59 protein-coding genes and 2 pseudogenes (2 of these 61 only partly in view) are annotated in these 55,137 nt (G+C 62.2%); 24 read left to right on the top strand and 37 right to left on the bottom strand.

All coding sequences use genetic code 11. The annotated features are described in order from the left end of the window. Window positions 1-39 carry the start of a universal stress protein gene (locus tag NP825_RS22795; protein WP_257551756.1) on the bottom strand. The gene continues 798 nt to the left of window position 1, outside the view, so the window shows 39 of its 837 coding nt (coding positions 1-39); its start codon is at window positions 37-39; its stop codon lies beyond the left edge, outside the window. A 384-nt stretch (window positions 40-423) separates the two neighbouring features. Between NP825_RS22795 and NP825_RS22790 the strand changes: the two genes are divergently transcribed. Continuing rightward, window positions 424-1,446: an IS110 family transposase gene (locus tag NP825_RS22790; protein ID WP_257551755.1), complete on the top strand. Its 1,023-nt coding sequence runs from the start codon at window positions 424-426 to the stop codon at window positions 1,444-1,446. A 314-nt stretch (window positions 1,447-1,760) separates the two neighbouring features. Beyond that, a complete protein-coding gene (locus NP825_RS22785; protein WP_257551754.1) occupies window positions 1,761-2,792 on the top strand; it encodes an IS110 family transposase in 1,032 nt (343 codons plus the stop codon). A 201-nt stretch (window positions 2,793-2,993) separates the two neighbouring features. Here NP825_RS22785 and NP825_RS22780 read toward each other — a convergent pair whose 3' ends face one another. Further along, window positions 2,994-3,197: a hypothetical protein gene (locus NP825_RS22780; RefSeq protein ID WP_374046588.1), complete on the bottom strand. Its 204-nt coding sequence runs from the start codon at window positions 3,195-3,197 to the stop codon at window positions 2,994-2,996. Between the two features lie 374 nt (window positions 3,198-3,571). Here NP825_RS22780 and NP825_RS22775 point away from each other — a divergent pair, with 374 nt between their 5' ends. The 4 genes from NP825_RS22775 to NP825_RS22760 all read left to right on the top strand — a co-directional run bounded on the left by NP825_RS22775 (window position 3,572) and on the right by NP825_RS22760 (window position 5,851). Beyond that, on the top strand, window positions 3,572-4,201 hold the full coding sequence (locus NP825_RS22775) for a hypothetical protein (RefSeq protein WP_257551753.1): 630 nt from the start codon (window positions 3,572-3,574) through the stop codon (window positions 4,199-4,201). Between the two features lie 167 nt (window positions 4,202-4,368). Further along, a complete protein-coding gene (locus NP825_RS22770; protein WP_015449391.1) occupies window positions 4,369-4,605 on the top strand; it encodes a hypothetical protein in 237 nt (78 codons plus the stop codon). A gap of 73 nt (window positions 4,606-4,678) precedes the next feature. Beyond that, a complete protein-coding gene (locus NP825_RS22765) occupies window positions 4,679-5,005 on the top strand; it encodes a TraR/DksA family transcriptional regulator (protein WP_015449390.1) in 327 nt (108 codons plus the stop codon). A gap of 147 nt (window positions 5,006-5,152) precedes the next feature. After that, on the top strand, window positions 5,153-5,851 hold the full coding sequence (locus tag NP825_RS22760; protein ID WP_257551752.1) for a hypothetical protein: 699 nt from the start codon (window positions 5,153-5,155) through the stop codon (window positions 5,849-5,851). A 17-nt stretch (window positions 5,852-5,868) separates the two neighbouring features. On the opposite strand, the gene NP825_RS22755 is transcribed toward NP825_RS22760, so the two are convergent. Next, window positions 5,869-7,040 (bottom strand): IS3 family transposase gene (locus NP825_RS22755; RefSeq protein WP_144062197.1). Its coding sequence is split into 2 segments (ribosomal slippage): window positions 5,869-6,773 and window positions 6,773-7,040, totalling 1,173 coding nucleotides; the frame shifts between segments, so codons are not numbered across the junction. A 42-nt stretch (window positions 7,041-7,082) separates the two neighbouring features. On the opposite strand from NP825_RS22755, the gene NP825_RS22750 reads away from it, so the two are divergent. Further along, window positions 7,083-7,253, top strand: a complete 171-nt coding sequence (locus NP825_RS22750) for a hypothetical protein (RefSeq protein ID WP_257551751.1) — start codon at window positions 7,083-7,085, stop codon at window positions 7,251-7,253. A gap of 19 nt (window positions 7,254-7,272) precedes the next feature. Here the strand turns inward: NP825_RS22750 and NP825_RS22745 are convergent, their stop codons facing one another. Continuing rightward, window positions 7,273-8,436: a Fic family protein gene (locus NP825_RS22745; protein ID WP_257551750.1), complete on the bottom strand. Its 1,164-nt coding sequence runs from the start codon at window positions 8,434-8,436 to the stop codon at window positions 7,273-7,275. A gap of 202 nt (window positions 8,437-8,638) precedes the next feature. On the opposite strand from NP825_RS22745, the gene NP825_RS22740 reads away from it, so the two are divergent. After that, entirely contained in the window at window positions 8,639-8,848 is a 210-nt protein-coding gene (locus NP825_RS22740) for a hypothetical protein (RefSeq protein ID WP_041865653.1), read from the top strand. A gap of 6 nt (window positions 8,849-8,854) precedes the next feature. On the opposite strand, the gene NP825_RS22735 is transcribed toward NP825_RS22740, so the two are convergent. The 19 genes from NP825_RS22735 to NP825_RS22645 all read right to left on the bottom strand — a co-directional run bounded on the left by NP825_RS22735 (window position 8,855) and on the right by NP825_RS22645 (window position 28,010). Continuing rightward, a complete protein-coding gene (locus NP825_RS22735) occupies window positions 8,855-11,647 on the bottom strand; it encodes a conjugal transfer protein TraG N-terminal domain-containing protein (protein ID WP_257551749.1) in 2,793 nt (930 codons plus the stop codon). 28 nt (window positions 11,648-11,675) lie between these two features. Beyond that, window positions 11,676-13,076, bottom strand: a complete 1,401-nt coding sequence (locus tag NP825_RS22730; RefSeq protein WP_257551748.1) for a conjugal transfer protein TraH — start codon at window positions 13,074-13,076, stop codon at window positions 11,676-11,678. A gap of 65 nt (window positions 13,077-13,141) precedes the next feature. Next, window positions 13,142-13,963 carry a conjugal transfer protein TraF gene (locus NP825_RS22725; RefSeq protein WP_015460508.1) on the bottom strand — a complete coding sequence of 274 codons (822 nt, stop codon included), beginning with the start codon at window positions 13,961-13,963 and terminating at the stop codon, window positions 13,142-13,144. A gap of 160 nt (window positions 13,964-14,123) precedes the next feature. Then, window positions 14,124-15,989 (bottom strand): conjugal transfer protein TraN, encoded by a 1,866-nt coding sequence (locus NP825_RS22720; protein ID WP_257551747.1) that lies wholly within the window; start codon window positions 15,987-15,989, stop codon window positions 14,124-14,126. Further along, window positions 15,986-16,732: a type-F conjugative transfer system pilin assembly protein TrbC gene (gene trbC / locus NP825_RS22715; protein WP_015460510.1), complete on the bottom strand. Its 747-nt coding sequence runs from the start codon at window positions 16,730-16,732 to the stop codon at window positions 15,986-15,988. Before trbC ends, NP825_RS22720 begins: the two co-directional genes overlap by 4 nt. A gap of 11 nt (window positions 16,733-16,743) precedes the next feature. Beyond that, window positions 16,744-17,766 (bottom strand): conjugal transfer pilus assembly protein TraU, encoded by a 1,023-nt coding sequence (gene traU, locus NP825_RS22710; protein ID WP_015460511.1) that lies wholly within the window; start codon window positions 17,764-17,766, stop codon window positions 16,744-16,746. Beyond that, on the bottom strand, window positions 17,763-18,032 hold the full coding sequence (locus tag NP825_RS22705) for a hypothetical protein (RefSeq protein WP_015460512.1): 270 nt from the start codon (window positions 18,030-18,032) through the stop codon (window positions 17,763-17,765). The genes traU and NP825_RS22705 overlap by 4 nt, the downstream gene beginning before the upstream one ends. Next, entirely contained in the window at window positions 18,032-18,685 is a 654-nt protein-coding gene (gene traW / locus NP825_RS22700) for a type-F conjugative transfer system protein TraW (RefSeq protein WP_041865626.1), read from the bottom strand. The genes NP825_RS22705 and traW overlap by 1 nt, the downstream gene beginning before the upstream one ends. Further along, window positions 18,682-19,218 carry a S26 family signal peptidase gene (locus NP825_RS22695; RefSeq protein ID WP_257551746.1) on the bottom strand — a complete coding sequence of 179 codons (537 nt, stop codon included), beginning with the start codon at window positions 19,216-19,218 and terminating at the stop codon, window positions 18,682-18,684. The genes traW and NP825_RS22695 overlap by 4 nt, the downstream gene beginning before the upstream one ends. Next, window positions 19,199-19,852, bottom strand: a complete 654-nt coding sequence (locus NP825_RS22690) for a type-F conjugative transfer system protein TrbI (protein WP_257551745.1) — start codon at window positions 19,850-19,852, stop codon at window positions 19,199-19,201. The genes NP825_RS22695 and NP825_RS22690 overlap by 20 nt, the downstream gene beginning before the upstream one ends. Further along, window positions 19,845-20,204 carry a hypothetical protein gene (locus NP825_RS22685; protein WP_257551744.1) on the bottom strand — a complete coding sequence of 120 codons (360 nt, stop codon included), beginning with the start codon at window positions 20,202-20,204 and terminating at the stop codon, window positions 19,845-19,847. Before NP825_RS22685 ends, NP825_RS22690 begins: the two co-directional genes overlap by 8 nt. Before the next feature lie 3 nt (window positions 20,205-20,207). Beyond that, entirely contained in the window at window positions 20,208-22,799 is a 2,592-nt protein-coding gene (traC, locus tag NP825_RS22680; RefSeq protein WP_257551743.1) for a type IV secretion system protein TraC, read from the bottom strand. 1 nt (window position 22,800) lies between these two features. Next, window positions 22,801-23,781 carry a TraV family lipoprotein gene (locus NP825_RS22675; protein WP_257551742.1) on the bottom strand — a complete coding sequence of 327 codons (981 nt, stop codon included), beginning with the start codon at window positions 23,779-23,781 and terminating at the stop codon, window positions 22,801-22,803. Continuing rightward, the gene (locus NP825_RS22670) at window positions 23,778-24,650 is read right to left on the bottom strand and encodes a DsbC family protein (RefSeq protein WP_015460519.1); all 873 of its coding nucleotides are present in this window, start codon (window positions 24,648-24,650) and stop codon (window positions 23,778-23,780) included. The genes NP825_RS22675 and NP825_RS22670 overlap by 4 nt, the downstream gene beginning before the upstream one ends. Beyond that, complete coding sequence (locus tag NP825_RS22665; protein WP_015460520.1) at window positions 24,637-25,962, bottom strand: TraB/VirB10 family protein; 1,326 nt, start codon at window positions 25,960-25,962, stop codon at window positions 24,637-24,639. The genes NP825_RS22670 and NP825_RS22665 overlap by 14 nt, the downstream gene beginning before the upstream one ends. Window positions 25,963-25,966: 4 nt before the next feature. After that, window positions 25,967-26,776, bottom strand: coding sequence for a type-F conjugative transfer system secretin TraK (locus tag NP825_RS22660; RefSeq protein WP_015460521.1), 810 nt, complete (start codon window positions 26,774-26,776; stop codon window positions 25,967-25,969). Beyond that, window positions 26,773-27,339: a type IV conjugative transfer system protein TraE gene (locus tag NP825_RS22655; protein ID WP_015460522.1), complete on the bottom strand. Its 567-nt coding sequence runs from the start codon at window positions 27,337-27,339 to the stop codon at window positions 26,773-26,775. Before NP825_RS22655 ends, NP825_RS22660 begins: the two co-directional genes overlap by 4 nt. Before the next feature lies 1 nt (window position 27,340). Next, window positions 27,341-27,631, bottom strand: coding sequence for a type IV conjugative transfer system protein TraL (gene traL, locus NP825_RS22650; protein ID WP_015460523.1), 291 nt, complete (start codon window positions 27,629-27,631; stop codon window positions 27,341-27,343). A 58-nt stretch (window positions 27,632-27,689) separates the two neighbouring features. Further along, complete coding sequence (locus tag NP825_RS22645; protein WP_015460524.1) at window positions 27,690-28,010, bottom strand: TrbC/VirB2 family protein; 321 nt, start codon at window positions 28,008-28,010, stop codon at window positions 27,690-27,692. 369 nt (window positions 28,011-28,379) lie between these two features. Between NP825_RS22645 and NP825_RS22640 the strand changes: the two genes are divergently transcribed. Together NP825_RS22640 and NP825_RS22635 are read left to right on the top strand one after the other, a co-directional pair. Then, window positions 28,380-28,823, top strand: a complete 444-nt coding sequence (locus NP825_RS22640) for a hypothetical protein (RefSeq protein WP_236626954.1) — start codon at window positions 28,380-28,382, stop codon at window positions 28,821-28,823. A 153-nt stretch (window positions 28,824-28,976) separates the two neighbouring features. Then, a complete protein-coding gene (locus tag NP825_RS22635; protein WP_015460525.1) occupies window positions 28,977-29,471 on the top strand; it encodes a hypothetical protein in 495 nt (164 codons plus the stop codon). A gap of 46 nt (window positions 29,472-29,517) precedes the next feature. Here NP825_RS22635 and NP825_RS22630 read toward each other — a convergent pair whose 3' ends face one another. Then, on the bottom strand, window positions 29,518-30,243 hold the full coding sequence (locus tag NP825_RS22630; protein WP_306999213.1) for a lytic transglycosylase domain-containing protein: 726 nt from the start codon (window positions 30,241-30,243) through the stop codon (window positions 29,518-29,520). A 353-nt stretch (window positions 30,244-30,596) separates the two neighbouring features. Here NP825_RS22630 and NP825_RS22625 point away from each other — a divergent pair, with 353 nt between their 5' ends. After that, a complete protein-coding gene (locus NP825_RS22625) occupies window positions 30,597-31,892 on the top strand; it encodes a hypothetical protein (protein ID WP_257551849.1) in 1,296 nt (431 codons plus the stop codon). Here NP825_RS22625 and NP825_RS22620 read toward each other — a convergent pair. After that, a complete protein-coding gene (locus NP825_RS22620) occupies window positions 31,889-32,158 on the bottom strand; it encodes a hypothetical protein (RefSeq protein ID WP_015460529.1) in 270 nt (89 codons plus the stop codon). The genes NP825_RS22625 and NP825_RS22620 overlap by 4 nt on opposite strands. A gap of 384 nt (window positions 32,159-32,542) precedes the next feature. Between NP825_RS22620 and NP825_RS22615 the strand changes: the two genes are divergently transcribed. After that, window positions 32,543-32,815: a hypothetical protein gene (locus NP825_RS22615; protein WP_015460534.1), complete on the top strand. Its 273-nt coding sequence runs from the start codon at window positions 32,543-32,545 to the stop codon at window positions 32,813-32,815. Between the two features lie 165 nt (window positions 32,816-32,980). Here the strand turns inward: NP825_RS22615 and NP825_RS22610 are convergent, their stop codons facing one another. The 3 genes from NP825_RS22610 to istA form a co-directional block, all read right to left on the bottom strand. Then, entirely contained in the window at window positions 32,981-35,548 is a 2,568-nt protein-coding gene (locus NP825_RS22610; protein ID WP_015460535.1) for a cation-translocating P-type ATPase, read from the bottom strand. Between the two features lie 509 nt (window positions 35,549-36,057). Continuing rightward, a complete protein-coding gene (istB, locus tag NP825_RS22605) occupies window positions 36,058-36,894 on the bottom strand; it encodes an IS21-like element helper ATPase IstB (RefSeq protein ID WP_019052403.1) in 837 nt (278 codons plus the stop codon). Next, window positions 36,891-38,363, bottom strand: coding sequence for an IS21 family transposase (istA, locus tag NP825_RS22600; protein ID WP_257550910.1), 1,473 nt, complete (start codon window positions 38,361-38,363; stop codon window positions 36,891-36,893). Before istA ends, istB begins: the two co-directional genes overlap by 4 nt. Before the next feature lie 232 nt (window positions 38,364-38,595). Between istA and NP825_RS22595 the strand changes: the two are divergent. Next, a pseudogene (locus tag NP825_RS22595) lies at window positions 38,596-39,665 on the top strand (IS3 family transposase); the annotation flags it as partial. Here NP825_RS22595 and NP825_RS22590 read toward each other — a convergent pair. From NP825_RS22590 to NP825_RS22580, 3 genes are read right to left on the bottom strand one after another with little or no spacing between them, the layout of a single operon-like run. Next, a complete protein-coding gene (locus tag NP825_RS22590) occupies window positions 39,666-40,028 on the bottom strand; it encodes a DUF983 domain-containing protein (RefSeq protein ID WP_236626955.1) in 363 nt (120 codons plus the stop codon). Then, the gene (locus NP825_RS22585) at window positions 40,021-41,637 is read right to left on the bottom strand and encodes a phosphoenolpyruvate carboxykinase (protein WP_374046587.1); all 1,617 of its coding nucleotides are present in this window, start codon (window positions 41,635-41,637) and stop codon (window positions 40,021-40,023) included. The genes NP825_RS22590 and NP825_RS22585 overlap by 8 nt, the downstream gene beginning before the upstream one ends. A 27-nt stretch (window positions 41,638-41,664) precedes the next feature. Continuing rightward, window positions 41,665-41,844 carry a hypothetical protein gene (locus NP825_RS22580; protein WP_144062198.1) on the bottom strand — a complete coding sequence of 60 codons (180 nt, stop codon included), beginning with the start codon at window positions 41,842-41,844 and terminating at the stop codon, window positions 41,665-41,667. 355 nt (window positions 41,845-42,199) lie between these two features. On the opposite strand from NP825_RS22580, the gene NP825_RS22575 reads away from it, so the two are divergent. The 8 genes from NP825_RS22575 (at window position 42,200) to NP825_RS22540 (ending at window position 49,133) form a co-directional block, all read left to right on the top strand. Continuing rightward, window positions 42,200-42,520, top strand: a complete 321-nt coding sequence (locus NP825_RS22575; protein WP_015460540.1) for a helix-turn-helix domain-containing protein — start codon at window positions 42,200-42,202, stop codon at window positions 42,518-42,520. Further along, a complete protein-coding gene (locus NP825_RS22570; RefSeq protein WP_015460541.1) occupies window positions 42,517-44,196 on the top strand; it encodes a SulP family inorganic anion transporter in 1,680 nt (559 codons plus the stop codon). Before NP825_RS22575 ends, NP825_RS22570 begins: the two co-directional genes overlap by 4 nt. 52 nt (window positions 44,197-44,248) lie before the next feature. Continuing rightward, window positions 44,249-45,445, top strand: a complete 1,197-nt coding sequence (bktB, locus tag NP825_RS22565) for a beta-ketothiolase BktB (protein ID WP_015460542.1) — start codon at window positions 44,249-44,251, stop codon at window positions 45,443-45,445. A gap of 10 nt (window positions 45,446-45,455) precedes the next feature. Next, a complete protein-coding gene (locus tag NP825_RS22560; RefSeq protein ID WP_015460543.1) occupies window positions 45,456-46,148 on the top strand; it encodes a YoaK family protein in 693 nt (230 codons plus the stop codon). A 28-nt stretch (window positions 46,149-46,176) separates the two neighbouring features. Next, entirely contained in the window at window positions 46,177-46,482 is a 306-nt protein-coding gene (locus NP825_RS22555) for an alkylphosphonate utilization protein (RefSeq protein WP_015460544.1), read from the top strand. A gap of 114 nt (window positions 46,483-46,596) precedes the next feature. After that, entirely contained in the window at window positions 46,597-47,145 is a 549-nt protein-coding gene (locus NP825_RS22550) for a cytochrome b (protein WP_257551741.1), read from the top strand. A gap of 382 nt (window positions 47,146-47,527) precedes the next feature. Then, complete coding sequence (locus NP825_RS22545) at window positions 47,528-47,881, top strand: helix-turn-helix transcriptional regulator (RefSeq protein ID WP_015460546.1); 354 nt, start codon at window positions 47,528-47,530, stop codon at window positions 47,879-47,881. Next, complete coding sequence (locus NP825_RS22540) at window positions 47,871-49,133, top strand: type II toxin-antitoxin system HipA family toxin (RefSeq protein ID WP_015460547.1); 1,263 nt, start codon at window positions 47,871-47,873, stop codon at window positions 49,131-49,133. Before NP825_RS22545 ends, NP825_RS22540 begins: the two co-directional genes overlap by 11 nt. Window positions 49,134-49,226: 93 nt before the next feature. On the opposite strand, the pseudogene NP825_RS22535 reads toward NP825_RS22540, so the two are convergent. Further along, window positions 49,227-49,580, bottom strand: a pseudogene (locus NP825_RS22535) (hypothetical protein); the annotation flags it as partial. Between NP825_RS22535 and NP825_RS22530 the strand changes: the two are divergent. Next, window positions 49,482-50,246: a slipin family protein gene (locus tag NP825_RS22530; RefSeq protein ID WP_015460549.1), complete on the top strand. Its 765-nt coding sequence runs from the start codon at window positions 49,482-49,484 to the stop codon at window positions 50,244-50,246. The pseudogene NP825_RS22535 and the gene NP825_RS22530 overlap by 99 nt on opposite strands. 290 nt (window positions 50,247-50,536) lie before the next feature. Here NP825_RS22530 and NP825_RS22525 read toward each other — a convergent pair whose 3' ends face one another. From NP825_RS22525 to trxC, 4 genes are all read right to left on the bottom strand, one after another. Beyond that, window positions 50,537-51,331 (bottom strand): sulfite exporter TauE/SafE family protein, encoded by a 795-nt coding sequence (locus tag NP825_RS22525; RefSeq protein ID WP_015460550.1) that lies wholly within the window; start codon window positions 51,329-51,331, stop codon window positions 50,537-50,539. Between the two features lie 4 nt (window positions 51,332-51,335). Next, window positions 51,336-52,256, bottom strand: coding sequence for an MBL fold metallo-hydrolase (locus NP825_RS22520; protein ID WP_015460551.1), 921 nt, complete (start codon window positions 52,254-52,256; stop codon window positions 51,336-51,338). A gap of 83 nt (window positions 52,257-52,339) precedes the next feature. Then, on the bottom strand, window positions 52,340-52,984 hold the full coding sequence (locus tag NP825_RS22515; protein WP_015460552.1) for a peroxiredoxin: 645 nt from the start codon (window positions 52,982-52,984) through the stop codon (window positions 52,340-52,342). 209 nt (window positions 52,985-53,193) lie between these two features. After that, a complete protein-coding gene (trxC, locus tag NP825_RS22510; protein WP_041865631.1) occupies window positions 53,194-53,637 on the bottom strand; it encodes a thioredoxin TrxC in 444 nt (147 codons plus the stop codon). 109 nt (window positions 53,638-53,746) lie between these two features. On the opposite strand from trxC, the gene NP825_RS22505 reads away from it, so the two are divergent. Together NP825_RS22505 and NP825_RS22500 are read left to right on the top strand one after the other, a co-directional pair. Then, window positions 53,747-54,412, top strand: coding sequence for a peroxiredoxin (locus NP825_RS22505; protein WP_041865632.1), 666 nt, complete (start codon window positions 53,747-53,749; stop codon window positions 54,410-54,412). Next, a complete protein-coding gene (locus tag NP825_RS22500; protein WP_015460555.1) occupies window positions 54,409-54,783 on the top strand; it encodes a helix-turn-helix transcriptional regulator in 375 nt (124 codons plus the stop codon). The genes NP825_RS22505 and NP825_RS22500 overlap by 4 nt, the downstream gene beginning before the upstream one ends. Window positions 54,784-54,826: 43 nt before the next feature. Here NP825_RS22500 and NP825_RS22495 read toward each other — a convergent pair whose 3' ends face one another. Continuing rightward, window positions 54,827-55,137 carry the 3' portion of an amino acid ABC transporter ATP-binding/permease protein gene (locus NP825_RS22495; protein WP_015460556.1) on the bottom strand. Its footprint extends 1,300 nt past the window's final position, so the window shows 311 of its 1,611 coding nt (coding positions 1,301-1,611); its start codon lies beyond the right edge, outside the window; its stop codon occupies window positions 54,827-54,829.

Raw genomic sequence — 55,137 nt, 5'->3', positions numbered from 1 at the left:
ATGCGTATTGGCCTGCAGCAGAATATCTCGCACGGTCATCGTTTTCCTCCAGCTTCCCGTTCCTATGGCACAGGGCCGGCAGCCAACTGATCCGTAAAGTCCCGGAGGCTGACATCCGATCAAATGCACTCCCGGGCAGTGGATCGACAACGTACCCGAGGACAGTATTCCGCGTGTGGAACAGATATCCGGCGCAAGGTCAGACCAAAAAATCCCCGCCCGTTTACGTGCCGTTCCCGGCCCGCCACTGAAGCAAATGGGAACAGCAACGTCTGCAATCGGTGCTTCCGAAGCCTTTCACGGGACTTCGAAATTCTCCGGTCGCGACGAGAAGTCTGATGTGGTGGATGGCCCCTGTGTCCGACGACGGTGAGTCGTATTGTGGGCTGTTGTTGAAGCAACCCGAGCAAAGGACCATCCACCATGGAGATTACCACGATCGGCCTTGATCTGGCCAAGTCCGTTTTCCAGCTTCACGCAGTCGATGCCGACGGCGCCGTCATCTGGCGCAAGAAGGTGCGACGTGGGGCCCTCCTCGACACGCTGGCGCAGGTTCCGGCCTGCCTGATCGGAATGGAGGCCTGCGCGACCGCCCATCATTGGGCGCGTGAGATATCCGCTCTGGGGCACCAAGTTCGTCTGATGCCGCCGGCTTATGTGAAGGCCTATCTACGGCGCCAGAAAAACGATGCCGCCGATGCCGAGGCGATCTGCGAGGCGGTGCGGCGCCCCTCCATGCGCTTCGTGCCGGCCAAGGGCGCGGAGCGGCAGGCGGTCCTCGTCCTGCACCGCTCGCGCGAACTGCTGGTACGCCAGCGTACTATGCTGATCAACGCGATCCGCGGCCATTGTGCGGAGTTCGGACTGATTGCCGCCCAAGGCCTGCGCGGCAGCCGCGATCTCGTTGAGCGGATTGGCCAAGCAGACAGCGCAGTGCTGCCGGACATGGCGAAAGATGCGATGATGCTCCTGGTCGAGCAACTCCATGCGCTTGTCCGACAGATCCAGGCGCTCAATCGACGGCTCCTGGCCTGGCATCGCCAGGACCAGGCCAGTCAGAGATTGGCCACGATCCCCGGCGTGGGCATCATCAGCGCTACCGCCCTGGCCGCCTCGGTGACCGATCCGGCAGCGTTCCGTTCGGGCCGCGAGTTCTCCGCTTCGCTGGGCCTGGTCCCGCGCCAGAACTCATCGGGCGGCAAGGACAAGTTGGGACGCATCTCCAAGATGGGAGATCGCTATCTCAGGAAGCTGCTCGTGGTCGGCGCGACATCAGTGGTGCGGCGAGCGCGGACCGCCGATACCCCTGCAGCCAACTGGGTGCGCAGCCTGCTCGAGCGCAAGCCGGCTCGGCTTGTCACAGTCGCCATGGCCAACAAGACCGCCCGGATCGTCTGGGCCGTACTGACGCGCGGCGAGAGCTATCGCTCAGCCGCGGCCGCCTGAGAATAATCGCGCCGCAAATGCGCGGCCGCGTCGAACTGTAAGGGTGCCCGTTGAAATGATGATGACGATCTGAACGCGGCCGCAAGGGCCGGGACAACCCGAGGTAGTGTCGGAGCTTCGAGCTCGATAGTCTGAATGGGACCCGGCCAGCGGACAACATCAGGGCCAGCGGCCATCGTGTGCCGCGCCAGTAGGCCGGACAGATGACCGCACCCCGTCAGATCCCATCATCAACTCAATTTATGGAATGGCCCGCCCCTTTTCCCCAGCATTGGATATGATGCTGGTGCTTGAGAAGGGAAAGGAACGGACCGATGTCTATTGTGATCCTTGGTATTGATCTGGGCAAGAATGCTTGCAGCGTAGTCGGCGTCGATGCAGCCGGCGCGGTGATCGTGCGCAGGTCGATGCGCCGGCAAACGCTGATCGACTACGTGGCGAAGTTGCCTGCGTGTATCGTGGCAATGGAAGCCTGTTGCGGCGCTCATCATCTCGGCCGCATGTTCGCCACGGCTGGTCACGAGATCCGGCTGATGTCTCCTGAGTATGTGCGTCCCTACGTCAAGGCGCAGAAGAATGACGACCGCGATGCCGAGGGAATAGCCGAAGCGGCGTCACGTCCAACGATGCGCTTCGTTGAACTCAAAACTCAGGAGCAGTTGGACATTCAGACACTGCACCGGGTCCGTTCACGCTTGGTGACCGAGCGCAGGAACCTGATCAACCAGTTGCGTGCGATCATGCTGGAGCGCGGTACGATCTTTCCGGTTGGACGGCGAAAGCTGGAACTGGGCCTCGATGCCTTGCTCACCGAAGAGGGGGCAACGCTGTCCCCGCGAGTGCGCCGGCTCGTCGGCGAACTTCGCGCGGAGTGGCGCGATCTCGACTCGAAAATCGAAGCTCTGAACGGCGAGTTCGTCGAGCTGGCTCGCAATGATGCTGCTGCACGGAGACTGACGTCCATTCCCGGCGTCGGGGTTTTGAACGCGACCGCCCTGATTGCGGCCGTGGGCGATGCCAGTAGCTTCGCTAAAGCGCGCGACCTCGGGGCATGGCTCGGATTGGTGCCACGGCAACACACGACAGACGGCAAACCGCGAATGCTCGGCATCACCAAGCGCGGCAATACCTACTTGCGCACCCTGCTCATCCACGGCGCCCGAGCGGCATTGCCATCATTGTCGCAGAGCGAAACTCCACTGGGACGCTGGCTGAAGGGCATGATCGAGCGCGGTGTTCACCGCAATGCGGTCGTCGTCGCATTGGCCAACAAGCTGGCGCGCATTGCCTGGGCAGCCCTTCGCAAGGAAGCGACTTTCGAGCGCGACTACCCAATCACGGCATAATCTCCCCCCATGCATGTTCGTGCATAGGCTAACGTTGTTTGCAGGAAGGATCGAAAGATGGCCTGACAGTCGATCGGCATTTGGAAAGCCCGAAGCGGTAAATGGCACATGGATGCCGTCCAATTTATTGAGGCTCCAGATGCGCGGATGTCCATCTTGGCCGTGGTTCGCCACGAGACCGTATACGTTGACGCAGACTGCTCAGAGCATCCGAAACCATCTTGTAGACGGGGCGGGCCATACGTACCCCTTGCAGCGCAGGGGCCATCCACAGATGACAATATCACATTCGACCCCACCTTCGATGAGGACCGCCTGCAGCATCCCGGCCTGATGGGTCAGATGGTCGATGTGCCATCGGATCGCCTTGCTCTTCCGAAAGTGGCGGCCCACCCTCGCCCTCATGCCGCCCGGACCATAGGCGCTCCCTGCATAAACATAACGTCCGGTGTTAAATTGATGTGGTCCATTCGATCCGCAAAAGAGCACTGGCTCGGCAAGATCTAGCATCAACGCATAGGCCCCGCCCGTAGATGGCGCCGATAAAATTGTGGTCGGATCAACCGGGACGGAGGCTGGCAAATAGGATTGTACTGTTCTTGCAAGCACCGCATCCACCTTCGCTGCACCACAAACTTGACAAAACCTGTCTGTCAGTATCGGGTAAAGCTTGGTGCTCAACTCGCCGCTACGTATAGTTCCCAATCCCGCCTGCGCCGTGGCGCCGATAACAGGAAAAATATCCGCTGCCCGCAGACCCTTCCAGCCAGGATCTCACCGTGACGTTATTTTCCGTGCTCCGACCGCTTGCCTTTTGCAGTCTGTTGCTGGCCACGCCGTCTATCGCAGCCGAACAACCGCCGGCGGCCGGGACGGCCCAGGCCGAAATTCCCGATGGCTTTTCCCTTGCGTCGGACGGGACAACTTTGGTCCATGTTGCGAGCGGCCTGCGCTTTCCGACCGAGTTCGCGGGATTCACCCGGATGCGCGAGCGTGCCTTCGACCCTGGCGGCGAATATATCGCGGTGGGTTATGATCGTCCGCTCGGTACAGGTAGCGACCGCATCGTTGTACGCATCGCCGTGGTCCACATTGAGGATATGTCCGCGCATGATCATTATGAGATCATGCGGCAATCCACGATGTCCCATTTCTCGGCCCCGACGCTGCTTTCGCAGGGCCCCACGAAGATTCCCAACCAGCGCCGTCTCGACGCCTATCGCGGCACGTTCACCGGGGCGCGGGACAACCAGCCCTGGCTTTTCAGCCTGACAACCGTCAACTATGGCTACTGGAGCGGACGGATGACCGCAGCCTATCCCGAAAACCAGGCCGCCGAAGCACAAAAGCAACTCGGCACACTGCTTGCTGCAATCCGCTTGCAGCAGCCCAAGCCTCCGAAGCGCTAGGCACTTTCCCGAGCCGGATCGACGATTGGGCAGCAGGCACGCATCGGGTGAACAGGCAGGGGGCAGAACTGGTGGCCACCTGTATCCGGGGCATTACGTAGCGCGTCCATTGTCCTTGTTCGATAGTGAAATAGGCTGCGTCGCTTTGCGGGCCCAGGAGAAACGACATGAGTGCACTTGATGACCTGAAGGCGGATCTCGCCAAGCTCAGGGACGAAGCCAGGGTTCAGGTCCACCTCGGGACCATGGAAACAAAGCAGGAATGGGAAGAAATCGAGGCCAAGTGGAATCACTTCGTCGCGGAGGCTGGTCTTCACAAGAGCGGCGAGGGTATCAAGGCAGCCCTGCTAAGCCTCGGCAATGAACTGCGCGCCGCCTATCAGCGCCTGAAGCAGGCCCTCTGAACGCCTGCCCGATGCGATCGCGGCCTTGGCCCGGCCCTCGACAGACGGCATGCACGTGTGAAGGAATGACCGAATGACCGATACCGCCGCCATCAAGACCCAGCTTGAAGAGCAACTCGTCGAGCTTCGCGGCAGACAGGCCCGGGTCGAAACTGACCTCGCGGAACCGCTGAATGCCGATTTTTCCGAGCAGGCGGTGGAAATGGAAGACGATGCCGCGCTCGAGGGTCAGGCTGCTCTCATCGACCGCCAGATCGCATCCGTGAGCCGCGCTCTCGAAAGGATCGAGCGAGGCACTTATGGCGAATGCGTCCGCTGCGGCGGCGCCATCGCAGCCGCGCGCCTCGCGGTTCGGCCCGAGGCGGCGCTTTGCATCGCATGCGCCCGCAGCGAGCAATGACCGCGTTCCAGCGTATCGTGTGAACAGAACGGCTGCCTCTCGCGGCCTGTGCCCCGGGCTCAAGTCCTCCGGGGAAGATTGGCAATGAATATGAACGGGACGGGTCCACCAGCGTCGGGGGCTCGCCGCCGATCATTCTCCCTGTCTATGGACCATGGCATTCCTCCACTATCCGGAGCGGACAATTTTTCCGCCGCAAACGACCTCGCTGCACTGCTCGAATGTCTGATTTGCGCCGCCGACCGGCACATCATTCCGGCGCCCGCCGCTGCTCCCGACCATCCGTCCATAACGGACGCGCTCGACGCGCTGCTCATAGCCGCCCAGGATTTAGAGGTGATCCCCGGCATGAGCCTGGCCGACCATCTCTGGACTCACGCCGCCCCCCTCCAGTCCGGCGAAGTCGCGTCCACGCTGATCCGCCGCAGCCGTCCCCGACACCCGATCCCAGGCTTTTTGCTACTCTACGCGGTCGATGCCCGGTCACCCCTGCTCTATTTGCCGCAAAGGCAGCCTCTCCGCGTCCGGGATGGTATCGAAATAGCCCATGAAGCGGCCGGCGGCTCGTTTCTGGCCCTCATCCGGTGCGAGGCCGCCGCTGACGGCCGAGCACACGCCGTCACAGCCTGTGCAATGCCAATCTACCATGCCCGCCGCTTCGTTCCCGTCTCCGCAAGCCTTGACCGTGACGTGCTCCGTGCGCTCGAGCACCTCCAGGTGGCGCTTGACGCACATGGCGCCGAATGTGCGATCCGGCGCGAATTACCGTTTTCCCGCACGGGGCCGACACGGCTTACGCTGAGCCTCTCCTTGCCGGGCCGTGCGACCCTGGGCTGCCCGCGATGACTGGTCCGGTTGCATAGTTAGTTGAAGATCGCCTCCGATGCCAGCCTGGGCGGGAGGCGGAGCGCAGCGGAGCCGAGCGGCCAGGCTGGCATCTTGATCGTTTCCGGAGCCGGTGGGCGGTACCCAAGGCTGCTATGAGGCCGGACGCGATTGTAGTGCTCCCGCCACCAGCCGGTGACGCAACGGACTTCCTCGAGGCTGTAGAAGATTTCGCCGTTGAGCAGTTCGTCCCGCAGGCGGGCATTGAAGCTCTCGATATAGCCATTCTCCCACGGACTGCCGGGCTCGATATAGAGGGTCGTGACGCCAAGCCGGCCGAGCCATTCGCGCACCGCATGGGCGACGAACTCGGGGCCGTTATCGGACCTGATATACTCGGGCGGGCCATGTTCGATGAACAGATCGGCGAGCACGTCGATGACATCGTTCGAACGGAACCGCCGCAGCGGCACCATTGCCAGGCACTCGCGACTGTATTCGTCGATGATGTTGAGCATCCGGAACTTCCTTCCGTTGTGCGTCTGATCCTCGACGAAGTCATAGGACCACACATGCCCGCGATGAAACGGGCGCAGCCGGATGCACGACCCGTCACCAAGCCAGAGCCGGCGCCGCTTCGGTTGTTTCTTCGGCACCTTTAAACCCTCCCGCCGCCAGATGCGCTCGACCACCGACAGGCTGACCTGCCAGCCAGCATGTCCGAGCAGCGCATGGATACGGCGATAGCCGTAACGGCCATAATCCTTCGCCAGCACGATGATGTCGGCCGTCAGGCGCCGTTCGTCGGCATCATCCTTCGGGGGATGTCGCTGCGTCGAGCGATGCTGGCCGAGTACGCGGCAGGTCCGTCGTTCCGATACCGGCAACGCACGACGGACCTGCTCGATCGCTTCGCGGCGGCGGGAGGGGCTTAAAAAGTCAGCTTCGACGCCTCTTGCAGGATCGCCTTGTCCAACGCGAGGTCCGCGACAAGCCGCTTCAACCGCGCGTTCTCTCGCTCCAAATCCTTCATCCGCCGCGCCTGATCGACCTTCAAGCCGCCATATTCCTTGCGCCACCGATACAGCGTCTGCTCCGATATCCCGATCTGCCGGCAAGCCTCGATCGCTGTCGATCCCCGCCCGACCAGCACATCCGCCTCACGCAGCTTCGCGATGATCTGTTCCGGCGTAAAACGTTGACGTCCCATAACTTTCTCCAATTCTCTCGCCACAATGGGCTCTCTCTAGAATTGGACCAGTTTTTCCAAGGCAGACCAACCCGTGAAATTCACCTGGGGGTCGCCGGCGATGAACGGTCCGGCCATTCCGCCGTCAGTCTCCCGCCAATCGATTTCCTGGTGACCTTGGCGAACTGGGAAGATGGCACCTTCATCGACTGGCTCGGGAAGACCCTGCCCTGACCTTCAACCGGCGCCGGCCTCACCCGGATTGTAAGGATCGGGTGCCATACCCGTCCGTGCTGTCGACGTCTTTTTTTCTGTTGGCTATTGTCAAATGGTAGCGCGTGTAGCGTCGCTCGCCGACCCGCTCCAGCGCGCCCAGTTCGACCAACTCCGCCAGATCACGCGTCGCCGTCGCCGAGGCAGCTTCGGTGATCGTTCGATAATTATGGGCGCTGAGTCCCCCGACGAAGCCATCCGGCCCTTCCGCCATCATGCGGATCAGCGCCTTTTCCTGGCGCGCATTGATCCTGCCGCGCAGACGATCAAGCAGGCGGGTCTTCCCAATGAGGAACCGGATGCTCTCTATCGTACGCCCCTGCGCCTCCAGCACGATGTCGGCAAACCACACCATCCAGGCGTCAATCCGGTTGGTCTGGCTGGCCCGATGCAGCTGGGTATAATAGGCTTTCTTGTGGCGGTTGATGGTGGCCGCCAGCGCGGTGAGCGTCGGTGCCTCCAGGCTTTGCGCCAGCGACTTTTCCGCAAGGGCGCGTCCAAGCCGGCCGTTGCCATCTTCGAAGGGGTGGATCGTCTCGAACCAGAGATGGGCGATCGCTGCACGTGTGATCGCCGCCAAGGGTTTGCTGCCCTGAGGCGAGCTATCGTTGAACCAGGCGATGAACCGCGCCATCTCGTCCGACACCCGGTCGGACGGCGGCGCCTCGAAATGAATGCGCGGCGCATGCAGCGCGCCCGACACAATCTGCATCGGATCAGCATGGGTCCGATAACTGCCGATGCCGGCCAGATCGCGTCGCCCGTTCATCAGCATTTTGTGCCAGTCGAACAGAAGCCGGTTGGTCAGCGGCTCCGCATAGCGCCGATAGAGGTCCGCCATCAGTTCGGCTGCCCCAGCCTCAGCCGGGTTGGACCGCCGCTTGTCCGCCGCAAAGCCGAGCTGGCGCGCGATGGAGGATTGGACGCTGATACGATCCAAAATCTCGCCCTCAATGGCCGAACTGTCGACCATTTCCTGCGAGATCAGCTCAACCACGATCCCATGACGGGCTTCCCCATCAAGGTGATGCATCGATCCGACGACGACACCGGCACCCTTGAGGAACCGCGTCTCCGCATCGCGCAACCGGGCCTCATCGAAGGTGAATTGGGTCCAATCGGAGAGCTGCCAGTTCCAGAGCATGATCGATAAACGCCTTTCTATCGATCATTTTATGCGCCATTTCTGATTTATGAAAGCGCTCGTTATCGATCATGGATACCCGATGGGGATATTCTCGCCGTTCCCGATGACCATCTCGACGCCGATCGATGACGCGAAGTCCGCCCGGAACCAGCGGGCTCGGTTGTGAGGCGGCAGAGGTTGTGATAGATATATCAATGCCATGGTCACCTTCGTAAAATTCGATGTCGAAACGTACAATCGTACGAAGGCTTCGGGTACGCCGAATTGTACGCATGTCGAGGAAGAATTCCCCGATATCGAGATGATTACCGATGATGAGGGTAATCCAACTCTCGGTAGCAGAATTGGCTATGCCTTGGCCTATCTTCTGATGGCGGGCTTTATCGGCTATTTCTTCCTGTTCATCTGAGCAATATCATTCGCGTAGCTTGGGATCATGGAAAAAACCGTGATCCCGGCCGCGGCTCACTTCGCCCTGCACCTCGGCCGCACCCTGGACGCGCTGCCCACGCATGGTCTGCGCAGCGGCGCGTGTGCCTACGAGTTCTGCCTTGCCCGCGTCGATGATCTCCGCCGCTTCTGAGGGTTGCCCCTTTCCCGGCCCCGCAGGCAGGCCGCCCAGGCCCCGCGGCCGATACGCCGCGCGCACATCGGCCGCACTGTCGACCGAGGGGCGGTGTACATCGACCAGATCGGGAGCCTGCAACCGCCCTTCAATCTCGCCCCGGATCGAGGCCTGCTTGTCCGCCATCCAGCGCGTGATCATCTCCTGCCGGACCGCCCGCTGCTGAGCCGTCAGATCGGTCGCCCACAACTCGGGCGCGTCAAGCCCAGGGTTCGCGACCTGCTGCTGGCGGTACCATTGAGCGAGATCCTGGCTCAGATTCTCGCTCAATTGCATGCCGTGCGTCTCGGCATAGCTCGCATCCCGCGAGAGCTGCTGCGACAACTCATCAAGCCGGCGCGCGGTTTCCGAATAGGATTTGGCGAGTGCCAGCGAATCCTCGGTGCTCATCGAAGAAGAGTCCGTCGTCGCCGCCCGAGCGAAGACGCCGCTGCGCACATAGGTGCCCTCCGACATCGAGGCACCCATTCCATTCGCATGCTCGTCCCGGACACCACTCGACGATGTATTCCCGTTCTCGCTGCTCCGGGAATCATCGGTGGTCCAGTTCATGGTGTCCATCTGACTACCCGACTTGGAAACACTGCCGCTAATGCCTGGTAGCCCTCTACCACCTCCTCCGCCTTTGCCGCGCCCGCCGGCGCCCGCGCCGATGGTCCCGCTGACCTGATCGGAAATCTGGGCTTGCCGGTCGTGTCGTCCCGACACCCGCTCGCTCTGGGAAATCGTCGAACGTTCCTCGATACCCTGCGAGCTGCTCCCCGTGCGCCGATCGAACTGCTCGACTGAGCTATTTGCCTGGCTGCCGCTGCTCGAATCCCACCCTCGGCTGTGTTCGGTCGAGGTGCCGAACGCGCTGCGGTTGGCATGGGTCGCCGTCAGGACCTCGTTGGCCGCATTTTCATAAGCGCGCGCCTGACGATGGGCCTCGCTGGCCATCTCGCGCCATTCAGCCACCGATCCAGATGTCATGGTCGGCGTGAAAGCAAGCCGCGAAATCGCCGCGGATGTATCATAGACCTCTTGCCCATTGCCGAAGCCCGTCACCATCGCACCATTGTCCTGACGCCAACCGAAGCTCGCCCCACCGCCCATGTATGTTGGAGCGGTGGTCCACTGATCGGCCTGGCGCATGTTCGACGTCGCATTCGCCCAGCTGACATTTCCATAGGAATAGTTTCCGGTCGTCTGCTCGAGCGCGGCCGCCTCGGCCGCATTCTGGGCAGGCGCCAGCATGGACATGGAGTGTCCGGCGATCGACATCGCTCCGCGCGCGAGGCCCGCGGCAAGGAACGGCACGCTCATGAGCATGAAACCGGCGATCGTCGCGGTCTCGCCGTTGACGGCACCTATCCCGGCATAGCTCGCGAGCGACACGCCGCCGCCGGCAACGCCCGTCGCCGCCGACGTCGCCCGCGTCATGCAGATCATATGAAGAATGACGTAAAGCGGGCCCCAGGCGGCAAGATAGAAGAAGCCAGTCGCATAGCCCTTGAGCGTCGAAATCCCGGTCTGCGGCATCAGGAACAATGGGAACACGATCGGAAACATCGCGAAAAAGACCACCGTCAGCACGATATTGAGGATCGGCACCCACGCCATCGCCTGCTGGGCAATCGAATTATAGGTGTTGCGGGCCTGAATATCGGCGCGGGTCTGCGCGAATGTGTCGATTGACGCCGCGCCGGTCCCGCCCGACATCGCATTGCGGGCCTGCATGAAAGCGTTGATTGCCGTGTTCTGGCGCATCACCTCCGCATAGCCTCCTCCCGAGCCCGTGAATGCCGCGCTGACGATGGGCACGTCATGCTTGAGCTTGTCCGCCGCCAGAGCGTTGCTCAGCTTGGGATAGACCTCTTTCCCCCAGAGAGGCGTGTTCGCCTCGATCATCGGCCCCCACTGCGCGTCCAGCGCCTGATAGGCTTGCCTGCAGGTGATGATGAAACTGTTGACCGTCCCGTCGCCCTGGCGCTCGAGCCACTGCTGTGACCGCGCCTCCGACCCCGGCCCAACGGCGGTCCAGAGATCGGTCGCCGTCGCCAGATTGGTGAGCGATTTCTGATAGAGCATGACGTCGCCGAACAGGCAGTTCTTGAAGTGGTTTTCGAGATTGGTCGAGAACTCCGCATCACGGATGATGAAGTTGCGCGTCGCATCAAACAGGCGCGCGCCATAGACCATGCCATTGGTGCTATAGTTGAGTTCGCTCGGCATGGCGAAGACCGTCTCGGCCGTCCGCGTCAGCCAGTCACCGATCTGTGTCGTGAAGCTGGCGAGGACCCCTAGCCCCAGCGGGACATTGTCGACTGTCGCCGGCGCGAGGCTCGGGTTGATGCGATCGGTGACCTTGATGTCGATCGTCGGGACCATCAGGCACAGGTATATTGCCGTCGCCTGGAGGAACCAGTTCATCCAGGCCTTCCAGTTCAGCGTGAAAGCGACCACAAGCAATGAATAGATGAGGCCCATGACCATGACGACGCGGATGAGCGAACGATAGCCCCCTCCCCCCGACCAGGCTGCGACCGCGTTGAAGATGTTTACGAGATACTCGCCGCCCCCAACCGTAAAGACCTCAAGCATTGACCTGCCCCGCGTCTAGTTCAGCCGCCTAGTTCAACCCCTGGGCATTGAGCCCGCGCGAGAAATTCAGCGCAGCGGCCATCCCCGGTGACATCGAATTCTGGAGCGTCGATTCCAGCATGACGCTGCGATTGATAATCTGCATCGTCACCTGCAGCTTGTTGTTCAGCCTGACATCGCGCTGACTGAACTTCGCACGTGTTGCTGCAATCTGCTGCTTCCACTGCGCCGCCGTCTCCTGGTCGAAGGTCTGGTAATGGACTTTCGCCTGCTCGACCCGGTCGAGCATGTTGTCGAGCATCGCCGATAGAAGGTCGACGGCGACGATCTCGGAGAGCGTCTCGATCTCGCCCTGCGTCAGCGCGTAATGCGCATAGGCCTGCACGCTAAGAATCTTGTAGATCGGCACGGTTGCGAGATTGAGGAGTTGCTTCTCGGCGGCATCGAGCGGCGTGTCCGAGCGGATCTTGTCGCTCATCGACCGGATCATCGTCGCGATCCGCGGCCGCAGCGCGGAAGACGCGGGCACCGAGAGCGTCTGCTCGCCGACGTCGTAGCAGTTCTCGTCGTTGCAACGCAGGATCTTGACCGGCGGCGCATCGGCTGTGCCGTCGAGAAGCGCGGTGACCACCGCTTCCTCCGCCGGCCCGAACATCACGACCTTCCCGCCGACGCTGGGATCAGTCGACGGCGTCGTCACCACCGTGCCGACAAGCGTCATCACATATTCCGAGAAAGTCTTGTCGAAGGCGCCGAACTTGGCGGATTTTCTGAGGGCTTCCCAGGTATAATTGTGTGGTTCGCCAACCAGCTGGTCCTTCATCGACGCGTCGGTATTGCCCGCGATCGTCGCGTCCCGCCGGTTGCCGTTGTTGCAGCCCTGGCGCGCGGCCGCCCAGTCGGAGAAGACGCCCTGGCTGTTGCCCACCGCCTCACAGATCGTCGCGCGGGTCGTTTCCATCTGCGGCCAGATGCCGCCAACCAGCGCCTGCGCCGTCTCGCAGCTCGAGATATTCATCTGGTTCAGGAGCTGCGCCTTCTGGCTGAACTCGTCCATGACCTTGCCAATCTCGGGCGACACAGAATCGATCGCGAGCTTGAAGGCGAAGCCAAGCGCGTTGTTGGCGGTCGCCTTGAGCATCGCAATGATCTCGCTCGCATTGATGAACGAGAAACTCCCGCTGAAGAGATCGATCCCGCCGCAACCGGCGCGTGCGCTGGGAAGCTGAAGATTGAAGGGCTGGACGCTCTTCTGCGGAAAGCGCGTCCAGACATTGCCGAGCGAATAGTAGCCAGCCGACTGCCCCTGGAACGCCGATGGCCCGGTAACATTGGCTGCTCCCCCGGCGTCGGAGAAGAAGTTGTTCATCTCGGATGCGACATCGGCTTGCGCCGTGCCGATAAAGGCGAGATTGGCCGCGGCGAGCATGCCAATCCATCCTGCCGTCGAGCGAAGTGCGCGGCGCATAAGGCCGCTGCGGCGATCCCGTCCCATCAGAAGTCGCTCCCCACCTTGGTGTTCGTCAGCGCGAAAATGCGGTCCATGATCTCGTCGGCGCTCAGAATGCCGTAGCCCACCGGAATGGTCCGCCGCGTCATCGTGTCGAAGAGCACCAGCGCCGGCGTCTCATTGCCCGGAATCCCCATTCGCGCCCGCTGGCCAGCGTCCACGACATAGTTCGGGAAATCGCGGCTCGGTCCGCCATCCATCGAAACCGCCATCACGGCCATGCGATGGCTGTCCGCCACCGAGCGCAGGATTGGTGAGAAAAGGTCGCAGGCGCCGCAGCTCTGCGCGTAGAAATAGAAAAGGCCGTAGCGCTGACTGAGGTTCGCCATCACCGCATCGCGGTCCGCACGCCGATTGTCGAGCCAGGCGCGCTTGCCCACCGTCGAGACCGGGCGTTGCAGCGTGTAGTCGAGATCCGGGTTCTGCCACAGGGCGCGCTGCCAGGTGTCGGAAAAGGTCGATGCGCGATCGAGCTGTTCACGCTGGAACCGGACATAGGCGACCACATTCTCGTCGGTCGGCTCCAGGATCGCACGCGCCTTCAGTTCATCGAGCTGGCGCGTGATCGCAGCCATCCGCTCGACCGAACTCTGCGGCGGAACCGCAGCCGCCTTTTCCTGCTCGGCTGGCTTGGGCTTGCTGCAATAGAACCACTGCCCCAGCCGGCGTTCGGCGCAGTAGAAGGCGTCGTGAGCCTCATGCCGCTCAACGCCATCCGAAGAGGGACCGTGCGATTGCGCCAGAGCGGGCGTCGCCATGCTGGCGAGCGAAAGCGCCAGGAGCGGCGCGGCCAATATTCTAACCATCAATGGACGTCCTTTCGGGAACAGCCCCCGAAGCGCAGGGACGGAGCGCGGAAGGGAATGGGAATGATGGGTCCGGTAGGAGGCCGTTCGCGACGAGGAATGCGAACGGTGGCGGGGCAGTAACAACGGCCGGCGCAGACCGGCGGAGTGTGCAGCCGTGTCATGTGCCGTGGAGGTCATAATAATCCTCAATCTTCTGCTGGATCTGGGTCATGGTCTCGACTTCGTCGGGAAGCCGCGCGGCATCCACGAACTCGGCATAGACTTCGGTGAAATCCATCACCGAGAGATCGAGACGCGCGAACTCTTCGATCGTGAATCCGTGACATTGCTCGCGCTTCGGGGCGCCCCAGGGTTTTCCGAGCTGGACCCTTCCCTGCTCTTGGAGGATCCGGCTGAGCTTGCTCTCGAAGCAGCAATAGGCCGTGCGCCGGGTCTTGCAGATGCCAAGAAAGCTTGAGGAGCAATAAGTCCCGACCTTGTGACAAAAGCCCATGCGGTCCTTGATATCGAGCCTCATCTCGCTCTGGGAGCACGCGAAGAGCGTCAGGAACGGAGTTGCCATCGCCGCGATCGCGGTCGGCCCACCGGCCAGTGCCGCCGCCCCGGCGCCGACGGTCAACAGGCCGGACACCTTGCCGGCGCAGCAGTTGATGAGGCCGAACACCGGTTTGTGGCAGGTCTCGCGCGTGCCCTGGAAAACGGTGAAGTTATTCTCGTCGAATTCCTTGCCCGCCCGATCGATCGCATGCAGCGCGACCAGCGCGTCCTTGAACTCCGTCGACGCCTCGCGGACAATCGGTTCGCAGTCGCCATTGATGCAGTAGACATCGTCGCCACAGATATATTGCGGCGCATCACTGACCGCACTGCCGGGCGTCGGACAACGATAAACCCGCTCCTCCACCGCACACGCGCCATTTGGCTCTTCATCGAGACATTCGGTTCGGACATAGGTGCAGGCGCCATTGGCCTCGAGCGTACCGCAGTCGTTGTGTCCAGTGGTTATCCGGTTGCACTCGTAAGTCCGCGCCCAGGCCCAGCATGGCTGGGTGACCGGTACACCATTCACGATCCGGGTAACGGGATCGCTTGATGTGCAGACTTCGCTTTGCTGCTCGCACATCGAATCTGCCGCCAGCGATGCGCATTGGCCTTCATTACGCGTGACGGTGGTCACGGTGGGCTCGTCGACCTGGGACAGCCAATATCTTCCGGTCGCGAGCACATAACCCGGATGATAGGCGCCTGGTGTAATCCCCTGGGCTTCAGCCGTACATTTGACCTCGACGGCGGTGTGGCCCAGGCTCTTGCAGGTATCCGCCGCCGTGTATCCATAGGCGCTCATATTGTCGCAATAGTCGATTGGGCGGCTCTCCCAGCAGACGCCCGACGCGATCTCGTCGTCGAACGCAGCACGGGCCGGATAAGGGCCGCCATCAGCCGGCATGAAGCTTAGTCGGCCCGCGTAATAGGTGTAGATCGACCGGGTCTCAGACCGCACGTCGAGACTGATCGAACAGGTCCGATTGTCGGTCGTGACCTTGCTCCCGGCATTGCAGCTCGTCTCGTAGTAGCCATCGCTGCCCGTCGCGGGCGGCAGCGGCGTGCAGGTGCCGGACGAGCCCGAGTAGCTTTCACCGGCTAGGAAGGTCGAGGGATCATTCTCGACGGCCGTCGCGCGCGCCGTCGTCTCGAGGATTTCGGTATTGCTGAAGGTCGGCCGCGTCCGGTCAGCATCGGTGGTGATCCGGTACTGCTCGTTGGAGGATCTCGTCGCGGCGGCTTCTGCCTCCATCCGCTCAGGATTGTTGAAATAGGCCCCTTGCGGCAGCGAGGTCCCGCCATAGCCGGGCACTGCTTCGGCCCGGGCATTATCGATGGGAACGAGCGTCGAGTCCTGACGCTTTTCATTGCCGAGCGATCGCCCTTCCTGGCGCGCTTCCTCGACACTCATCTGGGCGGCCGCCTGCGCGGCGACCGTAAGGGCCGCAAGCAACGCAATCAGGGCCGCCCGAACGCTCATGGCAGGGCTTTGCGAAGATTTGCCAGACCCACCGCGGCCACGCGCGCGCCAGGCCCATTCCCGTCCGCGAACGACGTCAGCGCATATTCGACGGTCACATTGCCAATCATCCGGTCATAAGGCGGAACTTGTGTCCGACAAGAAAAGCCGGCGCAGAGGTCGAAGTCGGAAGAGACCGCGATATATGTCGGCACGGCCTGGACATCGAAGGCGCGAAACAGCCTCGGATCGATACCAATGTTGGCGAAATCGTCCTGTCGCTCGACGATCTTGCCGAGTCTTTCCGAAAACTCCTTCATCGAATTGTTCGGGAAACCGCGGAACACCACGACGCCCCCGGCCCTGGCCGTGTCCTGAATGAGCCGCCGCAGCGCCTTGGGCGGCATCGACAGGCTCGCGAACGCAATCAGCTGCGGCGCCTCCCCACCTCCGGCGGCAGCGTTCGTCACCGCCCCCTGAACGATCTCGTCAAAATCGATCGAACCAGCCGGTCCCTTGGGTAGATCGGTGGACGCCACGCGCTGCATGTTCTCCATGCCCCCATCGCGCACTGCCGCAGCTTCCTCGCGGAAGGCATCCCCGCGATCCTTGATCTGATCCACGAAGGCCTGGGCATCGGCCTGCAGGTCGGTCGATCGTTGCTTGATCGCCTGCACATCGATCCCATCGACGGTCTGGGCGAGAAGCGCGGTCATGCCGGCGGCAGCGACAAGACCAACGGCGCCCAGGGTGAGAAGTCGCATCGTCCCCTCCTTCACAGCACGCAGCAGTTGCGTTTGCGCCAGACGAGATAGCCCATGTCCTCACCTCCAGCGGGATAGGCGCGGCCAGCATCGGGCGGCATGGTCGAGGCTCCGATCGCAGAGCAGGCGAAGCGCCCGCTCACGGTCGGGATCGGATTGGTCATCTGGAACCGGTATTGCTGCTTGCGCATCACCGGCATCAGATATTTCTTGCAGAGACCGGCCGAGCCCATCGTGCCCCAGGCAAGCGCCTGGCGATGCATCTTGTAGGCAAAGCGCGACAGCGCGAGCCGCGAAGACTGGACATGGCCGATCGAGGCGGGGATGTTTCCGTTCAAGGGATACATCCCGCCCTGACAGCCGGCGCACCAGAAAAGCTGGTCAAGCGGTAGGTTCACTGTCCCGGCGATACAATCGCCGGCGCAGGCCGCCTTGGCGAGCGGGTTGGCGAAGATGATAGCCTCTGGGTTGATCAGCGCGGCGAGCGAGTCATCCTGCCAGAGCGGATCGACTTCCGTCATATAGGCGATGTCGAAGCTCGCCTGCTCGAAGCAAACGAAGTCGGTCAGTATCTCCATCCAATAGAGCAGGGGATAGACGTACCAGTGAACGTGCCACTTGGCCGTGCTCTGCGAACGCCCCCCGACCATGGAGGGCCCTGCCAGATAGCCTTGGCCGATGTCGAAACCGGGTGCGATGCGGACCCCGCCGAGATTGGGGAAGCACCAGGGTTTCATCGTAACATCCGCAAGCCGCGCCGGCTCCCAGAAACCCACCGATATGCCGATACGTGGCAACGGATCTGCGCAGGCGCAGATGGGAGAGGCCGGATTGTTCGTGTCTGGGCGGCCGCTCGGCCAGATCTTCAGCCCACCGACGGAGAGCGGAAAGAGGCAGGACCAGCAGACATCGGTGATCGGATTGACGAATTTGCCGTTGCATGTCGGCCCGGCTGCCTGCGCGCTTGGTGCAAAAGCCAACGCACAGAGCGCCATGAGCAGCGCGCCGAAGATCGATCGGACGGCGCGCGTCATTCTCTTTCTCCCAAATGCTCGAGATAGGCCGTGTCCGCCCGCTGCTTGGCGCGCAGATAGACAACGGTAAGCGTCAGCGTCACGGCCAGCAGGAGCGCGATCATGCACGGCGCCGCCCTGCCCAGCTGATCCTGCAACGGGTCCAGGAGGATGACCGCGACGGCGAGCGAGACGCAGAGCGAGAGCCAGGCCAGACGCATGATCCTGAGCCTGGTCGACTCCGGAGCGGCCATGGGCGTCCGCAGCATATCCAGCCATAATGGCATCAGCCAGGCCTCCCTGGTTTCAGGACGACCTCCGACACTCGCATCGTCTTGCCGTTCTGGCTGACGACCGCGGGTGTGTGCTCGATACCGAACGTCGCGCTGAGCCGACCTTCCTGATCAAAATAGAAGCGGCGCTTCTTCGCCGTCATCTGCTCGATCGGCGAGCCGTTCACGAAGATGATCTTCGCCTTGAGGTCGGTATAGCGCGACGTTGCCCAGGAGAGCTGCGCGGCATCGTCGCCATCTACGAAGACCAGGTCCTGCTTGATCGCAACGAAATCAAGCGGATTGACCCGGTGCCCAGCCGCCGCAATCAGATTGCCCTTCTGATCGCGAATGTCCCGTTCGACCGCGATGCTCGGATCATAGTCCCAGCTCCGCGCGGTTCGTGCCGGCGTGATACCCTCTACGGGCTTCGGTCTGCGGACACGCTGCTCGACCCGCTTGGCGAATATCCCGTTCATCCGCGCCAGCTCGCCGCTCGCTTCGGCGCGGCGCAGCCGTCCCTCGATTGCCGAAAGGAGATCGGGCTCGATCACGGGGAAGGTCTGGCCGGCATGGCCGTAATCCCTGGCTTCGCTGCGGATTGGCCCCGCGAGCGACACCACGGTCATGCCTATGATCGCCGCGCTTGCCGTAAGGATTGCTTTCATAAGACCGGCTCCCCCGTTCCGATGATCTGGGAGGCACAGACAAAGCCAATTTCAGCGTAGCGGCTATCGAACCCGTCGCGATGCGGCGTGGCGGCGAAATAGCAACCCTCGGGGACGATCCCTGTCGCGCCGGGGGTCAGCGGCTCGCCCGCCTTCGTGAACGGTTTCATCCGGACAACCGGCACGCCATTGATCGTGACATCGAAGCCGTCATGACCGACGACGTCGCCTGCCGCACCATAGACCCTCTTCCCGAACATCCTTGGCTTAGGACCGAAATGGCGCTGGAGGAGCGCGCTTGGCGGTGGATCGAAAAAGACGACCTCACCCTTTGCCGGCAACCGCCCCCGATCGATGAGGAACGCCCAGTTCGGCAAGGAATCCGTCGTGTTGATCAGAAAGAGATGGTCATCGCGCCAATCCCCCAACGCCTTCCAGGCCATGCTTCCTGAAACAAGGACCCCGAACAGCAGCCAGAGCCTCCTATTAGGATGCCAGCGCCGAGCCGCCCCGTCATTGAGCACCGCTGCCATCGGGACCTCCAAAGGTTGAGACGGACGCGGACGGCGGCCCATATTGCGGGCCGGTTGCCGGCGGCACGGACGGCATCATCTGTGCCGGCGCCATGGGATCGAGATATTCGGTTGGCGCTGCGGGCTGCGCGGGCATTGCCTGCTGTGGTTGTGCCGCGAGCATGGCTTGCTGCTCAAGCTGCTGCAGTTCGATGGCCGACGCCTGTTTGGGTCGAGCGACGCCCGAGGCATAGACGGCGTGCCTGAGCTTGTCGGTGATGTCCGGGACGTTCTTGGTCAGGACGGCCTCGCCGACGAGGACGATCTGACCGTTCGCGCTCCGCCGCTGCAGCTCGGTGTCGAGCGATGCCATGAACTTGCGCATTTCCGCTTCAACCTGCGCCGGCGGCGATGCCGATCGCGCCTGGGCCTGGACATATTCGCCGACAATGGTGGAGAGGCGCGCGGATACGATGTGGTCCTGCGTCGGCGTAACCAAGAGCTTGGTGACCCACATGCCCCAGACCAGGGCGGCAAGGACCATGAGGCCCATCAACATTGGCAGGCGTGTGAAGCCCCCGAAAATCGCGCGTTTCGCGCGCCGCGTCGGCTGCGGCACGGGATCGGGCAGGTCAAGCTCGGTCTGTTCAGCCATGGTCGGGGTTTCCTTCGGGCAATATCGCGGGCACTATTTTTTCCCGCCGCAGGACGATCAGGCCGGTTGCCACCACGAGGTGCGCGACAATGAAAATGGTCTTGAATGACGCGATCCGGTCTGGAGAAGCAGCGACGTAGCGGCTCGCGAGGTTGTTGAGCTGGTGCATCAAGCCATCGAGCGAGAAGCCGCCCAGGGCGAGGAAAAAAAGCGTGAAAACCCCCCAGGTCAACAGCAGCGTCGATCCCGTGAAACCCAGCAGATGCAGAATGAAGTAGAGCATCGCCCGAAAGTCCGGCCGGGAAACGGCCTTGCTCGCGGCGACCTGCGTTCGATGGTTCATGGTCCCCATGGCTCACTCCGCGGCCTCGGCGATGTCACCATCGTCGTGAGAAGCCCATTTTTCCGGATTCTCGGGATAGGCGACCCGCTCGATAGCCTCGTCCATGCTGAGGCCCCGGGCGACCAGTCCCTCGATCGCCGCATAGACTGCCGGACTCGAGGAAAAGACGGTGGCCGAAAAAGGATCGAGCACGAGGCGGCCGACCGCCAGTGTCTCCGGTCCCTTGATCAGGATATCGGAATATTCGCGGCCGTTGATCTTGAGCGACCGCAGCAGGGCATCGGTATAATCGTCCATCTCGAAGCGATCGTGCTTTTTGAAATCGGCGATCGTCTCGGGTTTCTGCTGGAGGATGACGAACCAGTCAGAATTCTCGAGCGCCGCGATGGAACCGGCGGACTTGTAATAGTCGTTCAGCGACTGCGTCGCGGTGACCAGCGAGGCGCCGTATTTGCGGCAGGTGCGCGCATAGGTCTCGATGAAGTCGGCCATCGCGCCGCCGCGCAGCATCTGCCACGCTTCGTCGAGGAGCAGCGCTTTGGGGATCGCGCGATCGACCTTGCGCATCATCTGCTGCGACATGAACATGATCGCGGTCAGGACAACGCTCCGCAGTTCCTCGCGGGAGGACAGATCCGAAAGCTCAAATACCGTCAGCTGCGCGGACAGCTCGAACGAGACCTCGCCCTGAAAGAACCGTCCATATGTACCGCCCGATGAAAAGGGCCGCATGGCGATACCGAGATCCATGGCGAGCCCATTGCCGGTCGCGTCCAGCGCCGCGATCACGTCATCGATCGCCCCGTGCCGGCCCTTCTCGGCCCAGACGCTGTTGACGGCACCATCGATGAGGCCTCGCTCGGTATCGTTCAGCCGATCGATGTGGCGCGACATCTGGTTCACGATGGCTTTGAGCATCGCCATGCAATCGAGCAGATAGTCTTCGTCGGTCGCGGCCAACTCCTCGTCGATCATGCTGAACGGATTGAGGCAGAAGCCCGACGACATCGTGAACTCCACGAAAGCGCCGCCCTGGAGCTTTGCCGAATGCTCGAAGGAGCGTCCGTCATCGATCACGACGACCCGAGCACCTGCGCCGCACAGCGACGCGCACAACTCCTGAAGGGTCACAGACTTGCCCGACCCGGACTTGCCGAAGACCGCGACATTGTGGTTGCCCGCCGCATTCTCGAACGGCGACCAGAAGAAAGGCTGCCCCCTCCGTCCGATCAGCATGAGATGCGGCACCTGGCCGCCAAGAAACTCGCCCTGGATGGGCGCGAGGTTCGCGGCCGTGGTCGTCAGAAGCGTGCGCATCCGCTTCATCCGCTCGAGATCCCGCGAGAGGCCATTCGCCATCGTCATCGGCATGGCGCAGAGCAGCCCCATCACCTGCAGGTAGCGATCGTCGAGCAGGTCCCAGCCCGCCGCGCGGTAGACCGATTTCAGGACCCGTTCATTGGCGTCACCCCTGCCCTTGGGCGAAAAGGACGTGACCGAGAAGAAAACGCGTACCAATTTGCGCCCCTGACGCAGTTCGTCGTTCACATAGCGCCATTCCTGGCTTTGCTCGCGCAGCTGCGGCAGGAACCGGGCCGACTTGGAATCGGCGAGGCTCGTCGTCCGCATGAATTTGAAGCTTGCCTTGTTCGACGATGCCAGCGGGTCCGGGAATTCGACGCACAGGTTGGTCGCAACCGGACACGGCATGCGCAGCTTGTCGGTGAACATGTCGCCGATCAGCCGCGCCACGTCCCAGGGCGCCCACCGCACCGGGAGATTGCGGACCGAAAAGGAGCGGACGTCAAAGACGTCGGGCAGGATCTCACCGATTTCCGGTGCATTGTCCACCGTGTGTCCGGTCGGCCGGAATCGCTCGGTCCGCAGCAGCATGCGGTCGGGCTCGATGTGGAGCTCAACATCGCGGCGCACGGCCTGGTCCGCTATGGGATCGAGCGGATTGTAGTTGACCACATCCTCGCCCGCCGCGGTGGTCGGCGAGGTGATATCATCGACCCAGCCAATCAGATCGGTTGGATCCATCTTGCGGGCAGACACATTGATCGATGCAAGTGCCGAGATCAGACCATCCATGACGGCTACGATCTCTTCGACCGTCACGCTCGATGCTTCCGGCGTTGAATAGGAAATCGCCACGCGGTGGTTGCGCAGAGAAAAGGGCGCATCGTTTGACAGCGAACGCCAGACACCGTCGGTCAGGAAGTCCACCCGATGCTTGGCCATACGCTCATAGACGCCGCGGGCCGCATAGCGCGGAAGATACCAGCGCGAGAGGCGCTCCGATACGCGCGGGCTCATCCACTGGTGGAACTGAAGGCAGCCGGGCGCGGGGATCGCTTCAGACAGGAACTGGGTAAGAATCTCGCCCGTGCGCTCGTCCGCACCGATCAGCGGGGCCGCCTCGATGACGAAGCCTCGCGATGCGCTGTTGTAGAAAATGCCCGTCTTGGCATCGAAGCTGCGATAGGGCAGCCAGTCAGCCAGCATGGGAACGCCAAGTTCGGGCCGATCGGAATCAGGCCGCCGGCTGTCGCCGAGAATGCCGGACATCAGGCTCTCGAAAATACCGGCTTTGCCCGCCATCTCACTTATCCTCCTGCACGCCGGCCGGGAAATTGGCCGCACGGATCGTCGGGGCTGACACCACGGGCGCGGCCGGCACGGCGCCACTCTGGGCAGCCGCATCGCGCGCGCCTTGCGCGACGGAGCCTGCGATCCCTTGATAGGCGGGATCGCCCTTCACGCGCCCGACCGCTTGGGCGCCCGCCGTGGAGATACCCGTCTGAGGCTTTTCAGAACCCGGCACGGTCGCGCCACTCCCGTTCGCCGACGCACCCGCGGGGGTCGGATGCGCCGGCGAGACGGCCGCAGACGATGGATGCGCTGCACCATCCACCGTCGCGGCGGCAGGTGCGCTACCTGCCTTGGGAGCGAGGCGGGTCGCGACATCTGCCTTTATCGCTTCGACAGGATCGGGTTTTCGTACACGGGCAGCAGCGACCACCGCCGGATCCGGGACATCCGAATCGATGGCAGCGGCTGTGCCTCCCGGCGGGTCTACGCGATCGACCGCATCGGCGAGCGTCTCGGGGCTGCCGAGCCCATAATTCAGGCGGGTGCCGGATACCACAGCTTGCCCAAGCGCCTGTTGCCACTCACCGCTCGCGACGACGGCGCGGACAGCGCTGGCCTCATGCAGCCGGCCCCGTTCATCAATATAGGGCTGGAACACGATCCTGAGCACCTTTTCGCGCGTCCGGGCGGGGTCAGCCGCAGCGATCCTGGCCGCTTGCGGCGCGGCGGCACGATTGACCCGGCCCGCCGAACCGCGCGGGGTGTTTCCTGCGGGAAGTGCATCGCCATCGCCCGCTTCGGCGGAAATCAGGGCAAGCGCGCGATCATCGATGGTCGAACTCGGGGCGCAGATGCCATCGGGCGCGGCACAGGAAAAATCACCGCGGATGTTGCCGCCGAATGTCGCGCAGCCACTGAGCGCCACAGCACTGCACAGCGTGAGGGCGCAAACCAACGACAGGCGCCGGCGTCGGAACGCGATCTTGGTCATGACTGCGCCTCCTTGAGCCACTTCTCAAGGAAAGCGCGCGGCCGATACCCTTCGAGCACCGCCCCGTCGCCGCGCACGATCACCGGCGTGCCACTGAGCCCGTGCCGCCGCGCGAAGGCTTCGTTCGCATCGAGACCCGACGTGTTGCAGGCAGGCCCCGCCTTGATCGGCTCGCCGGCATAGGCGGCATGAAGCGCGGCTTCGCGGTTCCTGGCGCAATAGACCCGGTCGGCGACATCCCGGCTGCCCAGCACCGAGATCGGCCGTTCAACGACCCGCACGTTCATGTCCTTGAGAACGCCCGTCAGGGCACGGCAATAGCCGCACCGGAAGTCGGAAAAAACCGTGACGGTCTGACCCGACGGATTGCCCCAGACGATCGCGCCTTCCCGCGGCAAGCCAGAAAGCGAAAGCTTGTGCGCTTGCGCAGAGGCGACAGGACGCTCAACCCGCGCCGGCGCGGCTGCCAGTTGCTGCGCGCCTTCCTCCTCACCGCCACGCGCCAGCGCATTCGCGCGCGCCGCGGACCCGACCAACATGTCGGGATTCATCTCGAGCAGCCGCGCCGCCGTAATATCCTGCCTGGTCTGCATGTCATAGACCCGGCCGATCACGAGGTAGCGGGCACCGGAATCCACATAGAAGAGGTTCTCCCCCGCGGTGATTTCGCACAGTCCGCCGACTTTCCCGCAATCGATCGCGGTTACTGGTGTCTTGGGAAGCCGCGTTTTCAACAAGGCCCTGACACGATCCTCGGCACTGCTCGCATCGGCAGCGAGCGCGATCCCAGCCAGGCTTAAACCCGTGACGGTCGCGACCAGGAGGCGCGATCGCCAGGTCAGCGAGCGGAGACGGTCAGTTACGGACATACACACCCTCCAAGAAGACAATTTCGACGTCGATGCCGGTCGGCATTTCGATCACGGGCTGATATTGCTCGGCGCGCTCGATCAGATATTTCGAAACCATGTCGCCCGTCTGGGCCATGCCCTCGCCAAAGCCCCCTTCGAGGATCTCGCCGGTCGAAAGCTTCTCGCGCTGGCCGTTGGTGGTGATGTTGGTTCCCTGGAACACACTGTTCGCGTTCGCTGAGAAGCCGCGGCCAAAGCCACCGGCAAGGCCCGCGATGAACGCCTGGGTGACGAGCGAGCCTTCACGGGAGACGACCCGGCCCCGCACTCCGGTCTTCCCGCCGAAGGCCAGGAAGCCCTTCACCTCGGATACCGCATAACGGCCACCCGGCTGCGGACACGTCATCTTCTGCAGTTTCACATAGACCTTCTCGCTCGAGAGGTCGCCGCGCGCCGCGCCATTGACGAGACATCCCTCGATCCTGGTCGTGAGCAACCTTCCGTTCTGGTAAACCGAACGGGCCGGGCCAGTGACGCGCAGGACGACAGGAAGCGGGTCCGTCTGGCTGTTGACGCCGGCACTGGCGTCAACTCCGACGATGACCTTGGCCCGTGCGAAGCTGTTGGGCGGCAGATAGTTGACGCTGTCGGTATACGTAGTGTTGCCCTTGGCAACCCGCGTGGCATTGCCCGTCTCACCGCTTGAGAAGCTGACCAGCTTCACTTCGCTCGGCCCGCCCGCAGCTGCGCGTCCCGGCCCACCCGCCGCACCGTCAGGCCGTTGGTATGCCTGCGGGCCGTTCGGGCCGTAGAGCGCCGCCGGCCCAGGCGCCGGAGGAGGCGCGGTCCGGCGCTCGTTGATCTGCCGCCGCAACTGCTCATTCTCCGCCTGATACGCAGAGAGAACGCGTTGCCCATCAGCCTGCATCGCCTGGTTCTGGCCCTTGAGCGTCTCGACCTGCGCGGTGAGCATTTCGAGCCGGCGATTTTGCCCGTCGATCGATTTGAGTTGGTTCTCGGTCGACTGAAAGCGGTTTTCGGAAAGCGCCATCCACTCCTGCTGGGAGAGGTTGCGGTTCACCAGATCCTTGGTCGAGACGGTGACCTCGCTGACACCATCCTCTCCGAGCTTCTCGCTGTCCCCGTCGCCGCTGAAAATCCAGAAGGAGGACAGGATGAGGCCAGCGCCGGTCACGCCGGCCAGCAGCAATCGCTGCTTCCTGCGAACCTCCTCGTTCCCGGCGAGGTCGCCGGAAAGCGGGGAGACGCCGTCGTCCGTGCCGCCATCAAGGGGCGGGCGCTTGCGATTCAGGAAGTCGGAAAGAGCCATGTCCTCACCTTTGTGTCTGGGCGTTCTGGGAGACGAGGTAGGCTGTCGTGACCTTGCCCGGAGCGAGCCGGCCCTCGGCGATCGACACGGCCAACGCGCTGGCGGGAGCGACCATGGCTTCGGTCAGCTCGATTTCGGACGCGCCTTTGTTCTCGATGCGCAAAACCTTGCCGGTGAGATCCGAGCCGCGGTATTCGGCGATCATCTGCACCTTGAGCGTGCCGACATAGACCGGTCGCAGGGCGCGCTGACGCATCTCATAGCCGTCAGCGACCGCATTCGAGTACATCGCCTGCACAAGCTCGACGGCGGCATCACGCGGCCCGAGCCTTTCCGCAGGACCATTTTCCGCGGTCCGTTCGTTCGCGATCGCCGGATTGGAGACAAAGACCTGCGCGGCCTGGTCGCCCCCGATCCGGCACACGAACTTGTAGACGTAACCGCGCTTGCTCGTGGCGAAGAACGAAAGGGCGCTCCGGACAAATCCGTCAGGAACGGACAGGTAGATATCGCCGCGGACAGGCTCGTTGACGACCGAGAAGTCATCCATCGGGTTACCGGTCGAGATCTTCGAGACCGACGCGAATTCATCCTCGACAAGGCTGATGCGCGTAAGATCCTTGGCCGATGCCTGGCAGTCGACCTGGGCGCTGTCCGACGCCATGATCGTCTGGTCCGCCCTCGCCGGTTCTGCGACGAGAAGCATGGCGATGGCCACCAGTCCCACGCCCATGCAGCGACTCAAATGGCAGTGGACGCGCGAAAGGAAGGCGGTGCCGGCGGCGGCACTGCCGATGACATAGACCGACATCATTTTTCCTTCCCCTGCTCGGCCACCACCATGCCGAAGCCGATCAGCTTCAGGGACAGCCCGGAATATTCCCAGTCGTACCGGAACGTCCGACGCTCGTTCGAAATGACCTTGTTGCCGACAATGGTGTGCAGACTGCCCGTCACCTCCGAACGGAGGTTCTTCGTGTCGAGCTCCATCTTCTCGATGGTGTAGAACTGGGAGATCGAAGATCCCCGCTGTTCGTTGACGATCTTCAGCAAGTCGGCCTTGATCTTGCCCTGGGCGGACGGCGCCGTGATGGCGAGCACCGAATTCATCCAGTATTCGAGGTTCTGCGGGCTGCGATTGAGGGTGAGCACCACGGTATCCCGGGTGATCATCTCCAGATATTCGCGCGAGACGCCCGCCGAACTCACCGTGACGGGAGACCGCAGGATGGGCTGCAGCACAACTTCCCGGTCCCGCGATACGGTGACGATGAACAGCAATAGGGTCAGCGCGCCGAGCCCGACGGCGACGATCGCCAGGATGTTCCGCTGGCGCAGAACCTGTTGGCTGCGCGAATGACTATACGAAAGTTCCATATCACCCCGCCATCAGTCGAAGGTATGAGGGTGGTGTGCCTCTCAGGCCGGTGAAGCCGGCCGGGAGATACCAATAGGCCAGATGGAGAAGCCACGATGCAGCCCGGCCTGCCTTGGCTTTTCTGAGACCCCACCAGCCTGCACCCGAAAGCACCATGCCAATGAGGATATGCTGAGACAGGATCCCCCAGACGAAGGGGATGACCATCGCCAGGAACTCATCCAGGGTCCACAGCCCGATCAGCTCGGGATCATCCAGATGAGTCGGGATGACGTACTTGTCCGCCGCCATTGCACCACCCTCTCCTTGGATCGGCCGAAGCTGCTACCTCGTCCGACCGCAGGAACGCTCAGATCGTCGCCGTCACGGTCGACGTCACGATCGGAATGCCGGTTCCGGCACCGACACCGACACCGACGGGAATTGCGATCTGCCCCATGGAGAAGCGGCCCGAAGCCAGCGCGACGATGCCGCCGGCAAGGCTGAGCACGGTGATGATCTTGCCACCCGACCCTTCGAGAAAATCGGTGAACTTGGTAAGTGCTGTATCGAAGGTGGTGTCGGCGCCGGCAAATGCTGGCCCCGCGAACCAGAGACCAGCGAACAGGAGGAGGGCGATGGCGACGATCGCCCGCTCCGTGCGCCCGCTCTTTTTCAGAACTGACTGCATGTTGGGTTTCCTTCACATGGAGACGCGACGGATCCGCGCCCAAGTGAAAGGGTGGTCAGATGCCTCTGTGGTCGCAACGGGCGGCCCGAGGAGGCCCCCTCGATTTGGCCATCATTTTGCGATTCTCGGCTTTTTAAGCATGGCCACGGGGCACGATGCCCCGACATTCGGGGCGGGCTGCCCGTCAAAACGGGGCAAGATGCCCGTGATTGCGGGGCGGCTTGCCCCGCATTTGCGGGCAAGCGGCAATCGCGGTAGATTCGGCAACAGGACTATCGGAAATTAACCATTCTCGGTTCATAATCGCTGCCGTAAGCCAGACGCGTAGATCGGGCTTCTTATGGATCGCAACTTCAGGACGTGGGCACTATGGGCGCCGCAGACTCACGAGACATCACCATCGATATCTCCGAATCCCTGTTCCGGCTGACAACCGAAGGCATCCGCCTGCATTCAAACGAAACCCTGCATCATCAGACGCTTTCGAAGCTAATCGATCATAGAAGTTCTCGCACCGAAAAGATCGGGAGCCACGACACCCGCACTCTCAAGGAACATCTTACTTCAATTCCATCGGATGGGACCATTCGAATTCGTCTCGATATTTCCCGAACGAGCGCAAGAAGTCTTGATGAGGTGAAGGATTTACTGAGTCACCAGCTCGACGCCAAGCTGACTGTGGCGGATGCCTTATCACTCCTTTTGTTTGATTATGTGGTCGAACAGAAGGCCGCGCGGATCATGGACAAGCTCGATCTCAACGGCCCAGACCCATTCGGACACAATGGATTCGCCAACGGTCATTCCAGTTAATCGGCTTGGTCCACAGTGTGTTAGCCAACCGATTACCCGCCCACATGGTTCAAACCACGCTTGCATTGCCGATTCGCCTATGATTGTCTCCCTTGATCCAGGCGGCAACGCGAGATCGAAATGTCATCTCTTGCCAAAGTGGGGGCGTAAGTTGTGGAGGCCGTCGAGCTCGACGAGCCGCAGCGGGATTACGTACCCCTGATCCTTCAAACCATGGCTGTGCAGGACACCGCGCAGCGCAGGCTGGCGCATATGACCGGGATCAGCAAATCCCGTCTTGGCCTCCTCCTTCATAGCGATCCCGACAAGCGGTCGGTGATGACTCTGCCTGAGCTTGAAAAAATTCTCCACGCACTCGGCACCAACATCCTGCAAGCCTATATCTGCATCGAGACCTTCAAAGGTCTCGAATTGCCCGACAGGGAGCGATATGCGACCGTCATTTCGATGCTCTGCGAGATGTTCGCCGGCCTGCCCCGCAAGATCATCGAGGCGCTCGACGAGATCAATGGCATCGACGGATCGGAGGTAAAGCGCGACTGGGGCGCGCCCCTCCAGAAAGCCGTGGTCAAACGAGTCGCCGAAGAAGTCGTGAAAATCCGCGAGCGGCGGGCGCGGATCACAGATGGCGATGACTTTCAAATCTAGGCGCGGCTATCGCGTCAAAAAGGCACAGCGCTTTGTACCACCTGGTTCAAAAGGTCGATACGATCGCAGATCGTCCTACAGGACGTGCCGCCGTGACCGGACCAACCGTTGCCTGGGGCACGATTGTCGCCCGACGCTGAAAGCCGCTCAGCCGCGACCAGTTCAACAGCACATTGTCGACATAATCCTGCGTTTCCCGAATCCGGGGCACGGCACCGTTCCGCACGCGGCCAGGTCCAGCGTTGTAGGCCGCCAGGGCAAGGTGATAGTGACCAAAGCGATCGAGTTGCTGCCGCAGATATTTGGCGCCGCCTCGAAGATTGCTCTCCACATGGTAGCGGTCGACCCCCAGTTGCGCTGCTGTTCCCGGCATCAGCTGGGTCAACCCAAAAGCATTTTTGGGCGAATAAATGTTGGGCTGATACCGGCTTTCCCGGATGATCACTGCATCGAACAGGCCGACCGGGATGCCATGTTCGCATGCGATATTGCTCATCAGTCCGTAATAGGTCGCCCGGCGGAACTCCGCGTCGGACCGCAGGAAACCGGTTGGGCGATAGGGCGCTGCAGAACATTCCGGCACGTAACGCGATGCAGCGGATGCGAATATGGCGCCGCCCCGCATCCAGAGCGGGACAGAAATCGATCCTGCCGCGGGGACAGCGGCCGTAAAGCGCGGAACCGACGGCTGCTCCGCGCCGACATAGGCAAACGGATCGCCACCATCAGTGCGCATCGGCGCCTCTGGGTCAGCGCTGAAACTGTCAGCCATCTGAAGCTCCACCCAACGCCGGCTCAGATCGTGGACACGAAACGCCGGGGGGAGTGCCCGCGAACCCGGATGATCAGCGGCCTGGGGTGCTTCATTATCGGCCGTCGAAGGCTGCTTGGGCGAACTCATTGGTCCCATCGAAATCACCTGGACGCTACGCGCCGCCCGCAGCGGCTCTGCAACCACGCCACCGGTGCCCCACCCTATCGCCACAACCGCGATACCGATCACAGATGCTCGCATGAAATCCTCCCCAATTCGCAACTGGGCCAAGTGGAGAGCATCAAATCCAACTCTGTCAATCCACGCCACCGCCGCGAGCCTCGGGTGATGAGGACATGGGCCGACAGCACATGTGGCTGATCCCTCGCAGCACAAACGGCCTTGGTTCAGGCAGGATTCCGCTGCCACAACCCGTGCGCGACGCCCTTGTCCGATGGTATGCCGGACAAGGCTCGCAGTATGACGAAGCGGCCGGCATCATGCTCGTTCAACAAGCGCGCATCGGCGAGAAATGGATCGCCTGCGATTGTCTGCAGCCCGGCGAACCACCGCCGATCCTGACCCCCGCCTTCCTGTCCGAAGCGGAAACCTATTATCTACGTCGGCTCACCAACGCCGACCGGCCCGAGCACCATCCCGACTGTCCTTTCTTCCGCGAGCAGGCCACCAATCGGCTCAGCGAGGTCCGCACCCACGAAAGCGCCGCCGATCCACCATTGGGTTACTTTGAAGTGCTGCGCCCGGCACCGGAGAAGCTCGCCCAAAAACCCGACGAGGACGGCAGTGACGACCGGACGCGCCAGGGTTCGATTCCCCGTCTCGCCCGTCTGCTCTGGCGCCTGCTCCACATTTCCGGTCTTAACCGGGTCCCTCCGCTTGGCGAGGATCATGCCGACCATTCGATCAGCGATGAGTTCCGGACCCTGTCCGCCGCCGCGGCAAAAGTCGAAATCGCGCCAGGGATCGAACTCGGCCGCGCCTTCTGGACCCATGCGCAGGCTCTCCACAGCAAGCGCGTTTATGCCAGCCTGCGCGCGATCGCCCGCCGTTGGCCGCGCGGCCATGCGCCACAGGCTTTCCTGGCCCTTTTCGCTCAGCAATTCCGCGGTTCGACGATCCAGGTGTCGGGCTCGGATCCAGTCGTGATCGCCAACCGCGTGCAATCCCCTGCCGTGCGCGGGAACACCATCAAGGGCCCCTATCTGGCCCTCATCGTGGCCGGGCAATATCCCGAGGCGCATGGGTATGCACCGCTTCGCGCATACGCCCAGCCAATCCTGTCGGGCCGGCGGTTCGTTCCCGTCGACTCCGAATTCGAGCGCGCGGTGCTTCGCGACTTGATAAAGCTGCGCTCGACATTTGACCGCCATGGCATCGATCTGGCGATCGAGAAACCCGTGTTCGACACCTTGACCCCGATCGGTCCCTGCCGGCCGGATTTCCTGCTTGAGGCCCGATCGAGATCCACGGGTGAAATCCGCCAGATCGTGGTCGAAGCCATGGACTCAAACGATGAAACCTACCGGCTCTCGAAGGCCGCGACGCATCCGCGAATGGAACAGCTCGCTCCGCTCGTCTGTGTCTCGCCGCTCGATCTTGAGAGAGACCGGATTGCACTGACCGTCCTGCGCCGGTTCGGCCTCTAGCTCCAACTCATCGACGCGGCGAACAGGGTGACGATCGCGAGGGTCACGGGCATTGAGGTCAAATAGAGCTTCTGCCAACGCCACCAGGTCTGCGGCACAAACATCAGCGCCGAGCGCACCGAGTTGATCGCGGCCCAGCTCCGTTCACGATAAAGCTCGCATATGATCATCCCGCTGGAGAGCACCAGGGCCATCGCACAACAGATCCCAGCCGCAAGATACAAGGCCATCCAATTGGCCGCTTCGACTGTCGTCAGCTGTCCCATCTCGGCTCCACCGCACAGGATCCATCGTACAAGAGAAGCCTAGTGCAACGGGCAAATCCAGGCAATCGGCTCGGACCGATCGCAATCCTCCGGTATCCCGCACCATACTCGACCACCATGGCGGCGATGATCGAGCCGATCAGACACCGGGCCATTGGGATAGAGAGATAAGCTTCGATTCATAGAATATTATGAATATAAAATCAGAATTTCTAACAACATATTAACTATATGCTGAATACTATTTTCAGCGTTCTATCGCGGTAGGTCGAACTTTTCCCAATTCAAGATTGGGAACATTACTTATTGAGGATGGGATCGAGCCAAACTTAGCAGGCAAGGCATCCCTAGGCGCCGGATCGGCGCAGCCGACTGGACGCGCGCATGCAGGCAACGGTTCTCATCATCCTCTATCATGGGCAAGAGACCCTTGCCCTGTATGATACCGATTCCGCAGCCTGGAATGCCCTGCTGGAGTTTGTCGATCAGCATTGGCAGGACCGCTTCGGCCAAATTCCTCGCCCAGACAACGACGACGAGCGCGTGCAGGCCTTCTTCGACGGAGAAGATATTTACCTGCTTGCCTCAACCGACATCATCGATCCCGAACCGGTTCGGCGGAAGTTGTCCCACCGCGCTTCATCATCGGTGCGATAACGACCCTGGACGATGCTCGAGCGCCTCGCCCTCGGCGACAGACCCGGGCATGGAAGCACCCAGAGCCTCTTCCGTGAGCGCAGGAAGCCTTGCTATGCTCACCGTGATCTTCGTTCTCATATCTGCTCCAGACACCGTTCATACCAGCTAGTTCCAGCTTCAAAGTCAGTGTCGGCTACCTGCTGGCCTGATCACAGGCGCCAGACGCGCGCCGACCGCTTTGACCAGTTCGAAGGCCCCGAGCAGCGCAACACCTGTCAATATGATCAGGCCGGCCTCGACCCAGCCCAGTGGCGCAAAACCCAGACGCTGCTGAAGCGGCTCGACCCCGAAGATCAGAATCGTCCCGGCAAGGATGAACCCGAGGACATAGCGGAACGCCACATTGTGCCTGACTACCGCCTTGCTGATACGCGCGCTGAATGATCGATGGGCCAGAATCAGGGCGATCACCGAGGCGACAAGAGCAAAGAAAATGAATGTCCGCAGTTCTTCAACCGGCAATGATGTGCGGCCCGAGGCGATGAGGATCGCACCGAGCACCGCAAGCGCCAGCCCGCCCTGAAACACCGAACTTACCACCAGGGGCAGGTTGAACAAACGCTCCTGCGGCGCACGCGGCGGCCGCTGCATCAAATTCTCTTCTTCCGCCTCTGCTTCGAACACAAGAGCGCAGACCGGGTCGATGATCATCTCGAGAAGCGCGATCTGGATGGGCCCCAGCAAAATCGGCATGCCCAGGAGCAGCGGCAACAGTGCCAGCCCGGCGATCGGCACATGAACCGCGAAAATGAAGCCTGTCGCCTTGCGGATATTGTCATAGATTCGCCGCCCCAGCCGGATCGCCGAGACGATCGCGCCAAAATCATCCTCCACCAGCACGATCGATGACGCCTCCCGCGCAACGTCAGTGCCTCGCTTGCCCATGGCGACGCCAATATGTGCGGCCCGCAGTGCAGGCGCATCGTTGACGCCGTCACCTGTCATGGCGACGACGTCACCGCCAGCCTTGAGCGCCGAGACGATCCGCAATTTCTGATCGGGCATCGTCCGCGCGCAGATCGAGACGGTCTTGATCCGCTCCAACAATTCCTCATCGCTCAAGGTGCTGATAATCGGTCCTGTGAGCGTTTCACCGGCATCGAGACCCGCTTCCCCGCCAATCGCCTGTGCTGTCGCCGCATAGTCGCCCGTGATCATGATCACGCGGATTCCGGCCGTCTGGCATTGGGTGATCGCCTCTTTGACACCGGGACGAAGCGGATCCCTCAATCCGACAAGTCCAAGCAGTTCAAAGCTATGCTCGAGATGATCTTTCGGCGCCGCCTCGCGCGGAACGCGTCCGGTCGCTACACCTAGGACGCGCATGCCGCGCTCTGCCATTGCCGTGGCGGCCGCATCGAGCCGGGCCTCACCCTCCTTATCGAGCCGGCACAGGCGGCCAATCGCCTCGGGCGCGCCCTTGGCCGCCGCCACGAACATCATCTCCTTCCCGGGGCTCTCCCAGATATTCGACATCGCCAGCAAGTCAGGCCGCAGGACGTTGGTATGGACCAGTGTCCACCCGCGTACATCCTGGCAGGCCGCCGCTGTGGCGGCTTCGTGGAAGGCCACCTCCATCGGATCGACGGGGACCGGAGCGCTCGCCATCGCACCTGATCGCAAAAGCTCGTCGAAGCGGTCGCTGGCCATCCCGGCCCCGAGGTCGGCCGTTTCGCCGGAAGCCAACCAGAGACCGGCTACAACCATCCTGTTCTGGGTCAGCGTCCCGGTCTTGTCCGTGCAAAGGACCGTAGCCGCACCCATGGACTCGATTGCCGACGCCTTCCGGGTGAGCACGCCGACCTGCGCGATACGCCAGGCGCCCATGGCCATGAAAATCGCAAGGACGACCGGGAACTCTTCGGGCAACATCGACATGCCGATCGCGATCCCGGCGAGCAATGCATCGAGCCATCCGCCGCGCATCAACCCATAGAGAAGAAACACCAAAGCAGCGACCGCGAAGCCGCCAATCGCGCAGATCCGCACGATCCTGCCCATCTCTTGCTGCAACCGGGGCGCTTCGGTCTCGACGCCGGACAACGACCTGCCAATCTCGCCGATACGGCTGCGCGGGCCCGTGGCCATCACGCGCGCAAGACCGCCGCCGCGCGTGACGATCGCACCGCCAAAAACATATGGCAGATCATCCCCTCCGGGCTCGCACGCGGCCGCGTCCTCCTGGAGCGCGCTGCGCTTGCGCACCGGGACGGATTCCCCTGTCAGGAGCGATTCATCGCATTCGAGACCCTGCGTACGCAGCACCAGCGCGTCCGCCGCGATCCTGTCCCCTTCATCGAGAACGAGGATATCGTCGACAACGACCTCGCGGCCAGGCACCCGCACGGTCCCGCCATCGCGCACGACAAGCGCACGTGGCGCCGAAAGATCCTGCAGCGCTTCCAGCACATTCTCGGTCCGGGCTTCCTGCACGACGGTCAGCAGTATCGAGAAACACGCGAACAGAAGCAGGATCAACGCCTCTCCCTTGTCACCGAGCAGGAGGTAGGTGATTCCTGCGGCAAGCAGCAGCGCCAACATCGGCTCGCGAAGCACCTCGAGCGCAATCCGCCATGGCGAGCGCTTCTTCTGCCGCGGAAGTTCGTTCGGCCCGTCCCGATCCAGCCGCTCACGAACCTGTGTTGCGGACAAACCGTCCAGGGCGCTCTCATTCAGGGTTTCAGTGGCCATATGCTGTCCAGTTTTCGATGCCTGCAGTGTGTGGAGTACGGGCATGCAGTTTGGGCTCGGTACATTGCACATCGACGAAACCCGTGAGGCGCAGCGCCCTTCGGCCGTCGATCGCATCTAAGCGCGTGCTCCGTCCGGGTAATTAAGCAATATCCCCAGTGGAACGCTTGTCAGACACACAGCCAAGGGCCCTCAATGGAGCAGACAGAGTCCTCTTCCCATTGTGACGCCATTGGTCTGCCTTGGAAAAACTGGTCCAATTCTAGAGAGAGCCCATTGTGGCGAGAGAATTGGAGAAAGTTATGGGACGTCAACGTTTTACGCCGGAACAGATCATCGCGAAGCTGCGTGAGGCGGATGTGCTGGTCGGGCGGGGATCGACAGCGATCGAGGCTTGCCGGCAGATCGGTGTAGCGCGACGATCTGGATGAGAAGTTAGCGACGATCAGGATGAGAAGCGCTGATCGCGACGAGGTCGTTTTGGTGTGTTTGATTGCCGCTGGCAAGACCTATGTCTCAGGTTGATTGTCGGGGAGCGACACATCGGTATTTTTGGCTGTGGCGACCTTGGCGGGGCGACCTGCCCCCTGCTGTTTTCGCTCGATAGCCGTGCGCCGCCGATAGCTTTCGACATTCATCTCGAAGATGGTGGCGTGGTGCACGAGGCGGTCGACGGCGGCCAGCGTCATTGCGGGATCGGGGAAGACCCGGTTCCATTCGCCGAACGGCTGGTTGGCGGTTATCATCAGCGAACGCCGCTCGTATCGCGCGCTGATCAGCTCGAACAGAACCGAGGTTTCAGCCTGATCCTTGGCGACATAGGCAAGGTCGTCGAGGATCAGAAGGTCGAAGCGATCAAGCCGATTGATCGCGTTCTCGAGCGCGAGCTCGCGGCGCGCGACCTGTAGTTTCTGGACGAGGTCGGAGGTGCGGACGAACAGCACCCGCCAACCCTTTTCGATCAGCGCGAGCCCGATGCCCGACGACAGATGCGATTTTCCTCCGCCGGGCGGGCCGAACAGGATCAGGTTTGCGCCATTTTCGAGCCAGCTGTCTCCGGCACAGATCGCCATCACCTGCGCCTTCGATATCATCGGAACCGCGTCGAAGTCGAACGTATCGAGCGTTTTTCCCGGCAGCAGTTTCGCCTCCGCCAGATGCCGCTCCATGCGGCGGCGACCGCGTTCGGCGATCTCATGCTCGGTGATCGCGCTGAGGAACCGCGCCGCCGGCCAGCCCTCCTTGTCGGAACGCTCGGCGAACGTCGGCCAGAGCTGTTTGATTGTCGGCAGTCGCAGCTCGTTGAGCATCAGCGTGAGCTTTGTGACATCAATACCCTGGGTCATGCCATTTCCTCCGCGCGAGGAGCCAGGAGCGCTTCATAGGCGCTCAGCGGGACGAGCTCGACGATGACCTCGGGCAGCGCCGCGGGGTCGGGCGCGAACCGCGCCCTAAGCATTGCCATGTCCGGCATACCCTGCGGCGTCGCTAGCAGGGTTTCCAACACAGCGGCGAGTTCGGCCTCGCAGGCCCGCTCATGCGCGAGGCTAAGAAGCTCGACCATTGTCCGGCACGCGACCCGTTCGGCGAGCCGCTCCAGCAGCCGATCGAACATGCGCCGGTAGGCCTCGCGCGGGAAGAGCTGGTGGCGATAGACAAGATTCAGCAGCGCCATCGGTTTGCGCCGAAGCGCATGGATGACATGGCGATAATCGACGACATGGCCATGTTTGCCGCTGCGCTCGGCGCGGCCGCGCGGAAGCGTAAAGAGCGGTGTGCCGCCGAGGAACAGCTCAAGCCGATCGTCGTAAAGTCGCACTCGCAGTCGATGGCCGATCAGCCGCGACGGCACGGTGTAGAACACCTTGCGCAGCGTGAACCCGCCCGAGGAGGTCACCATGACAAGCACCTCTTCATAATCGCTGGTGCGCATGCTCGGTAGCGACTGAAGCGCCGCCCGTTCGGCGTCGATCCGCTTCGCGCACCGCGCATTCTTGCGCGCGACGATCTCGTCGACGAAGCAGCGATATTCCGCAAGGTCGTTGAAGTCGGCCGATCCGCGCATCAACAGCGCGTCGCGCACCGCCGCCTTCAGATGCCCGTGCGCGCTCTCGATCGCGCCATTTTCATGCGCAACACCGCGGTTATTGCGGGTCGGCTCCATCCGGTAATGGCGACACAGCGCGTCATATCTATGCGTCAGATCCTCGCGCGCCGATGCATCCAGATTGCGGAACGCCGCCGACAGACTGTCGCTGCGATGCTCGCGCGGCGCGCCGCCCAGCGCCCACAGGGCATTCTGCAGCCCTTCCGCCAACGCGACATAACTCTCGCCGCCCAGGATCACATGGGCATGCTCGAAGCCAGAACAGGCGAGCCGGAAGTGGTACAGCCGGTGATCGAGCCCGACCCCGGCGATGTGTACGCCCAGATCGGCCATGTCGGTAAAATCCGACAGCCCCATCCGACCCGGCTCGTGCACCTGGCGGAAGATCACGTCGCGATCCGGGCCTTGCAGCGCCCGCCAGCTTCGAACCCGACGCTCCATCGTCCGCCGCACCCCATCGGGAAGCTCAGGATGACGACGCTGCATTTCTTCGAACACCGTCACGGCCCGGAGTCCCGGCGCCGCCTCCAGCAGCGGTACAACTTCGCTATCGAAGATATCCGCCAGCGGATCGGGGCGCCGGCGACCGCGCGGCTCTTTCTTCTGCGAGGGCAACTGCGCATCCCGCTCCAGCCGATACGCCGTTGCCGTGCTGAACGCCGCGCACGCCGCCGCCGAGCGCGGCGACACTGTCTGTCTCATCTTCATATATAATCTCACCTGATGATCGTTGATATGTCTCCCGGGCACCGCATCTCCCCTTCCAAAGGAGGCGCCACCTGGCAGGTCACGATCACCAAAAGCGCCATTCCAAAAGAAAAGACGCTTGCGGGGGTGTGTCTGTCGCTCCTCGGGGCTTCGCCCCTCGTCCCGACAGACACACCCCCGCCATTCTCATCTAGATTGTCGCGCTGTTCTCACCTTGATTGTCGCGCAGCAGATCGGGATATCGGAGCAGACGCTGTATCGGTGGCGCAAGGAATATGGCGGCTTGAAGGTCGATCAGGCGCGGCGGATGAAGGATTTGGAGCGAGAGAACGCGCGGTTGAAGCGGCTTGTCGCGGACCTCGCGTTGGACAAGGCGATCCTGCAAGAGGCGTCGAAGCTGACTTTTTAAGCCCCTCCCGCCGCCGCGAAGCGATCGAGCAGGTCCGTCGTGCGTTGCCGGTATCGGAACGACGGACCTGCCGCGTACTCGGCCAGCATCGCTCGACGCAGCGACATCCCCCGAAGGATGATGCCGACGAACGGCGCCTGACGGCCGACATCATCGTGCTGGCGAAGGATTATGGCCGTTACGGCTATCGCCGTATCCATGCGCTGCTCGGACATGCTGGCTGGCAGGTCAGCCTGTCGGTGGTCGAGCGCATCTGGCGGCGGGAGGGTTTAAAGGTGCCGAAGAAACAACCGAAGCGGCGCCGGCTCTGGCTTGGTGACGGGTCGTGCATCCGGCTGCGCCCGTTTCATCGCGGGCATGTGTGGTCCTATGACTTCGTCGAGGATCAGACGCACAACGGAAGGAAGTTCCGGATGCTCAACATCATCGACGAATACAGTCGCGAGTGCCTGGCAATGGTGCCGCTGCGGCGGTTCCGTTCGAACGATGTCATCGACGTGCTCGCCGATCTGTTCATCGAACATGGCCCGCCCGAGTATATCAGGTCCGATAACGGCCCCGAGTTCGTCGCCCATGCGGTGCGCGAATGGCTCGGCCGGCTTGGCGTCACGACCCTCTATATCGAGCCCGGCAGTCCGTGGGAGAATGGCTATATCGAGAGCTTCAATGCCCGCCTGCGGGACGAACTGCTCAACGGCGAAATCTTCTACAGCCTCGAGGAAGTCCGTTGCGTCACCGGCTGGTGGCGGGAGCACTACAATCGCGTCCGGCCTCATAGCAGCCTTGGGTACCGCCCACCGGCTCCGGAAACGATCAAGATGCCAGCCTGGCCGCTCGGCTCCGCTGCGCTCCGCCTCCCGCCCAGGCTGGCATCGGAGGCGATCTTCAACTAACTATGCAACCGGACCAGTCATCGCGGGCAGCCCAGACATTTGTGCATCACGAACCAGGGTGATGATGAGCGGCGCCATCAGATGGCCTGTCACGAAGATCGAAACGTAAGCCGGAAAATCGTCTGCTTGCTGGTGCCTCCAGTCCTGGCCGCAATGCGGACAATGCGGGATCGGTTTCAGGAACCGCATGAACAGGCGCGCCTCGCCGCACCGGGGGCATCGTCCGCGCAGGCCGCGCAGGATCGATGCCCAACCAGTGGCAGGCAAGGCAGGGTTCCCGGTTACCGATCCCGGTTCATGAGCGGGCATGGGCTTTGGCATCTCGTGTAACTTGTCAAAAGGAAACCGGATGAGATCAGGCATCGAATAGTCCGGGAGGGGCGGCTGCACGGATGCTTTCGTCGACATGGGCGACGAACTGCGTGAAGTTGCGCTTGAAACGGTCGACCAGGGAACGGGCAGTGCTGTCATAGGCGGCACCATCCGCCCAGGTTGAACGTGGATCGAGAATGCTCGAGTCCACACCCTCGACAGCGACGGGAACTGCAAAGCCGAAGTTGGGGTCGGTGCGGAATTGCGCGTCCTTCAGCGTCCCGGAAAGCGCTGCATTGAGCAGTGCGCGCGTAACCTTGATCGGCATCCGCGTACCCGTTCCATATTGTCCCCCGGTCCAGCCGGTGTTGACCAGCCAGCAATCCACGCCTCCTGCTGCGATCCGCCTGCGCAGCAGATTGCCGTAGATGCTCGGATGGCGCGGCATGAACGGTGCACCGAAACAGGTCGAGAAGGTCGCTTCAGGCTCGGTGACGCCCAGTTCGGTTCCCGCGACCTTGGCCGTATAGCCCGAAAGGAAGTGATACATCGCCTGCTCGGGCGTGAGTTTCGCAATTGGAGGAAGCACACCGAAGGCATCGGCCGTCAACATGATCACGTTCTTGGGCACCGGCCCCATGTTGTCGCGGGACGCATTGGGAATGAAGTGGATCGGGTACGCGCCCCGGCTGTTCTCGGCCAGGCTCGCATCGCCGAGATCGAGCGCGCGGGTCTCGGGATGCATCACCACGTTTTCGAGGATGGTGCCAAAGCGCCGCGTCGTCGCATGGATTTCCGGCTCGGCTTCCGCCGACAGACGGATCATCTTGGCGTAACAACCGCCCTCGAAGTTGAATATGGCCGTATCCGACCAGCCATGCTCATCGTCGCCGATCAGGGTGCGGGACGCATCCGCCGAAAGCGTGGTCTTGCCCGTGCCCGACAGGCCGAAAAAGATCGCGGTATCTCCTTCAGGACCGATGTTGGCCGAACAATGCATCGGCATCACCCCTAGCTGGGGCAGGACAAAGTTGAGGATGGTGAAGACCGCCTTCTTCATCTCGCCGGCGTAACCGGTGCCGCCGATCAGGATCAGGCGCTGCATGAAATCAATGGCGATCACGGTCTCGGAACGGCAGCCATGCCGTTCGGGATCGGCCTTGAAACTCGGCAGGTCGATGATCGTGTAGTCGGCGCTAAAGTGCCTGAGCTCGTCAGCGGTCGGACGCACCAGCATGGTGCGCACGAAGCTCGAATGCCAGGCGAGCTCGGTGATGATGCGAACGCCGACCCGGTGCTCAGCTTGCGACCCGCCGAACAGATCCTGCACAAATACATCGTCCAGCGTGGCAACGTGCTCGAGGAAGTCCGCGTGCAGGCTCTCGAATGCCGCGCCGTTCATCGGCTTGTTCGAAGGGCCCCACCAGACGTCGTCCTTGGTCAGAACGTCGCGGACGATGAACTTGTCCTGGGCTGAGCGGCCGGTGTGCTTGCCGGTTTCGACGACCAGTGCGCCATGTTCCGACATCCGGCCTTCGCCCCGTCTCAGGGCGAGTTCAACCAGATGCGGCGTATCAAGGCTCTCATGCAGCCGGCCGCCAGGTTTCAGGGTGATGTTCGGGAGAGTCTTCGAGGTCATAGGGACAACGGTCTTTCTCAGGTCAAAAGTGCGAGCAACACGGTTGCGTCAATGGTCGCTCGCGCGCCCTTGAGGGGCGTAGCGAAGCGAGAGCTTGGGACGCCGGACGCGGGCAAGGTGCGGGGCGACGCCGGTCGCGAACTGGCTGTCAGGCACGGGGTCCGCCTTGGCGGGATCCTCCTGCACATCGAAGCGCGCCCGGCGCGTCCGGTTCGCGCCTTCAGTCACAACGGGCACCCCGTTCCCGGCCCGATGCTGCATTCGGGGCGTTGGCGCCGCCATGATCCATGACATGCGCGATCTCGGTCAGCAGCCCGGAAGCTGCGATCGGCTTGGTCTTTTGCCTGGCACAGCCCTCCATCAGTGTGACGAAAGGCCATTACGACCCGAAAACCTCGGGGATTGCGGGAAAGCCGTCGAAAACGTGCCTTGATCCCACTGACGCTTGAACGGTCCCCGCTCACGTCGCCAGCGGGGCCTTCCTTCGCAGGAACTGATCCAATGATTGGCATAAGACATATATACAACCTCATTCTAAATTGATAAGACTCATATTTGATGTATTAAACATCATGGAGCCTTCATGATCACATCGCAGCAAATGCGGGCCGCGCGCGCCCTTCTGGGGATTGACCAGCGCCAGCTCGCAGCACTTGCCGGGCTGTCCTTGCCGACCATCCAGCGCATGGAATCATCTGATGGCCAGGTGCGCGGTGTTGTCGACACACTGGTCAAGGTGATCACCGCGCTTGAGTGTGCCGGCATCGAGCTGCTTGGCGAGAATGCCCCCAGTACGGGCGTAGGCCGCGGGGTGCGCCTGCGCGAAACGACATCGGGAAAGCCGGGCGGCCGGGGGCAGTCGATTCTCTATGACAAGGCGGCGAGCGGGGAACCGGTCCGGTGAACGCAAAAGCAGCCTTCACGCCCAAGCTCATCACGGCATTGCGCGAAGGCTATGATGCCCGCACCTTCCGGGCTGACGCGATCGCGGGGCTGACGGTCGCAATTGTCGCGCTGCCGCTGGCCATGGCGCTGGGTATCGCCAGCGGGGCTTCGCCCGACAAGGGGCTTGTCACGGCGGTGGTGGCAGGGTTCCTGATTTCAGCCCTTGGTGGATCGCGGGTTCAGATCGGCGGGCCGACCGGGGCCTTTGTTGTCGTCATTTTCAATGTCATTGCCCGGCACGGTTATGATGGCCTGCTGATAGCGACGCTCCTGGCCGGCCTGATCCTTATTGCGGCCGGGGTGTTTCGCCTCGGGCAGATGATCAAGTTCATCCCTCACCCGGTCGTAACCGGGTTTACGGCGGGGATTGCCGTTATCATCGCCTCGAGCCAGGTGAAGGATTTCCTCGGGCTTTCGATGGCTGAGGTTCCTGCCGAGTTCCTCCCGAAATGGCAGGCCTATCTGGCAGCCATGTCGAGCACCAGCTGGCCCACACTGGGCATTGGCATCTTCGCACTCACAATCATCATCGCGCTGCGCAAACTCGCACCCAAGCTGCCCGGATTCCTGATCGCCGTCGTCGTGAGTTCGGTCGCGGTGGCTGTGCTCAAGCTCCCGGTCGATACGATCGGTTCTCGTTTTCCCGATATTCCCGCCGGCCTGCCCATGCCCTCCTTCCCGGAGATTTCCCTCGCCAAGGTCAATGCCGTGTTGCCGTCGGCATTCACCATTGCATTTCTGGCCGGCATCGAAGCCCTGCTCTCAGCCGTCGTCGCCGATGGCATGATCGGGACACGACATCGTTCAAACCAGGAACTGATTGGCCAGGGCGTGGCCAATATCGGATCAGCTCTGTTCGGCGGCCTGCCCGCAACTGGCGCGATCGCCCGCACCGCCACCAACATCCGCTCCGGGGCCAAAACCCCGGTCGCCGGGATCATGCACGCGATCTTCCTGCTCCTGTTCATCCTGTTCGCCACCAGGCTCATGGCGTTCGTACCCATGGCCGCGCTTGCCGCGATCCTGTTCATGGTCGCCTGGGGGATGAGTGAATATGAACGGTTCATCGCCTTGCTGCGTATGCCCAACAGTGACCGGGCCGTCCTGCTTCTGACCTTCGGCCTGACAGTGCTCGTCGATCTCACGGTCGCGATCGGCGTCGGCGTGACCCTGGCGTCGCTCCTGTTCATGGCCCGCATGAGCGAGACCGTCGAAGTCGACAGCAGCGGCAGACAGGATACCGATCTCGATTCCGAAGACATTCACCAGCGCGACGCCTTGCCGCAAGGCGTCGAGGTATTCCGCATAACCGGACCGTTCTTCTTCGGCGTCGCGGGCGAACTGCTTGATACGCTGCGCCGCGTCGGACAGTCCCCCAAAGTCATCATTCTGCGCATGCGGCTCGTTCCATTGCTCGATGCCAGCGGTGTTCAGGCGCTCGAGGAGTTCGTTGAGCAGGCGCATGTCGCTGGCGCAACAGTCGTGCTGTCCGGCGTCCAGGCGCAACCGCGCTCGATGCTCGAGCGGGTTCATCTCGGGAGCGGTTCGGGCAAGGTCTTCTACGCAACAGACTTCGCCAGTGCACAGGCGCTGGCGGTTGGCTTGCTCGAGGCCCCCGAAGCTCAACTGCACTGATCGGCACGCTCTTGTCCGGTTCGGACGAGCCTATTGTTGAATGGAGGAATGCTTGAACGACGTCGTGATCTTGTCGGGTGTCCGCACCGCGATCGGCGATTTTGGGGGAAGCCTCAAGGATGTCGCGCCATGGGAGCTCGGGCGCGTCGTCATTGCCGAAGCCATCAAGCGGGCCGGAATCGAACCTGGCGATGTGGAGCATGTGGTCCTTGGCCAGGTTATCCAGAGCGAGCCGCGCGATGCCTATGTCTCCCGGATTGCCGCGATTGCAGCGGGGATTCCTGATCGAACCCCGGCGCTCACCCTGAACCGTCTGTGCGGATCGAGCGTTCAGGCCATTGTTTCTGCCGCCCAGATGATCGCCTTGGGCGAGTGCAGCATCGCCGTTGCCGGCGGTGTCGAGAGCATGAGCCAATCGCCACACGTCCTCAAAGGTCTGCGCTGGGGTCGCAGGATGGGCGATGAAATGATGATCGATGCGATGAACGCGACACTAAGCGATCCCTTCGGCGCAGGCCACATGGGGGTTACTGCCGAAAACGTTGCCGAGCGTCATGGCATCACCCGGGCCGAGCAGGACGCACTGGCGGCCGAAAGCCATCGCCGGGCGGCAAGAGCCCAGCAGGAAGGCCGCTTTCGCGAGCAGATCGTCCCCGTGGAGATCAAGGGCCGGGGCGGCGCCCATATGTTCGAAGTCGACGAGCATGTGCGCGCCGACGTTTCCAGTGAAGCGCTCGGCGTGCTCCAACCCATCTTCCGCAAGGACGGCGGGACCGTGACAGCGGGCAACGCCAGCGGGATCAACGACGCTGGCGCGGCCCTGGTGCTGGCCTCCGCCGCCACTGCCGAGACCTGTGGACTGACACCCCGCGCCCGGGTGGTCAGTTGGGGGCATGCCGGTGTCGCCCCCGAGGTCATGGGGCTGGGGCCGGTCGAAGCCGTGCCCATCGCCCTCAAGCGGGCCGGCTTGTCACTTGACGATATCGACGTGATCGAAGCGAACGAGGCTTTTGCCGCACAGGCTTGCGCGGTGGCCAAATTACTCGATTTGCCACCCGAAAAGGTCAATCCCAATGGCAGTGGCATTGGACTTGGGCACCCGGTCGGCGCAACCGGCGCCATCATCACCATCAAGGCGCTTTATGAACTCGAGCGCATTGGCGGCCGCTATGGGCTTGTGACCATGTGCATTGGCGGCGGACAGGGGATCGCGCTCGTGATCGAGCGATGGCCGGCCGGTGAGGCATGAGAGGCAAGCCATGAGCGAACCCGGCCGGATACGCAGACGTCGCAGTTCGCTGGATATCGGCAGGGCGGAACGCGCACTGGTGCAACTGGCCGCCATGCTGGCGCTGCTTGCAGGCTTTATCAATGCCGTTGGTTTTCTGGCTTTCGGTAATGTTTTCCTGGCATCGCCTGAGGCCAACACCACGGTGCTGGGCGTTAACCTTCCGGGTAGCGTGGCTATCGCGCAATTTGCCGCAGGCATGGTGGCCAGTTTCGTTGGAGGTGTCGTGCTTGCGACCCTGGTCGCACACGGCACGAGCCATTACCGGCGCACGGTGACGCTCGCCTGCACCACGGTTGCCCTGACTGGCGCCTATCTTGTGTTCCGGTTGAATGTCGCGATCGTCCCGGCCATCCTCCTCGCCATGGCGATGGGTGCCGCCCATTGCCTGTTCGAGAAGGACGATCCCGACCTGCGGGAGGCCATGTCGCCCTCAACGCAGATCGTCCGGTTCGGGGAGGCATTGGCCGGCGGACGACATGGCGTGAACCATCGCCAGCTTGGCCTGCATGCATCGTTTTGGCTGGCCTTCCTGATGGGCGGGCTTGCAGGCGCCGGCGCGTGGATGGCGTTCGACATTCGTTCCATTGCGTTGGCCGCCATCGTGGCTGGATTGCTGACAATGCGCACCTGGTTGATTGAACGCGATCTGTTCCGTGCCTGACGCACATTCCTGAGCAATGGAGAACCCGATGAGTAATGATGAATATGTCTACGATGAAGAATCCGGTGAATGGATGCCCGCATCCGAACTCGCGGAACGGCGCGCCACAGTGGACCGGGTCGAAGTCCGCGATGCCTTGGGCAACCTGCTTGCTGACGGCGACCAGGTCACGTTGGTCAAGGACCTGGTCGTCAAGGGCGCGGGCCAGACTCTGAGGCGCGGGACGCTGATAAAGTCGATCCGACTTACCGATGACCCGCAGGAAATCGACTGCCGATATGAAGGAATCAAAGGTTTGGTGCTTCGCGCGGAGTTTGTACGCAAGCGCAGCTGATTGGCAGGTCCGACATTTTCGGTTCCACCCGTTTTTCGGCGCAAAGGTGCTTGAGGAAGATCAAGGCATTTTGCTCGTCTCGACGGCAGCATGAAAGATGATGTGAGGTTCGCAATGAGTACAACCGATATCCGTCAGCGTTTCTCTTCCCTGTCGATCACTCTGCACTGGCTCATGGTGCTGCTGATCTCGGCGGTTTATGCGGCCATTCTCCTGCGGGAGAACTATCCCAAGGGAACCGACATGCGTGAAGGGCTGAAATCCTGGCATTTCATGCTCGGGCTCGCTGTTCTGGCATTGGTCATCATCCGCTTGGTAGCGCGCCTTAGCCAGCGCAAGCCGCCAGTCACGCCGGAACCGTCAGCATGGCAGGCGCTTCTGGCCAACGCGACGCATCTTGCGCTCTATGCGTTCATGTTGGCGATGCCCTTGGCGGGCTGGGTTATTCTGAGCGCGTCGGGCAAGCCGATTCCATTCTTTGGCCTCGAACTGCCGGCTCTTGTCGGCCAGAGCAAGACCTTGGCGGGACAGGTGAAGGATTGGCACGAGACCGTCGGGACCATCGGATATTTCCTGATCGGCTTCCATGCTCTTGCCGCTCTCTTCCATCATTACATCGTCAAGGACGATACCTTGCGCCGCATGCTGCCGGGCCGGCATTGATGTCGGCCTGTCGATCAGGCCGGATCCCGGTAATCCTCATTCTTCGTCAGCATTGCCCAGATGGTGCACGCCAGGACCGTCTACAAGCGACAGCGGGAAGGGGCATCGTGACCGAAGAGGTGAAGAAAGGTCGTGTCGGAAACCGGTTCGATGATTTCCTCAGCCGAACGCGGTGCTGGCGCACGCCAGGCGGCGATGCCCGCGTCCATGGCTTCCAGCGGATATTCGCTGGAATTCCTGCCGGAAGCTCAGTGCCGGATATCACCATAGGCTTTGGAAATGACTTATATAAACACCAAATAAACCTATAAGGCTTATATATAAGCCATATTCTTGACATTTGATCCCATTTTCGGCATCCTTGGATATAAAGGATGCAGCCATGCCGCGCGCAAAACACTCGACCATCGATCGGACTTATTCCCGCTATGGACGGGAAGCCATCGCCACGCTTGGACAGCTCATCCGGATAGGCCGGATCGAGCGGAAGCTGAGCATGGTCGAACTGGCCGAACGTGTCGGCATTTCCCGCGACATGCTGCGCCGGATCGAAAACGGCGATCCGCGCTGCGAGATCGGCGCGGTGTTCGAGGCCGCGACGATTGTCGGCGTATCCTTGTTCGAAGAGGATAGGGGGCGTCTGGCCACGCGCATGGCGGAGCAGGCCGAAAAACTCAGCCTGCTTCCCAAGAAGGTCCGCAAACCCAGGACCACGGCGGTGCGCGATGACTTCTGAACGCCGCCATGACGAGGCCTATGTCTGGATATGGCTGCCTGGCGCAGTGGAGCCGGTGGTCGCAGGTCTGTTGAGCCGCCAGCCGGACGGTCGTCTCGCCTTCAATTATGGCCAGAGCTATCTGGCCCGCAAGGACGCGGTTCCGATTTATGATCCCGAGCTTCCGCTCAAGGCCGGTATCCAGCCGCCGCACGACCGGATGCTGCTGCCAAGCTGCATCCGCGACGGCTCGCCCGATGCCTGGGGGCGGCGGGTCATCATCAACCGCATGCTCGGCACGAAGGGCAACGACGCAAACGCCGATCTCGACGAGCTGACCTATCTGCTGGAATCCGGTTCCGACCGGGTCGGCGCGCTCGATTTCCAGCTCTCGCCGACCGACTATGTTCCGCGCGCACGGCAGAACGCGTCGCTCGAAGAGCTGATGCAATCGGCGGAGCGGGTGGAAAAGGGCGTTTCGCTTTCGCCCGATCTCGATCAGGCGCTCCAACACGGCACGTCGCTGGGCGGCGCGCGCCCGAAGGCGCTGATTGACGCCAAGACCCGAAAATTCATCGCCAAATTTTCAGCGAGCAACGACCTTTACAATGTCGTGAAAGCGGAATTCATCGCCATGCGGATGGCCAGGCTGGTGGGCCTCGACGTGGCCCATGTCGAACTGACCACGGGGCTCGGCAAGGACGTGCTGCTGATCGAGCGCTTCGACCGGCAACAAGGCCCAAGGGGCTGGATGCGCCGCGCCATCGTCTCGACGCTGACCATGCTCGAACTCGACGAAACCGAAGCGCGCTATGCGAGCTATGAGGACTTGGCGGAGATCGTGCGCCATCGCTTCACCGGTCCCAAGGCGACGCTCGAAGAGTTGTTTGGCCGGATCGTGTTCAACATCCTCTCAGGCAATACCGACGATCATGCACGCAATCATGCCGCGTTCTGGGACGGCAAGTCGCTGACGCTGACGCCTGCTTATGACATCTGCCCGCAAGGCCGCACCGGCGGCGAGGCATCGCAGGCCATGCTGATCGTTGGCGGCAAGCGGCTGAGCCAGCTCACCGTCTGCCTCGAAGCCGCGCCGAACTTCCTGCTGAGTCAGGATCGTGCGCGGAAGATCATGGACGACCAGATTGCCGCGATCCACGCGAACTGGGACGCTGTTTGCGACGAAGCCGGACTATCTCAGGTTGACCGCGCCCTCCTGTGGGGGCGGCAATTCCTCAACCCGTTTGCCTTGCAGGGCTTCGCCGAAAGTTGAGGCTCTTAATCACTTCCGTATCAGCGAATTGAAAGCGGTCGGTGGCAGTGGCAGCATTGACGCTCAACCCATTGATTCAAAATCCGGAATAGTTCACTCTCCGAGCAGGACGTTGGTTTTTCTCGATAATGGATGCAACTTCCACATATCGAGCCCACTGGGTTCCTGGAACAGCCGCAAATCGAACTCGGGCAGGATCGCCAGCAAATGGTCGAAGATATCGGCCTGAATGCTTTCATATTCGGCCCAGGCGGTGGTGCTGGTGAAGCAATAGACTTCCAGCGGCAGGCCTTGCGGTGTCGGCTGGAGCTGGCGCACCAGTTGCGTCATGCCTTGCGCAATCCGGGCATGAGCGCGCAGATAGGCAATCACATAAGCGCGGAACGTCCCGATATTGGTGACGCGCCGTGTGTTGACAGGATCGCGCCCGGCTTCGGCCAGCCGGGCACGCTCGGCCGCTTCACGGCCGTCAAGGGCCCCGGCCTCATCCTGCTTGTTCCCTATGTCCAGCAGATGGTCCGGATGGATCTCAGAACGGTGGTGCTCGACGTGCCGACGCAGGACGTGATCTCACGCGACAATGTTTCGGTCCGGGTGAGCGCGGTGATCTATTTCCGCGTGATCGACCCCGAGCGGGCGACGATCCAGGTCGAGAACTTCATGCAGGCGACCAGCGAACTGGCCCAGACCACGCTGCGCTCGGTCCTCGGCAAGCATGAACTGGACGATATGCTGGCCGAGCGGGACAAGCTCAACGCCGACATCCAGAAGATCCTCGACGCGCAGACCGATGCCTGGGGGATCAAGGTCGCCAATGTCGAGATCAAGCATGTCGACATCGATGAATCGATGGTTCGGGCCATCGCGCGCCAGGCCGAAGCTGAACGCGAGCGGCGCGCCAAGATCATCAACGCCGAGGGCGAACAGCAGGCGGCGCAAAAGCTGCTCGAAGCCGCCGAAATCCTGGGCCTGAAACCCGAAGCGATGCAGCTTCGCTATCTCTCGACTCTCAACGTGATCGCCAACGAGCGCAGCTCGACGATTGTCTTTCCCTTCCCCATGGACCTCAACGATTTCCTGAAAGCGGTCCCGCGCGGCGGGCAGGAGGATTGAAAATCACGGTCGGTGCCGCGATTCCCAGGGCGGGGTCACGATTAGCCGAAGGCCGTGCCAATTGAACGGCGCACCTTCGCGATTCTGTTGAAACGGGCTACACATACACCGCACGAAAATCTGTGACCGGCCGATTCTGGATGAAGCCGATGCTGGGGCAGGCACGCCGCATCGCCGGCACTGTCCCGATGCGCGGCTGACGCTGGATAGCGCACCGCTCATCCATATCGCGGGAGCCGAGCGCGCATCCTTGCCAGCATCGTTCGACATAATCCTCCGATTATGATTGCTCAAATTCCGTGCAAGATGGCGGATGCGCTCTGCCACAGCATATAGGCGGCGACCACGAAGATCAGCAGGGCGAAGATCGTGTTGAGCGCACCCTTGTGGGCAGAGAGCCGTTGCGAGAGCGCGGCACCGACAAGGCCGCCGATCACGCCGCCGCCGATGAACGTCGCGGCAAGCAGCCAATCGACCAGGCCGGAAAAGGCGTAGTTGAGCGCGGCCGTGAGGCCGAAGGCGGTGACGGCAACCAGCGACGAGCCGACCGCATTGCGCATCGGCATCCCTGTCGAGGCCATAAGCCCGGGCACGATCAGGAAACCGCCGCCGATGCCAAAGAAACCCGAGAACAGACCCGTCGCGCCGCCATAGCCGATCACCTTGGGCGCGTTCTCGCGCTCGCACTGGACATCGGGATTGCCGGGATCGCCGCGGCTTTTCAACATCAGCGCGCCGACGAGGATCATCAGCAGCGCGAACAGGAAGAGCAGCTTCTGCCCGTCAAACGCCTTGCCGAGCGTCGACCCGGCATAGGCGCCCACGACGCCTGCGGCCGCGAACATGCCCGCGCAGCGCCATTTGATCGTGCGCTGGCGGGCATGGGGGACGAGGTTCGCGCCGGCATTGACGGCGACCGCGAGTGCGCTGGTCCCTATAGCGACATGAGGCGAGGCAACACCGACCAGATAGACCATGAGGGGGACGGCGAGGATTGACCCGCCGCCGCCCACGAGACCCAGGGTGAAGCCGACGAGCGAACCCGATCCGGCCCCCAGCAGATATTGGATGGGTTCGAGCGTCATGGCCTTACAGCGTGTTAACCGGGAGCTTCAGATAGCTGGTGCCGTTGCTCTCCGGCTCCGGCATATGGCCGCCGCGCATGTTGACCTGAATCGACGGCAGGATCAGCCGGGGCATGTCGAGCGTCGCGTCGCGCGCCTCGCGCATGGCGACAAACTGGTCCTCGCTCACCCCGTCGCGCACATGGACGTTATGTTCGCGCTCCTCGCCCACCGACGTCTCCCAGGCATAAGTGTCGCGCCCAGGGGCCTTGTAATCGTGGCAGAGATACACGCCCGTCTGATCGGGCAGCGAGAGCAGGCGCCGGATGGACCGATAGAGGGTGCGCGCATCACCGCCGGGAAAATCGGCGCGCGCGGTGCCATAGTCAGGCATGAACAGCGTGTCGCCGATGAAGGCCGCGTCGCCGATCACATAGGCCATGTCGGCTGGTGTGTGGCCCGGAACATGCAGCGCGATCGCCTCGATCGACCCGACCTGGAAGCGGTCGCCGTCATCGAACAGGCGGTCGAACTGCGAGCCGTCGCGGGCGAAGCGCGTGCCCTCATTGAAGATCTTGCCGAACACCTCCTGCACCGTGAGGATATGGCGACCGATCGCCAGCGTCCCACCCAGCTTTTCCTGCAGATAGGGCGCGGCCGAGAGATGGTCCGCATGGGCGTGCGTTTCGAGCAGCCATTCGACCTCCAGGCCTTCGCTCTGGATATAGTCGATCACCTTGTCGGCCGACGCGAAGGAAGTGCGCCCCGATGCCGGGTCGAAGTCGAGCACGCTGTCGATGATCGCGGCCCTGGCGGTCGCGGGATCGGAGATGACGTGGGTCACGGTGAACGTGTCCTCGTCGAAGAAACTGCGAATGACCGCGGGCCGCGCATTGCTCGCGGCCTCGACGATGCGGGTGGCTTCACGGATTTGCGGGTCGGCCATGGTCTTGTCCTTTCATTCGATAACCGGGTGTGCCGGCTCCGCGCTCAGGGGGAGAGGTGCTGCGCGGAGCCGGCCCGACCGGCTCAGAGTGCCTTCTTGCTGAAGTACCAGTCGGTGTAATCGTAGCCCTCGTCCTTGCGGGCCTTGGCGGCTTCAGCCGTGGCAGGCGGTGGCACGATCACCGGCTCACCGGGCTGCCAGTTTTCAGGCGTCGCGATCTTGTTGGCATCGGACGTCTGAAGCGCGGTGAGCAGGCGGACGAATTCATCGACCGAACGGCCGTTCGACATCGGGTAGTAGACCATCGCGCGGATGATGCCCTCGGGATCGATGATGAAAGTGGCCCGAACCGCCGAGGTGTCCGAGGCGCCGGGATGGATCATGCCGAAGGCCTTCGCGACGATCATCGACAGGTCGTCGATGATCGGAAACGGGATCTCGACCCCGAACTTCTCCTCGATACTGCGCATCCAGGCGATGTGCGAATGCACGGAGTCGATGGAGAGGCCCAGCAGTTCGCAGTTGAGCGCCTTGAAACGGTCCGCCGCCTTGGCGAAGCCCATGAACTCGGTCGTACAGACCGGGGTGAAGTCCGCGGGGTGGGAAAAGAGGACGAGCCACTTGCCCTTGTAATCGTCGAGCGAGCGTTCGCCGTGGGTGGTTTTGGCCTTGAAGGCGGGCGCCGGTTCGTTGATCCGGGGCATGGAGGGGGTGGCCTGATCTGTCATTTTATCGTCTCCTGTACCTGAGTATCTGACAGACATTGAATACATAATTCATTTAATCGTGAAAACACGATAAACTTAATACCTCTGACCGGATTTTTCAATCTTTTCCAAATTTGGCGGCTAAGGCCGGATTCGCGGCGCGCCAGAGCGGGCGTACAAACGCCACAAAGCATCATTTAGGCTAAGTGTAGGGGTGATAGAGACCCGAATCAGGCGCTGGCAAGAGTCTGCCTGACCCATGCGACGAGTCGCCCGCGGTCCATAGCGCCGGCCTGCCGCGCGACCTCTCGGCCGCCCTTGAAGAGTATCAGCGTCGGGATCGACTGGATGCGGTAACGCCCGGCTATGCCCTGCTCGGCCTCGGTGTCGACCTTCAGCAACCGGACATGCGGCTCCAGATCGGCGGCAGCGGCCTTGAACGCCGGCGCCATGGCGCGGCACGGCCCGCACCAACTCGCCCAGAAATCGACGAGCACAGGCAGGCTTCCGCGCCCGATGTGACGGTCGAATGCCGCCTGATCGACATCGACAGGCTGGCCCTGGAACAACGGCATCGAGCATCGTCCACAATTGGGCGCAGCACCGATCTTCGCACCGGGAACCCGGTTGATGCTCGCGCAAACCGGGCAAACCACCAGCTGGGAATCAGACATGCGGATGGCCCTCCTGTGAAACCGCAAGCACTGCTTAATCGTTTACCCGCATGATGTAACCGTGTAAAAAAGCCGGTTCAAGACTCGCCTCCCTTCAGGAGTAGGAAATTTGAATCCCAGCGCAAATGAGAGTGGCGTGTGTTCGCCGGTCCAGATCGGCGATGCCGCACCCAATTTCCAGGCGCGCACGACCATGGGCGAAATGAGCCTGTCAGATTATCGTGGCCGATGGGTGTTGCTGTTCTCGCATCCCGCGGACTTCACGCCGGTCTGCACCAGTGAATTCGTCGCGCTCTCACGCGCCGGAGAGCGGTTCAAGGCGCTGAATTGCGCTCTGGTCGCGATCTCGGTCGACAGCCTCTATTCGCACCTCGGATGGATACGGGCGATCCATGAGCATTTCGGTGTCACGGTCGGTTTTCCGATCGTCGAAGATCCCTCGATGGTCATCGGCCACGCTTACGGGATGATCGCGGACGATGCGCCTGACTCCGCCACGCTGCGCGCGACCTTCTTCATCGACCCCGACGGCATCATCCGCGCCAAGCTCTGCTACCCGGCCACTATCGGCCGATCAGTGGAGGAGCTGCTGCGCGTCGTCGCCGCGCTGCAAAGGGTCGACAGCGACAATGTGGTCACGCCCGAAGGCTGGCGCCCCGGCGATGACGTGCTGCTTCCACCCTATCAGGATCAAGACTCCGCGCTCGATGCGGCAGGCGACGCCTGCTGGTTCCACCGGACACGGCCCGACAAGCACAAAGAGGCAGGCAAGTGACGACCTTCACCGACACCGAACTCGATGCGATCACCGACATTCTCAAGGCGCTCGCGCATGAGGTGCGGCTGAAGCTCATGCGGACGCTGCTCGAGAATGGCGAGAAATCGGTCGGTGAACTCGAAGCCATGACCGGCATCGGCCAACCGGGGCTGTCGCAGCAGCTTGGCATCCTGCGCAAGGCCGAGCTGGTGCAGACGCGCCGCGAAGCCAAGCTCGTCTTCTACAGCCTGGCGCCGGAGACCCTGAAAAGCACCGCGACGCTGCTCTGCGCTCTGTCGGGCATTTCGTCTCAAGCAACGCCACCTGGAACCAGGAACACGCATGCGCGCGCACGGGGATCGGCCGCGACCTTCGCCAGGATCTTGTGATCGCGCCTTTGACGACGCTTCGATGATAAGCACGCCCGCGTCGTCACGCGCGAAGTTCGATGATGCGGCCTTCGCCTCCAAGCGCCAGCAATGCCCGCCTGTGGCTCACGACGACAAGGCCGGTTCCCGTCTCACGCAGCCAGGTGTCGAGCCGGCGTGCAAGCCGCGTTTCCGTCACAATATCGAGCCCTTCGCTCGGCTCATCGAGCAACAGCCAGGGCTTGCCTGCGAGAACGGCGCGGGCGATCGACAGCCGCTTGCATTGCCCGCCCGACAAACGCGCGCCGCCATCGCCGACCCAGTGATCCAGCCCATGCGGCATCGCGCGCACGTCGATCGCGAGGCAGGCCACTT

Source organism: Sphingopyxis sp. DBS4, from assembly GCF_024628865.1.
Classification (GTDB): Bacteria; Pseudomonadota; Alphaproteobacteria; order Sphingomonadales; family Sphingomonadaceae; genus Sphingopyxis.
Note: the sequence above shows the minus strand (reverse complement) of the source record. Positions and strands in the feature narration are given on the sequence as shown.

Excerpts from the sequence above, each read along its gene's own strand:
- NP825_RS22615 (WP_015460534.1), top strand. The coding sequence starts at position 32,543 with ATGCAGGCAACGGTTCTCATCATCCTCTATCATGGGCAAGAGACCCTT.
- NP825_RS22790 (WP_257551755.1), top strand. The coding sequence starts at position 424 with ATGGAGATTACCACGATCGGCCTTGATCTGGCCAAGTCCGTTTTCCAG.
- NP825_RS22770 (WP_015449391.1), top strand. The coding sequence starts at position 4,369 with ATGAGTGCACTTGATGACCTGAAGGCGGATCTCGCCAAGCTCAGGGAC.
- NP825_RS22555 (WP_015460544.1), top strand. The coding sequence starts at position 46,177 with ATGAGTAATGATGAATATGTCTACGATGAAGAATCCGGTGAATGGATG.
- NP825_RS22550 (WP_257551741.1), top strand. The coding sequence starts at position 46,597 with ATGAGTACAACCGATATCCGTCAGCGTTTCTCTTCCCTGTCGATCACT.
- NP825_RS22695 (WP_257551746.1), bottom strand. The coding sequence starts at position 19,218 with ATGGCAGCGGTGCTCAATGACGGGGCGGCTCGGCGCTGGCATCCTAAT.
- NP825_RS22515 (WP_015460552.1), bottom strand. The coding sequence starts at position 52,984 with ATGACAGATCAGGCCACCCCCTCCATGCCCCGGATCAACGAACCGGCG.
- NP825_RS22630 (WP_306999213.1), bottom strand. The coding sequence starts at position 30,243 with ATGGCTGACAGTTTCAGCGCTGACCCAGAGGCGCCGATGCGCACTGAT.
- NP825_RS22645 (WP_015460524.1), bottom strand. The coding sequence starts at position 28,010 with ATGCAGTCAGTTCTGAAAAAGAGCGGGCGCACGGAGCGGGCGATCGTC.
- NP825_RS22590 (WP_236626955.1), bottom strand. The coding sequence starts at position 40,028 with ATGCCTGATCTCATCCGGTTTCCTTTTGACAAGTTACACGAGATGCCA.
- traU (WP_015460511.1), bottom strand. The coding sequence starts at position 17,766 with ATGACGCGCGCCGTCCGATCGATCTTCGGCGCGCTGCTCATGGCGCTC.
- traL (WP_015460523.1), bottom strand. The coding sequence starts at position 27,631 with ATGGCGGCGGACAAGTACGTCATCCCGACTCATCTGGATGATCCCGAG.
- NP825_RS22620 (WP_015460529.1), bottom strand. The coding sequence starts at position 32,158 with ATGGGACAGCTGACGACAGTCGAAGCGGCCAATTGGATGGCCTTGTAT.
- NP825_RS22725 (WP_015460508.1), bottom strand. The coding sequence starts at position 13,963 with ATGGTTAGAATATTGGCCGCGCCGCTCCTGGCGCTTTCGCTCGCCAGC.
- trbC (WP_015460510.1), bottom strand. The coding sequence starts at position 16,732 with ATGCGACTTCTCACCCTGGGCGCCGTTGGTCTTGTCGCTGCCGCCGGC.
- NP825_RS22525 (WP_015460550.1), bottom strand. The coding sequence starts at position 51,331 with ATGACGCTCGAACCCATCCAATATCTGCTGGGGGCCGGATCGGGTTCG.
- NP825_RS22665 (WP_015460520.1), bottom strand. The coding sequence starts at position 25,962 with ATGGCTCTTTCCGACTTCCTGAATCGCAAGCGCCCGCCCCTTGATGGC.
- NP825_RS22760 (WP_257551752.1), top strand. The coding sequence starts at position 5,153 with ATGGACCATGGCATTCCTCCACTATCCGGAGCGGACAATTTTTCCGCC.
- traC (WP_257551743.1), bottom strand. The coding sequence starts at position 22,799 with ATGGCGGGCAAAGCCGGTATTTTCGAGAGCCTGATGTCCGGCATTCTC.
- NP825_RS22740 (WP_041865653.1), top strand. The coding sequence starts at position 8,639 with ATGGTCACCTTCGTAAAATTCGATGTCGAAACGTACAATCGTACGAAG.
- NP825_RS22780 (WP_374046588.1), bottom strand. The coding sequence starts at position 3,197 with ATGAGGGCGAGGGTGGGCCGCCACTTTCGGAAGAGCAAGGCGATCCGA.
- NP825_RS22785 (WP_257551754.1), top strand. The coding sequence starts at position 1,761 with ATGTCTATTGTGATCCTTGGTATTGATCTGGGCAAGAATGCTTGCAGC.
- istB (WP_019052403.1), bottom strand. The coding sequence starts at position 36,894 with ATGACCCAGGGTATTGATGTCACAAAGCTCACGCTGATGCTCAACGAG.
- NP825_RS22720 (WP_257551747.1), bottom strand. The coding sequence starts at position 15,989 with ATGAGCGTTCGGGCGGCCCTGATTGCGTTGCTTGCGGCCCTTACGGTC.
- NP825_RS22530 (WP_015460549.1), top strand. The coding sequence starts at position 49,482 with ATGAGCGCGCAGATAGGCAATCACATAAGCGCGGAACGTCCCGATATT.
- NP825_RS22545 (WP_015460546.1), top strand. The coding sequence starts at position 47,528 with ATGCCGCGCGCAAAACACTCGACCATCGATCGGACTTATTCCCGCTAT.
- NP825_RS22625 (WP_257551849.1), top strand. The coding sequence starts at position 30,597 with ATGTGGCTGATCCCTCGCAGCACAAACGGCCTTGGTTCAGGCAGGATT.
- NP825_RS22610 (WP_015460535.1), bottom strand. The coding sequence starts at position 35,548 with ATGGCCACTGAAACCCTGAATGAGAGCGCCCTGGACGGTTTGTCCGCA.
- NP825_RS22675 (WP_257551742.1), bottom strand. The coding sequence starts at position 23,781 with ATGACCAAGATCGCGTTCCGACGCCGGCGCCTGTCGTTGGTTTGCGCC.
- NP825_RS22575 (WP_015460540.1), top strand. The coding sequence starts at position 42,200 with ATGATCACATCGCAGCAAATGCGGGCCGCGCGCGCCCTTCTGGGGATT.
- NP825_RS22520 (WP_015460551.1), bottom strand. The coding sequence starts at position 52,256 with ATGGCCGACCCGCAAATCCGTGAAGCCACCCGCATCGTCGAGGCCGCG.
- istA (WP_257550910.1), bottom strand. The coding sequence starts at position 38,363 with ATGAAGATGAGACAGACAGTGTCGCCGCGCTCGGCGGCGGCGTGCGCG.
- NP825_RS22765 (WP_015449390.1), top strand. The coding sequence starts at position 4,679 with ATGACCGATACCGCCGCCATCAAGACCCAGCTTGAAGAGCAACTCGTC.
- NP825_RS22560 (WP_015460543.1), top strand. The coding sequence starts at position 45,456 with ATGAGCGAACCCGGCCGGATACGCAGACGTCGCAGTTCGCTGGATATC.
- traW (WP_041865626.1), bottom strand. The coding sequence starts at position 18,685 with ATGAAAGCAATCCTTACGGCAAGCGCGGCGATCATAGGCATGACCGTG.
- NP825_RS22655 (WP_015460522.1), bottom strand. The coding sequence starts at position 27,339 with ATGGAACTTTCGTATAGTCATTCGCGCAGCCAACAGGTTCTGCGCCAG.
- NP825_RS22705 (WP_015460512.1), bottom strand. The coding sequence starts at position 18,032 with ATGCCATTATGGCTGGATATGCTGCGGACGCCCATGGCCGCTCCGGAG.
- NP825_RS22730 (WP_257551748.1), bottom strand. The coding sequence starts at position 13,076 with ATGCTCGCCGCGGCCAATCTCGCCTTTATCGGCACGGCGCAAGCCGAT.
- NP825_RS22735 (WP_257551749.1), bottom strand. The coding sequence starts at position 11,647 with ATGCTTGAGGTCTTTACGGTTGGGGGCGGCGAGTATCTCGTAAACATC.
- trxC (WP_041865631.1), bottom strand. The coding sequence starts at position 53,637 with ATGTCTGATTCCCAGCTGGTGGTTTGCCCGGTTTGCGCGAGCATCAAC.
- NP825_RS22640 (WP_236626954.1), top strand. The coding sequence starts at position 28,380 with ATGGGCGCCGCAGACTCACGAGACATCACCATCGATATCTCCGAATCC.
- NP825_RS22685 (WP_257551744.1), bottom strand. The coding sequence starts at position 20,204 with ATGGGGACCATGAACCATCGAACGCAGGTCGCCGCGAGCAAGGCCGTT.
- NP825_RS22670 (WP_015460519.1), bottom strand. The coding sequence starts at position 24,650 with ATGTCCGTAACTGACCGTCTCCGCTCGCTGACCTGGCGATCGCGCCTC.
- NP825_RS22660 (WP_015460521.1), bottom strand. The coding sequence starts at position 26,776 with ATGATGTCGGTCTATGTCATCGGCAGTGCCGCCGCCGGCACCGCCTTC.
- NP825_RS22690 (WP_257551745.1), bottom strand. The coding sequence starts at position 19,852 with ATGGCTGAACAGACCGAGCTTGACCTGCCCGATCCCGTGCCGCAGCCG.
- NP825_RS22745 (WP_257551750.1), bottom strand. The coding sequence starts at position 8,436 with ATGCTCTGGAACTGGCAGCTCTCCGATTGGACCCAATTCACCTTCGAT.
- NP825_RS22540 (WP_015460547.1), top strand. The coding sequence starts at position 47,871 with ATGACTTCTGAACGCCGCCATGACGAGGCCTATGTCTGGATATGGCTG.